Source organism: Streptomyces sp. P17 (genome assembly GCF_032436805.1).
Taxonomy (GTDB): Bacteria; Actinomycetota; Actinomycetes; order Streptomycetales; family Streptomycetaceae; genus Streptomyces.
Genome location: NZ_JAVRBF010000010.1, coordinates 55,793 through 112,714, shown reverse-complemented (window position 1 = coordinate 112,714; position 56,922 = coordinate 55,793). Strand labels below are relative to the sequence as shown.

Sequence of the window (56,922 nt, the reverse complement as noted above, 5' to 3'; positions counted from 1 at the left end):
GCCGACACGGATCTGCTGGCGGCCCGGGCCGCTTCCGGCACCGACTACCGGATCGGCAACCCGACCCGGGTCGATGTCACGGAGGAGCTGCCCTCGCTCATCGAGGGCTCCGACATCGCCGTCGTACGGCTGCTCGGCGGCAAGCGCGCCTGGGAGGACGGGCTCGCCGCGCTGAAGGCGTCCGGCATCCCGACCGTGCTGCTGGGCGGCGAGACCGTCCCGGACGCCGAGTTGATGGCCGAGTCCTCGGTCCCCGCCGGTGTCGTCGCCGAGGCGCTGAAGTACCTCGTCGAGGGCGGGCCCGCCAACCTCACCGAACTCGCCCGGTTCCTCTCGGACACCGTGCTGCTGACCGGCGAGGGCTTCGTCGAGCCGCAGAAGATGCCGGAGTACGGCGTCCATGGCGGCCATGAGATCCGGCCGGGCCGTCCGACCGTCGGCGTGCTCTTCTACCGGGCCCATGAGCTCAGCGGCAACACCGCCTTCGTGGACACCCTGTGCGACGCGATCGAGGCCGGCGGCGCCAACGCCCTTCCGGTGTACTGCGGTTCGCTGCGCGGCGCCGACGCGGGGCTGTACGAGATCCTCGGCAAGGCCGACGCCCTCGTCGCCACCGTCCTCGCCGCGGGCGGCACCCACGCCTCGCAGGCCTCGGCCGGCGGTGACGAGGAGGCCTGGGACATCGGTGCTCTCGCCGATCTCAACGTCCCTGTGCTGCAAGGGCTTTGCCTGACCTCGTCGCGACAGGCGTGGGACGAGTCCGACGCCGCCCTCTCCCCCATGGACGCGGCCATGCAGGTCGCGATCCCGGAGTTCGACGGGCGGCTCATCACGGTGCCGTTCTCCTTCAAGGAGCAGGGGCCCGACGACGTCCCGGTGTACGTCGCCGACCCCGAGCGGGCCGCGCGCGTCGCCGGAATCGCCCTGCGGCACGCACGGTTGAAGCACAAGCCGAACGCCGAGAAGCGCCTCGCGCTGGTCTTCACCGCCTATCCGACCAAGCACTCCCGGGTCGGCAACGCGGTCGGACTCGACACGCCCGCCTCCGCGGTCCGGGTGCTGGACGCGCTCAAGGACGCCGGGTACTCCCTCACCGAATACCCCTCCGGCGGCGACGAGCTGATCCACCGGCTCATCGAGGCCGGTGGTCATGACGTCGAGTGGCTGACCGAGGAGCAGCTGGCCTCCGCGCCCGCGCGCGTGCCGCTCGCCGACTACCGGGCCTGGTTCGACAAGCTCGACCCGGAGCTCAGGGACGCCATGCTGGAGGCGTGGGGCGAGCCACCGGGGTCGCTGTACGTCGACGGGGACGAGATCGTGCTCGCGTCCCTGCAGTTCGGCAATGTCGTGGTGATGATCCAGCCGCCGCGCGGCTTCGGCGAGAACCCGATCGCGATCTACCACGACCCGGACATGCCGCCCTCGCACCACTACATGGCCGCGTACCGCTGGCTGGAGAACTCCTTCGGCGCCGACGCCATCGTCCACATGGGCAAGCACGGCACGATGGAGTGGCTGCCGGGCAAGGGGCTCGGGCTCAGCGGGGGCTGCGCGCCGGATGCCGTGCTCGGTGAACTCCCGCTGATCTACCCCTTCATCGTCAACGACCCCGGCGAGGGCACCCAGGCCAAGCGGCGCGGGCACGCCACGGTCGTCGACCACCTCGTACCGCCGATGGCGCGCGCCGACACCTACGGTGACCTGGCGAAGCTGGAGCAGCTGCTCGACGAGTACGCGCTCGTGTCCGACCTGGACCCGACGAAGGCGCCGGCCGTGCGGGCGCAGATCTGGACGCTGGTGAAGGCGGCCGAACTGCACCACGATCTGCATGTCGAGGACCAGCCGGACGACGAGGCGTTCGACGAGTTCGTCATGCACATCGACGGCTATCTGTGCGAGATCAAGGACGTGCAGATCCGCGACGGGCTGCACATCCTCGGCGGCGGGCCGGTCGGTGAGCCGCGCGTGAACCTGGTGCTCGCCGTGCTGCGCGCCTCGCAGGTGTGGGGCGGGCAGGCGAACGCCCTGCCGGGACTGCGGTCCTCGTTCGCGGCCCATTTCGGGCTCAGCGAGAAGGAGTTGCTGGCCGAGCCGGGCGCGCCGGTGAAGGTGCCGGTAGAGCTGACCGAACTGGTCGAGGGTCCCTCGCGTACGGCCGCCGACGCGATCGATCTGCTGGAGCAGCTGTGCCGCCGGGTCGCGGAGGGCATGGAGGAGCGGGAGTGGCGGGCCGCCGCGGTACCGGCTCTCGTGCACGAGGTGGTCGGCACGGAACTGCCCGACGCCGTGGCCGTGTTGGAGTTCGCCTGCGACGAGGTCGTACCGCGTCTCGCCCGGACGACGGACGAGATCGGGCACATCCTGCGGGCCCTGGACGGCGGTTACGTCCCCGCCGGGCCGTCCGGATCGCCGACCCGCGGTCTGGTCAACGTGCTGCCGACCGGCCGGAACTTCTACTCCGTCGACCCCAAGGCCATTCCCTCCCGGCTGAGTTGGGAGGTCGGACAATCCCTGGCCGACTCGCTGGTCGCCCGGTATCTCCAGGACACCGGCGAGTACCCGAAGTCCGTCGGGCTCACGGTGTGGGGCACCTCCGCCATGCGCACCCAGGGCGACGACATCGCGGAAATCCTGGCGCTGCTGGGCTGCCGTCCGGTCTGGGACGACGCCTCGCGCCGGGTCACCGGGTTCGAGGTGGTGCCCCTGGAGGAGCTGGGTCGGCCGCGCATCGACGTCACCGTCCGGATCTCCGGGTTCTTCCGGGACGCGTTCCCGCATGTGGTCGCGCTGATCGACGACGCGGTACGGGCGGTGGCCGACCTCGACGAGCCCGCCGAGAAGAACTTCGTGAAGGCGCACGCCGACGAGGACACCGCCGAGCACGGAGACCGACGGCGGGCCACCGCGCGGGTCTTCGGCTCCAAGCCGGGCGCGTACGGCGCCGGTCTGCTGCCGCTGATCGACGCCCGCAACTGGCGCTCCGACGCCGACCTGGCCGAGGTGTACGCGGTGTGGGGCGGTTACGCCTACGGGCGGGGGCTCGACGGGCGGGCGGCGCGCGGGGACATGGAGACGGCGTTCAAGCGGATCGCGGTCGCGGCGAAGAACGTCGACACCCGTGAGCACGACCTGGTCGACGCCGACGACTACTTCCAGTACCACGGCGGCATGGTCGCCATGGTCCGCCATCTGACGGGCGCCTCCCCCGAGGCGTACGTCGGCGACTCCGCCACCCCCGACCAGGTCAGGACCCGCACGCTGGGCGAGGAGACGCACCGTGTCTTCCGCGCCCGCGTGGTCAACCCGCGCTGGATGGCGGCGATGCGCCGGCACGGCTACAAGGGCGCCTTCGAGATGGCGGCGACCGTCGACTACCTCTTCGGCTACGACGCCACCGCCGGGGTCGTGGACGACTGGATGTACGAGAAGCTCAGCGCGGAGTACGTCTTCGACCCGGAGAACCGGGACTTCATGAAGAAGTCCAACCCCTGGGCGCTGCGCGGGATCACCGAGCGGCTGCTGGAGGCCGCCGACCGCGGTCTGTGGGCCGAGCCGGACGCGGAGACGCTGGAGCGGCTGCAGGCCACGTATCTGGAGCTGGAAGGCGACTTGGAGGGCGACCAGTGACCACCCCCTTCCCGTTCACGGCCGTTGTCGGCCAGGACGACCTGCGGCTCGCGCTGCTGCTGAACGCCGTATCGCCGGCCGTCGGCGGTGTGCTGGTGCGCGGCGAGAAAGGCACCGCCAAGTCGACGGCGGTACGCGCTCTTTCGGCGCTGCTGCCGGAGGTGCCGGTCGTCCCCGGATGCCGTTTCTCCTGTGACCCGGCGCAACCGGACCCCGCCTGCCCGGACGGGCCGCACGAGCCCGGCAACGGCACCGCCCGCCCCGCCCGTATGGTCGAACTCCCCGTCGGCGCCTCCGAGGACCGGCTTGTCGGTGCTCTCGACATCGAGCGGGCGCTCGCGGAGGGCGTCAAAGCCTTCGAGCCCGGTCTGCTCGCCGACGCCCACCGCGGCATCCTCTACGTCGACGAGGTCAACCTCCTCCATGACCACCTGGTCGATCTGCTGCTCGACGCGGCCGCGATGGGTGCGTCGTACGTGGAGCGGGAGGGTGTGTCCGTACGGCACGCCGCCAAGTTCCTGCTCGTCGGCACCATGAACCCCGAGGAGGGCGAGCTCCGGCCGCAGCTCCTCGACCGGTTCGGGCTGACCGTGGAGGTCGCGGCCTCGCGGGAGCCCGATCAGCGGGTGGAGGTCGTACGGCGGCGGCTCGCCTACGACGACGATCCGGCCGGATTTGTCGGCCGTTGGGCCGACGAGGAGGCGTCCGTACGTCAACGTATCGTCGCCGCACGGGAGTTGCTGCCGTCGGTGCGGCTCGGGGACGGGGCGCTCCGGCAGATCGCGGCGACCTGCGCGGCCTTCGAGGTGGACGGGATGCGTGCCGACATCGTGATGGCGCGTACCGCCACGGCGCTGGCCGCGTGGGCCGGGCGTACCGACGTGCTTGCTGAGGACGTGCGGCAGGCCGCGCTGCTCGCGCTGCCGCACCGGCGGCGCCGTAACCCCTTCGACGCGCCCGGACTTGACGAGGACAGGCTGGACCAGACGCTGGAGGAGTTCTCCGGTGAGGACGACGAGGACCCCGGTCCCGACGGGCCGGGCGGGGGCGGTGGGCAGCCGGCCCCGGACGCGGGGCCGCAGGACGGGGACACGGGTGCGCGGCCCGAGGCAGGTGAGGGCGGCGAGCCGCAGCCCTCGGGAGCCGGTGAGCAGCAGCCCGTACGGGCCGCCGAGCCGTTCCGCACCAAGGTGCTGAGCGTGCCCGGGATCGGTGAGGGGGCCGCGGGGCGGCGTTCGCGGGCGCGGACCGAGCACGGGCGGACGACCGGTGCGCGGCGTCCTCAGGGCGCGCTGACCAAGCTGCATCTGGCGGCGACCGTGCAGGCGGCCGCCCCGCATCAGCGGGCGCGTGGGCGGTCCGGGCGGGGGCTTGTCGTACGGCGGGACGATCTGCGGCAGGCGGCCCGGGAGGGGCGTGAGGGCAACCTCGTGCTGTTCGTGGTCGACGCGTCGGGGTCGATGGCGGCGCGGCAGCGGATGAGTGCCGTGAAGGGGGCCGTGCTGTCGCTGCTGCTGGACGCTTATCAGCGACGGGACAAGGTGGGTCTGGTGACGTTCCGGGGGTCCGCCGCCGATGTGGCGCTGCCGCCCACGTCGTCCGTGGACGCGGCCGCGGCTCGGCTGGAGTCGCTGCCGACCGGTGGGCGTACGCCCTTGGCCGCGGGGCTGCTCAAGGCGCATGACGTGCTGCGGGTGGAGCGGCTGCGGGATCCTGCGCGGCGGGCGCTTCTCGTGGTGGTGACGGACGGGCGGGCCACCGGGGGCCCCGAGCCGGTCGCGCTGGCCGGGCGGGCCGCTCGACTGTTCGCTGCCGAGGGGGTCGCGTCCGTTGTCGTGGACTGTGAGTCCGGGCCCGTGCGGCTGGGCCTCGCCGGGCAGTTGGCCGGTGAGCTGGGCGGTACGGCGGTGACGTTGGACGAGTTGCGGGCCGACTCGATCGCCGGTCTGGTGAAGGACGTACAGAGGAGGGCCGCGTAATGCCTCAGGGGCAGCCGAGTGTGATCCCGGACGACGGGCTGACCACGCGACAGCGGCGTAACCGGCCGTTGGTCGTGGTGCATACGGGCATCGGGAAGGGCAAGTCCACCGCCGCCTTCGGGCTTGCGCTGCGCGCCTGGAATCAGGGGTGGCCCATCGGGGTGTTCCAGTTCGTGAAGTCGGCGAAGTGGAAGGTCGGCGAGGAGAACGCGCTGCGGGTGCTCGGTGCCAGCGGTGAGGGCGGGTCCGTCGACTGGCACAAGATGGGGGAGGGCTGGTCGTGGGTGCAGCGCGATCAGCAGATGGACAATGAGGAGAAGGCCCGGGAGGGCTGGGAGCAGGTCAAGCGGGATCTGGCGGCCGAGACGTACAAGCTGTATGTGCTGGACGAGTTCGCCTATCCGATGCACTGGGGGTGGGTCGACACCGATGAGGTCGTCGACGTGCTGCGCAATCGGCCGGGGACCCAGCATGTGGTGATCACCGGGCGGAACGCTCCCGGGAAGCTCGTCGACTTCGCCGATCTCGTGACCGACATGTCCAAGGTCAAGCACCCCATGGACGCCGGGCAGAAGGGGCAGAGGGGCATCGAGTGGTGACGTCTTCCGTCCCTCGGCTGGTCATCGCCGCGCCCTCCTCCGGGAGCGGGAAGACCACCGTTGCCACGGGGTTGATGGCCGCGTTCACCGCGCGGGGGCTTGCCGTGTCCCCGCACAAGGTGGGTCCTGACTACATCGACCCCGGGTATCACGCGCTCGCGACCGGGCGGGTGGGACGAAATCTCGACGCGTATCTGTGCGGGCCGGAGTTGGTCGGGCCCTTGTTCCTGCACGGCGCGCGCGGGTGTGACGTCGCTGTCGTCGAGGGGGTCATGGGGCTGTACGACGGTGCCGCGGGGGAGGGTGAACTGGCGTCCACCGCGCATGTCGCGAAGCTGTTGCGGGCGCCGGTGGTGCTCGTCGTGGACGCGTCGTCGCAGTCTCGGTCCGTGGCGGCGCTGGTGCATGGGTTCGCGTCCTGGGATCCGGAGGTTCGGGTCGGGGGGGCGATCCTCAACAAGGTCGCTTCCGATCGGCACGAGGAGTTGTTGCGGGAGGCGTTGGAGTCGGCCGGGGTGCCTGTGCTGGGGGTGCTGCGGCGGGTTGCTCAGGTGGATACGCCTTCTCGGCATCTGGGGTTGGTGCCGGCGGCTGAGCGCAGGGCTGCGGCCGTGGAGGCTGTGGGTGCGATGGGGGCGCAGGTCGCTGAAGGGTGTGATCTGGAGGGGTTGCTGGCGCTGGCGCGGGGAGCGGGTTCTTTGCCGGGTGCGGCTTGGTCTCCGGCTGAGGCCGTGGTTTCTTCGCCCCCGCCGCCCCTTCCCGTCCCGACCCCGGGGGCTGCCGCCCCCGGACCCCCGCTTCGGCCCGAAGGGCCTCGTCCGCAAACGCCGGACGGGCTGGTTGTTGCCGTGGCCGGTGGATCTGCGTTCACCTTCTCCTACGCCGAGCACGCCGAGTTGCTCACCGCCGCCGGTGCCGAAGTCGTCCCTTTCGATCCGCTGCGGGATGAGCAACTGCCCGACGGTACCCGGGCTTTGGTCATCGGGGGTGGCTTCCCGGAGGTGTATGCCTCCGAGCTGTCCGCCAACGAACCTCTGCGTAAAGCCGTGACCGCCCTCGCAGAGACCGGTGCTCCCGTCGCCGCCGAATGCGCCGGGCTGCTCTATCTCTGCCGTGCGCTCGACGGGCTTCCCATGTGCGGGGTTCTGGATGCCGACGCTCGTATGTCCGAGCGGCTCACCCTCGGGTATCGGGATGCCGTGGCCGTGAGTGACAGTTCGCTCGCCGTCGCCGGGACGCGGATGCGAGGGCACGAGTTTCATCGGACCGTCGTCGAGCCGGGCGCGGGGGCGGCTCCCGCATGGGGCGTGCGTGCCCCTGCGCGGCGCGTCGAAGGTTTCGTACAACAAGGTGTGCACGCGAGTTATCTGCACACGCACTGGGCGTCGCAGCCCGGTGTCGCCCGTCGGTTCGTGGAGAGGTGCCGGACGTCATGAGCAGCAGCAGGTTGATCGGAGTCGGGGTGGGTCCCGGCGATCCGGAGCTGGTGACCGTCAAGGGCGTGGGCGCTCTGCGCGCGGCCGATGTCGTCGTCGTGCCCGTCATGGCTGCATTTGACGGAAAAGATGGCGGTGAGCGGGGGCGGGCCGAAGCCACCGTTCTGCACTATGTCGACCAGAGCAGGATCGTCCGCGTCGTCTTCGCTCTCAATGAGCGGACCGATCGCGCTCGCCGTGAGGCCGCCTGGGACGCCGCCGGGGAGCGCGTCGCGCAGCTGCTGCGCGAGCACGCCGTTGTCGCCTTCGCCACCATCGGCGATCCCAACGTGTACTCCACCTTCACCTATCTCGCCCTGACCATCGGGGAGTTGCTGCCGGACACCGTCGTCGAGACCGTTCCCGGCATCACCGCCATGCAGGATCTCGCCGCCCGTTCCGGTGCCGTGCTCACCGAAGGGACCGAGCCGCTCACCCTCGTTCCGGTCACCGCCGGGGCCGCCGTGCTCAAGGACGCGCTCGCCGGGCCCGGGACCGTCGTCGCCTACAAGTTCGGGCGGCAGGCCGGTGAGGTCGCCGAGGCCCTCCGGGAGACCGGGCGGATCGATGACGCCGTGTGGGGTGCCGCGCTCGGGCTGCCCGAGGAATCCATCCGGCGCGCCGCCGAACTCGACGGGGCGCCGCTGCCGTACCTCTCCACGCTCATCGCGCCCGCCCGGCGCGACGGCGGTCGGGGCGGGAAGTTGTGAGCGCCTCAGGACCCCGGCACTCCCACCACCAGCCAGATGAACCCCGCCCCGGCGATCGTGCACAACAGTGTCGGTCCCGCCGGGTGTTCGTGGTGGGCCTCGGGGAGGATCTCCGCCGCGGCGAGGTAGACCAGCGCGCCGCCGAACAGGCCGAGATGGCAGCCGAGCAGGCCCTCGGGGACGGTCACGAACGTCGTCGAGGCGGCGCCCACCACGGGCGCGACCGCGTCCGCGAACAGCATGGCGAGGGCTCGGCGGCGGGCGTTCCCGTACAGGCTGGTGATCGTGTACGTGTTGAAGCCGTCCGCGAAGTCGTGGGCGATGACGGCCAGGGCCACCGCCGTGCCCATGCCGCCGCCCACCTGGAACGCCGCGCCGATCGCCACGCCGTCCATCGCGCTGTGGCCGACCATCGCCGCGGCCGCCGTCAGGCCCGCCTCGGGGGCCCGGCCGTCCTTCTCCTCCGCGCCGTGCGCGGCCTGACGGGCGGCCAGCAGCCGTTCCACCAAGTGGGCCAGGAGGAAGCCGGCCACGAACAGGAGCAGCGCGGCCGGTACGCCGTAGACCTCCTCGCCCGCCGCCTCCAGCGCCTCCGGCAGCAGGTCCAGGCCGACCACGCCCAGCATCAGGCCGCCGGCCAGGCCCAGGACCAGATGGCGGCGGTAGGTCACGCGCTGTGCCGTCCAGCCGCCGACCAGCGTCATCAGGAACGCGCCGAGCGCCACGAAGACCGCCACAGGGCCTTGCTATCGGATCGGCGCTCGTCCGTGCGGGTCCGACGCCCGCGTACCCCCTGACTTTTCCGCCCCGAACGCCATACCGAGAGGACCGATCCCCATGGCCGATGCCCCCACCGGCAAAGTGACCTTCGTCGGTGCCGGCCCCGGCGCCGCCGACCTGCTGACGTTCCGTGCCGCGCGTGCCATCGCCGAGGCCGACGTGGTGATCTGGGCGGCCAGCCTGGTCCAGGCGGAGGTCCTCCAGCACGCCCGCGAGGACGCCGAGATCCTCGATTCGGCGACCATGTCCCTTGAGGACGTGGTCGCGGTGTACGAGCGGGCCCGCACCCAGGGCCTGCATGTCGCTCGTATTCACTCCGGTGACCCCGCCCTGTGGGGCGGTACCCAGGAGCAGCTCGACCGGTGTACCGAGAGGGGGATCGCCACCGAGGTGATCCCGGGCGTCTCCGCCTTCTCCGCCGTCGCCGCGCTCGCCCAGCGTGAGCTGACCATTCCCGAGGTGGCGCAGTCCGTCGTCCTGACCCGGCTCGGTGGCGGCAAGACGCCGATGCCGCCCGGTGAGGAGGTGCGGGAGTTCGCCAAGCACGGCACCACCATGGCGATCTTCCTGTCGGCGGCCCGCAGCGGACAGCTCGTGCGGGAGCTGCTGGAGGGCGGCTATCCGACCGACACCCCGGTCGTGGTCGCCTACCAGGCCACCTGGCCGGAGGAGCTGATCGTGCGGTGCACGGTCGGCACGCTGGAGGAGACCGTCAAGGAGCACAAGCTCTGGAAGCACACGCTCTTCCTGGTCGGCCCGGCCCTCGACGCCCACGGCACCCGCTCGCACCTCTACCACCCCGGTCACTTCCATGGCTTCCGCAAGGCCGACCCCGAGGCCCGCAGGGCGCTGCGGGAGCGGGGGGCGGGCACGTGATCACGGTCGTCGGTACGGGGACGGGGGCGCCGGTTCCGGGTGACGTGCTGGACGGGGCGCGGCTCGTCGTGGGCGGGCGGCGGCATCTCGAAGCCGCTCCCCTCCCCGCCGATGCCGAGCAGGTCGTCCTCGGTCCGCCGGCTCCGGCGCTGGACGTCATCGAGCGGCATCTGGAGAAGTCGGACCGGGTGGTCGTGCTGGCCTCCGGCGACCCGGGGTTCTTCGGGATCGTGCGGATGCTGGCCGAGCGGTTCGGGTCCGACGTGCTGGACGTGCGGCCCGGTGTCTCCTCGGTCGCCGCCGCGTTCGCACGGGCCGGGGTGCCGTGGGACGACGCCGTGGTGGTCAGCGCGCACGGGCGGGAGCTGCGTACGGCCGTCAACGTGTGCCGGGCGCGGCCGAAGGTGGCGGTGCTGACGGGCCCCGGGTCCGGTCCCGCCGAGCTGGGGGCCGCCCTGAGGTGCGAGGCGCGGGTCCTGCTCGTCGCCTGCGCGCTGGGCACCGCCGAGGAGCGGGTCGAGCGGGTCACGCCCGCCGAGGCCGCGGCCCGCGACTGGGGTACGGCGGTGAGTGTCGTCCTGTGCCTGGACGAGACGCGCTCGCTGGGGCCGGTGCGTACGGTCGCCGGGCCTCCGGTCGGGCCCGCGGGATGGGCGCTGGACGAGACGGAGTTCGCCCACCGGGACTCGATGATCACCAAGTTCGAGGTGCGGGCGCTGGCCCTGGCGAGGCTCGGGCCCCGGCTCGGCGATCTGGTCTGGGACGTCGGGGCGGGCTCGGGTTCGGTGGCCGTGGAGTGCGCGCGGCTCGGCGCCGCCGTCGCCGCGGTCGAGAAGACCCGGGACGGCATCGAGCGGATCCGCGCCAATGCCGCCGCGCACGGGGTCGACGTACGGGCCGTGCACGGGTCCGCTCCGACGGTGCTGTCCGATCTCGACGATCCCGACGCCGTGTTCATCGGGGGCGGGGGGCAGGAGCTGCCCGCCATCGTGACCGCCTGTGCGCGGCGGGCCCGGCGGACCGTGGTGGTCGCCATGGCGGCGCTGGACCGGGTGCCGGCCGCCCAAGCGGCGCTCGTCGGCGCCGGGTTCGACTGCGACGGGGTGCTGTTGCAGTCCGCGCGGCTCGCGCCGCTGCCGGGGGATGTGTCCCGGCTGGCGGCGACCAATCCTGTTTTTCTGCTGTGGGGCGTCCGGCCCCCGGCTTCTGATGAAGGAGTTGCTCAGTGATCGGCCTGATTTCCGCCACCGCGGCGGGGGCGGCTGCGCGGGACCGGCTGGCCGCGGCGTGGCCGGACCGTACGCGTGTGTACGAGGGTCCCGTCGCGGACTCCGTACGGGCCGCGTTCGCGGAGTGCGAGCAACTCGTGTGTTTCCTGGCCACGGGGGCGGTGGTGCGGCTGGTCGCACCGCTGCTCGGGGACAAGCGGACCGACCCGGGCGTGGTCTGTGTCGACGAGGGCGGGCGGTTCGCCGTGTCGCTGGTCGGCGGACACGGCGGCGACGCCAATGAACTCGCGGACGAGGTCGCGGAGTTGCTGGGGGCGCAGCCCGTGGTGACGACGGCGACCGACGCCGTCGGCCTGCCCGGTCTGGACACGCTCGGCTTCCCTGTGGAGGGTGATGTCGCTGCGGTCTCGCGGGCCCTGCTGGACGGCGAACCGGTCGCTCTGAAGGCTGAGTCGGCGTGGCCGCTGCCCGCGCTGAAGGTCACCGACGAGGGCGCGTACACGGTCCGCCTGACCGACCGTCTCGTCGAGCCCGCCGAGCGCGAGGCCGTCCTGCGCCCGCCGTCCCTCGTCGTGGGCGTCGGTGCCTCGAAGGGGGCCCCGGTGGCGGAGATCCTGGAGCTGATCAACAGCTCTCTGGAGGGTCTGTCGGTGCATTCGGTCGCCCAACTCGCCACCGTGGACGCCAAGTCCGAGGAACCCGGCATCGTCGAGGCGGCCGAGCGGCTGGGCGTCCCGCTGGTCACGTACTCCGCCGCCGAACTCGCGGCCGTCGAGGTCCCCAACCCCTCCGCCGCTCCCCTGGCCGCCGTCGGCACCCCGTCCGTCGCCGAGGCCTCCGCCCTCAGGGACGGCGGTGAACTCCTCGTTCCCAAGCGGAAGTCGGCCATGGCGACCTGTGCGGTCGTACGGCGTCCCGCGCGCGGGCGGCTCGCGGTGGTCGGGCTCGGGCCGGGCGCCCGGGATCTGCTCACCCCGCGCGCGAAGGCCGAGCTGCGGCGCGCTTCCGTGCTCGTTGGGCTCGACCAGTACGTCGACCAGATCCGCGATCTGCTGCGCCCCGGCACCCGGGTGCTGGAGTCGGGGCTCGGGGCCGAGGAGGAGCGGGCGCGGACGGCCGTGGCCGAGGCCCGCGAGGGGCACGCCGTCGCGCTGATCGGCAGCGGGGACGCCGGGGTGTACGCCATGGCCTCCCCCGCGCTGGCGGAGGCGGGCGACGACATCGAGGTGGTCGGGGTGCCCGGGGTCACCGCCGCGCTCGCGGCCGGGGCCATCCTCGGCGCTCCGCTCGGCCACGACCACGTCTCGATCAGCCTGTCCGATCTGCACACCCCGTGGGAGATCATCGAGCGGCGGGTGCGGGCGGCGGCCGAGGCGGACATCGTGGTCACCTTCTACAACCCCCGCTCCCGGGGCCGTGACTGGCAGTTGCCCAAGGCGCTGGCGATCCTCGCCGGGCACCGGGAGCCGACGACGCCCATCGGTGTCGTACGCAACGCCTCACGGCCGGACGAGGCCGCCCGGGTGACGACGCTCAAGGAACTGGACCCGGCGACGGTCGACATGATGACGGTCGTGACCGTGGGCAACACGGCGACCCGGAACATCGCGGGGCGCATGGTGACGCCGCGCGGGTACCGCTGGCAGGAGGATCCGAAGTGAACCGCGTGGTCCACCCGATCGAGGAGGAGTCCTACCGGCGGCTGCGCGCCCGCCTCGACACCTCCCACTTCCCGCCGCTGACCCGGGCCGTCGTGGAGCGGGTCATCCACTCCGCCGCCGATCTGGAGTACGCGGACGATCTCGTCATGGCGGAAGCCGACTTGGTCAAGGCGCACGCCGCACTGCACGCCGGTGCCCCGGTCGTCGTGGACGTCGAGATGGTGGCCGCCGGGATCACCCGGCGGGAGACCGTCTGCCGGCTCGGGGACGCGGTGGCCGGTCCCGGCCTGACGCGCTCGGCGCATGCCATCCGGCTCGCGTACGAGCAGGTCGGCCCCGGCGCCCTGTGGGTGATCGGCAACGCGCCGACCGCCCTGGAGGAGCTGCTGACCCTGGACGCCTCCCCCGCGCTCGTCATCGGCCTGCCCGTCGGTTTCGTCGGCGCGGTCGAGTCCAAGGCCGCGTTGCGCGACAGCGGGCTGCCCGCTGTCAGCAACGTGTCCGAGAAGGGCGGTTCGGCGGTCGCCTCCGCCGCGCTCAACGCCCTCCTGTACCACCCCACTTCACCCGAGGAGAAACCGTGACCACCCCCGCGCCCGCGCTGCTCATCGCCGGCCATGGCACCCGGGACGATGCCGGAGCCGAGGCGTTCCGCGACTTCGTACGGGAGCTGGGCCGCCGCCACCCCGACCTGCCCGTCGCGGGCGGTTTCATCGAGCTGTCCCCGCCGCCGCTCGGCGACGCCGTCACCGACCTGGTCGAGCGGGGCGTACGCCGGTTCGCCGCGGTGCCGCTGATGCTGGTGTCCGCCGGGCACGCCAAAGGTGACATCCCGGCGGCGCTGGCCCGCGAGAAGGAGCGCCACCCCGGGATCTCGTACACCTACGGCCGCCCGCTGGGCCCGCATCCCTCGCTGCTGAACGTGCTGGAGCGGCGGCTGGACGAGGCCCTGGGCGGGCGCGATCCGCAGGAGCGCAGGGACGTCACGGTGCTGCTGGTGGGGCGCGGGTCGACGGATCCGGACGCCAACGCCGAGGTGCACAAGGCGGCCCGGCTGCTGTGGGAGGGGCGCGGGTACGCGGGCGTGGAGACGGCGTTCGTGTCGTTGGCGGCCCCGGACGTGCCGAGCGGCCTGGACCGGTGCGTGAAGCTGGGCGCGAAGCGGATCGTGGTGCTGCCGTACTTCCTGTTCACCGGGATCCTGCCGGACCGGGTGAAGCAGCAGACCGAGGGGTGGGCGGCGGCGCACCCGGAGGTGGAGGTGCGCTCGGCCGAGGTGATCGGTCCGGAGCCGGAGCTGCTGGATCTGGTGATGGAGCGGTACGAGGAGGCCGTCAAGGGCGATCTGCGGATGAACTGCGACTCCTGTGTGTACCGGATCGCGCTGCCGGGGTTCGAGGACAAGGTGGGCCTGCCGCAGCAGCCGCACTTCCACCCCGACGACGACGGCCACCATCACCACCACGGACACCACCACGGGGCCCACTCCCATGCGCACTGAGGACACGCGCACCGGCGGCAGCCACGACCTGCGCCACCACGGGGACGCCGAGGTCCGTGACGACGGCTCGGCCCTGGTCGACCTGGCGGTGAACGTCCGCGCGGACACCCCGCCGCCCTGGCTGCGGGACCGCATCGCCGACTCGCTCGTCTCTCTCGCGGCCTACCCGGACGGGCGGGCCGCGCGGGCGGCGGTGGCGACGCGGCACGGGCTCCCGGTGGAGCGGGTGCTGCTGACGGCGGGCGCCGCGGAGGCGTTCGTGCTGCTGGCGCGCGCTCTGAAGGTCCGCCGGCCCGTGGTCGTGCACCCACAGTTCACCGAGCCGGAGGCCGCGCTGCGGGACGCCGGGCACACGGTGGACCGGGTGCTGCTGCGGGCGGAGGACGGCTTCCGGCTCGACCCGGCGGCCGTCCCCGAGGACGCGGACCTGGTCGTCGTCGGCAATCCGACGAACCCGACGTCGGTCCTGCACCCGGCCGCCTCGATCGCCGGACTCGCCCGCCCCGGGCGGACGTTGGTGGTGGACGAGGCGTTCATGGACGCGGTCCCGGGTGAGCGCGAGGCCCTCGCCGGACGCACGGACGTACCCGGTCTGGTCGTCCTGCGCAGCCTGACCAAGACCTGGGGCCTGGCCGGGCTGCGCATCGGCTACGTCCTCGCCGCCCCGGTGACGATCGCGGCACTGGAGCGGGCCCAGCCGCTGTGGCCGGTGTCCACCCCGGCGCTGGCCGCGGCGGAGGCGTGCGTCGAGCCGCGCGCGCTGGCGGAAGCGGCCCACGCGGCCCACCGCATCGCCGCCGACCGCGCCCATCTCGTGGCGGGCCTGCGGGAGTTCACCCCAGAGGGCCTACAGGTGGCGGAACCGGCGGACGGCCCCTTCGTCCTCGTACGACTGCCGCAGGCGGCGGCCGTACGGCGGCATCTGCGCGACCTGGGGTTCGCGGTGCGCCGTGGGGACACCTTCCCGGGCCTGGACGAGGAGTGGCTGCGGCTCGCGGTGCGGGACCGGTCGACGGTGAACTCCTTTCTCCAGGCGCTGGATCGGGCGCTGGCGCCGGCCCAGAGGTGAGGTGCGGCTCAGCCCTTGCCCCGGCGGGCCAGGGCCACCGCTCCCCCGCCGGCGGCGAGCAGGGCCACCGCGCCGCCCGCGATGTACGGGGTCAGGGAGTTGCCGCCGGTCTCGGCGAGGCCCGCGTCGTCGACGGGGCCGCCCTGGGGCTCCACCTCGGGTTCGTCACTGCGGACCGTGGGTGCTTCACAGGTCGCCTTCGCGAGCGTGACCGTGCCGGTCACCTCGGCCACGTTCAGCTTCAACGGGTTGACGGACACGGTGAGTTCGAGGGCGGTGGCGGCCGCCGTACGCGAGGTGGTCTGCGTCCTGGACAGGTCCAGGCGCACCTCGCCGACGCCGGGCACCTGGACGTCGGTCGTGCCGCCGGTCGTCACGGTGACCTTCTTGCCGAGGACCGTCACCGCGCCGAGGAGGTTGGACGTGGCGGTCGGGGTCTTCCCGGCCTCGCAGGCCGCCCGGGAAGTGACGCCCTCCAGCTCGATGAGGGACAGCAGGGGCAGCCCCGGGACATGGAGCTTGGCGCGCGCGAGGTTGGTGCGGCCCTCGGCCTTGGCGTCGGTGACCGTCGCCTTCGCCGAGGCCACGTCGGCCCGCAGGACGCTGAACGGCTCTCCGCCGTCCACGCCGTCCAACTGGGCGGTGAGCGCGGTCTTCTCGGCGCTCTGCGGCGCCTGGACCTCGTTGAGGGAGACCGCGAGCGGGACGTTCACGGTCTTGTTGAGCAGGGACACGTCGAGCCCGGTGCGCAGCACGACGGCGCTCGCCCGGCCCTGGTCGTCGGTGGCGTGCGCGGAGCCCGCGCCGGCCAGTGCCACTGGTCCGGCGGCGAGGGCCGTGGCCGCCGCGACGGTCGCGAATCGGCGTGCGGGCATGCGGAAGTGGTTGCCGTTCAAGGTGGTGGGACCCCCAGAGAGACATGCTTGGGACCCGGTAAGAATCGCGTGCCCGGAGGTGTTCGTCAGCAAGCTGACGAGGGTTCACTCCAACGTGACCATTTAGTGCACATCTTCGAATCCCTGGGCACGCACGTTCTCCACAGTCACCCGGTCAACTCACGACGCGGCCGTTCAGCACGATCCGCCGCGGCGCGGCCAGCACCCGTACATCGGCCCTCGGGTCCGTCTCGTACACCACCAGGTCCGCCGGCGCGCCCTCGTCGAGACCCGGGCGCCCGAGCCAGCGCCGTGCGCCCCAAGTCGTCGCCGAGAGCGCCTGGGTGGCGGGAATGCCCGCGGTGACCAGTTCCTCCACCTCGGCGGCGACCAGGCCGTGCGGCAGGGTGCCGCCGGCGTCGGTGCCGACGAAGACCGGGATACCGGCGTCGTAGGCGTTGCGGACGGTGTCGTAGCGGCGTGCGTGGAGCCGGCGCATATGGGCCGACCAGCGGGGGAACTTGCTCTCGCCGCCCTCGGCGAGCTTGGGGAAGGTCGCGATGTTGACCAGGGTCGGCACGATGGCGACGCCGCGCTCGGCGAACAGCGGGATCAGGTCGTCGGTCAGGCCCGTGGCGTGCTCGATGCAGTCGATGCCCGCCTCCACCAGGTCCTGGAGGGAGTTCTCGGCGAAGCAGTGCGCTGTGACCCGGGCGCCGAGCCGATGGGCCTCGGCGATGGCCGCCTCGACCGCCTCGCGCGGCCAGCTGGGGGCGAGGTCGCCGAGATCGCGGTCGATCCAGTCGCCGACCAGCTTCACCCAGCCGTCGCCGCGACGGGCCTCCCGCGCCACGTGGGCGACCAGGTCCTCGGGCTCGATCTCGTGGGCGTAGCCGCGGATGTAGCGGCGCGTGCGGGCGATGTGGCGGCCCGCCCGGATGATCTTCGGGAGGTCGTCGCGGTCGTCCACCCAGCGGGTGTCCGACGGGGAGCCGGCGTCGCGGATCAGCAGGGCGCCGGCCTCGCGGTCGGTCAGCGCCTGCTTCTCCGCGATGTCCTGGTCCACGGGGCCGTGGGCGCCGAGCCCGACGTGACAGTGCGCGTCGACGAGGCCGGGCAGGGCCCAGCCCTCAACGGTCCGGACATCACGGGCGCCGACGGGAGGTTCGTAGGAGATCCTGCCGTCGACGACCCACAGCTCGTCCCGGACGTCGTCGGGACCGACCAGGATCCGGCCCTTCACCTGCAGCACACCGCTCATGCAGTGCACCTTAGTCAGGTGCCGCCGCCCACCTGGTCCGAGGTCTCCTCCTCCACCTCTGCCATCGCCGGGTCCAGCAGACGGGAGAGGAAGTGGCGGGTGCGTTCGTGGCGGGGGCTGCCGATGACCTGGTCCGGGGTGCCCTCCTCGACGATCACACCGCCGTCCATGAAGACGACCCGGTCGGCGACCTCGCGGGCGAAGGTCATCTCGTGGGTGACCACCATCATCGTCATGCCCTCGTTCGCCAGCATGCGCATGACCGCGAGGACATCGCCGACCAGCTCCGGGTCGAGGGCCGAGGTCGGCTCGTCAAAGAGCATCACCTCGGGGCCCACGGCCAGCGAACGGGCGATGGCCACGCGCTGCTGCTGACCGCCGGAGAGGGAGGCCGGGTAGGCGTCCGCCTTCTCCGAGAGGCCCACCCGCTCCAGGTTCTCGGCGGCCACCTTCGCGGCCTGAACCTTGCCGCGCCGCAGGACCCGGCGCTGCGGCAGCGTGAGGTTCTCGGTCACGGTCAGATGCGGGAAGAGGTTGAACTGCTGGAAGACCATGCCGATACGACGGCGTACGGCGTCGATGTCGACGTCCGGGTCGGTGAGTTCCGTACCGCCGACGAAGACCTGGCCCTTGGTGGGCTCCTCCAGCAGGTTCACGCACCGCAGCAGCGTCGACTTGCCGGAGCCGGACGGGCCGATGACACAGACGACCTCGCCCTGCTGGATCTCCAGGTCGATGCCTTTGAGGACCTCGTTGTCGCCGAAGGACTTGTGCAGGTCCTTGACGTGGATCTCGGGGCGGGTCACCTGATGGCCTCCTGGGCCTTCGTCTCCATGCGGCGTACGACGAAGCCGAGCGGGATCGTCACCAGCAGGTAGCACAGGCCGGCGACGAGGATCGGCGTGGAGTTGGCGGTCGTGCTGGCGAGGTCACGGCCGTACTTGGACAGCTCGCGCTCCTCCAGGGTGACACCGAGGAACAGCACCAGCGAGGAGTCCTTGAAGAGCAGGACGAGTTCGTTGGTCAGCGGCGGGAGGATGATCCGGAACGCCTGCGGGATGATGATGGAGACCATCGCGCGGGCGGGCGAGAAGCCCAGCGAGCGGGCCGCCTCCATCTGCCCCTTGGGCACCGCCTGGATGCCCGCGCGGATCGTCTCCGCCATGTACGCGGCGGAGACCAGACCGAGCGCGAGCGCGACCTTGCCGTAGGTGCCGCCGGGGATCTCCGTGCCGGGGAAGGCCAGCGGTACGGCGACGCCCACGAAGATGAAGATCAGCAGGGCGGGCAGACCGCGGAAGATCTCGATGTAGATGCCGGCGAGCCAGCGGTACGGGCCCACGGACGACAGCCGCATCAGCGCGATCACCATGCCGAGGACCAGTCCGAAGACAAAGCCGGACAAGGTGTACAGCACGGTGTTCTTCAGCGCCAGCGTGATGATCTCCGGGAACATCTGCTCGGCGATGTCCGCCTGCGCGAACTGGTTCTGCAGCCGGTCCCAGTCGGCCGCGACCGCGAAGGCGATCACGGCCGCGGCGAAGACCGCGTACTGGATGCCGCGGGACAGCTTGCGCCTCTGACGCCGGGTCAGGCCCTTTTTCTTCGGCTGGAGTTGTACGTCGGTGTCGGCCATGGGGTCAGGAGGCGGACGCGCTCGGCGAGGCGGCGGACTCTTCGTACGGGCCGATCCACTTCTCGTAGATCTCCTTGTACGTGCCGTCGGCCTTGGCGTCGGCGATCGCCTTGTTGATGGCGGCGAGGAGCTCGGTGTTGCCCTTCTTCACCGTGAAGCCGTACTGCTCACCGGTGTTGATCTGCTCGGCGACCTCGAAGGCGTCGGCGTTGGCCTTGTCCTTCAGCCAGCCCTGGACCACCGGGTAGTCGATGATGACGGCGTCGACCTGGCCGGTGCGCAGACCGTTGAGGACGGCGTCGGAGGAGTCGAAGGAGACCGGGTCGAGGCCCTGGCTCCTGGCGTAGTCCTCACCGGTGGTCTGCGCCTGGGCGCCGACCTTCTTGCCCTTGAGGTCGGCGAAGGACGCGATGCCGCTGTCCTTGTCGGCGAGGACGGCCTGGGTGGCCTCGAAGTACGGGTCCGAGAAGTCGACGTTCTTTTTGCGCTCCTCGGTGATGGTCATACCGGCGGCGGCCAGGTCGCACTGGCCGGCGTTGAGGGAGCCGCCCGTCTTGAAGTTCTCGAAGGGCTGGTCGACGATGTCCTGCTGCACGCCCAGGTCCTCCGCGACCAGGTCGATGAGCGAGACGTCGAAGCCCTGCACCTTGCCGTCGATCTCCGACTGGAAGGGCGGGTAGGGCAGGTGGGTGCAGGTGGTGAGCCGGCCCGCCTTGACGAGCTCGACGCCACCGGCGGCGGTCTTGGTGCCGCTGCCGCCGTCGTCGTCCGAGGAGCAGCCGGCCACGAGCACCAGCCCGGCCGTCGCGGTGGTTGCGGCCAGAATGCGGGTCCGGCGCCCGAAGGTCGTCTTCACGGGGGAGCCTCCTGTACGGGAACTGTGCGTTCCGATTATAAGGAGAAGTTTGAGCAGCTCAAACCAAACCATGGCTGTCGAGGCGTTCGGCCTAAGAAGTCGGGAGTACGGGGGGGGTGTGACCGCGCCGACTAGGCTCGACTCCGTCGACCCCGTGACCGAGAAGAGAGCACCGCCGTGACCCACCCCTTCCTGGACCTCGCCCCGCTGAGCGCAGCGCAGTTCGCCTCGATCGAGGACCGGGTGGCACGGCTGCTGGGCACGCGGCAGGACGTGGTGATCATGCAGGGCGAGGCGCTGCTCCCCCTGGAGGGCGCGATCCGCTCCGCGGCGGGCCCCGGCACCACCGCGCTGAACGTGATCACCGGCCCCTACGGCCAGACCTTCGGCGACTGGCTCCGGGACTGCGGCGCCAAGGTGATCGACCTGGCGGTCCCCTTCCACACGGCGGTCACGGCGGCGCAGATCTCCGAGGCCTTCGCCGAGCACCCGGAGATCGGCTTCGTCTCCCTGGTGCACGCGGAGGCGGCGACGGGGAACACGAACCCGGTGGCGGAGATCGGTTCCGTGGTGCGCGCACACGGGGCGCTCTTCTACCTGGACGCGGTGGCGTCGATCGGCGCGGAGCCGGTGCTGCCGGACGCGTGGGGTGTCGACCTGTGCGTGATCGGGGCGCAGAAGGCGATGGGCGGTCCGGCGGGTGTGTCGGCGGTGTCGGTGAGCGAGCGGGCGTGGACGCGCATGGCGGCGAACGCCCAGGCCCCGCGCCGCTCGTACCTGTCGTTGCTGGACTGGAAGGAGCGCTGGATCGACGGCGGCCGGCGCACCCTGCTGCACGCTCCGGCGCAGCTGGAGATGCTGGCGCTGGACGCGTGCGTCGAGCGGATCGAGGCGGAGGGCCTGGACGCGGTGATGGCCCGGCACGCCTCGGCCGCGGCGGCGACGCGGGCGGGGGCGGTGGCGCTGGGTGAAGGCCTGGAGCCGTACGTCCACGAGGCGCGGGAGGCGGCGCCGGTCGCGACGACGCTCCGCACCCCGCCGGGCGTGGTGGCGTCGGAACTGGTGACCCGGGCCCTGTCCTCCGACCCCTCGCTGCCGCTGGCGGCGGGTGGGGGCGCGCTGGCCAAGGAGATGATCCGGGTGAACCACTACGGGGCGGATGCGACGGCGGAGACGGTACGGCGGTGCCTGGGGGCGCTGGGGGCGGCGCTTGCGGAGGCCGGCCGGCGGTAGGGGCGAGAAACAGTCCCTCCTCGTGCACCCGGCCGTCCGCATGGACCATGCTCACCCCATGACTGCCGACACCTCCCTCACCCTCCCCGACGGCCGCCCCATTCCCCTCCCCACCGGTGCCGAACGTCCCATGCTGGAGAGCTGGTTGGACTTTCACCGGGGCACGCTGGAGGTGAAGTGCGCCTCGCTCGACGACGCGCAGGTGCGGACCGCGTCCGCCGAGCCCTCCGAACTCACCCTGCTGGGGCTGGTGCAGCACATGGCGGAGGTGGAGCGGAACTGGTTCCAGCGGGCGTTCGGGGCCGTGGGGCCGGAGCCCGTCTTCGAGGAGGAGAGCGGGTACCGGCTCCGCCCGGAGCGGGGGCTCGACGAGGCGCTCGACATCTGGCGGCGGGAGATCGCTCGCGGGCGGGAGGTGTGTGCCGGGCGTTCGCTCGACGAAGTCGGGCACATCCCGGGCGGCGGGCCGATCTGCGGGATGGAGGTCGGTCTGCGCTGGGTCCTCATTCACATGATCGAGGAGTACGCCCGGCACAACGGCCACGCCGACATCCTGCGCGAGCGCATCGACGGAGTTACCGGGACCTGAATTCGGCGTAATTCCGAATTGTTTTTGGGGGGCAGCTTCCCGTTCTCTTCTGCCCGCTTTTCATGGACCTAAACGCAAAGATTTCGCGAACGCCAACCGGAGTAATTCGGACAGGTCTCGTGCAGATTACATGGCTGTGACGCGTTACACATCCTGCCCGTTTTGCACTCTATATCCCTGAAAAACAGGGCACTTCACCCCCGCGCGAGTAACATATCGGGCCCAGCCGCGGAACCCCCCACCTCCATGCATTTTTGAATTTCTCTCGGTAAGTTCAATTCGCATGACTGCCGCACAAGCAGACCTGCAAATCGACCGGCCCGTGGTGGCCGACGGCGCCGCGTTGTGGCGGATCGCCAAGGACTCCAAGGCCCTCGACCTGAACTCGTCCTACAGCTATCTGCTGTGGTGCCGCGACTTCGCCGGCACATCGGCGGTCGCGCGCGACGAGCGCGGGGAGCCGGTCGGCTTCGTCACCGGCTACGTACGGCCGGACCGTCCGCACACCCTGCTCGTCTGGCAGGTGGCCGTGGACGACGCGTACCGCGGCCGCGGGATCGCCGCCGCCCTGCTCGACGGGCTCGCCGCCCGGGTCGGCGGCGAGTACGGCGTCACCCGCGTCGAGACCACCATCACCCCCGGCAACACCGCCTCCGAGCGGCTGTTCGCCTCCTTCGCCGAACGGCACGGCGCCGCGATGGAGCGCGAGGTGCTGTTCGAGACGGGCCTGTTCCCCGACGGGCCGCACGACCCCGAAGTCCTGTACCGCATCGGTCCCCTCCCCCACTGACCTCCCCCACGCATCGAGGAGCGATTCGTCGTGACCATCACCCAGCCCGACCTCAGCGTCTTCCAGACCCTGGAGTCCGAGGTGCGCAGCTACTGCCGAGGCTGGCCCACCGTCTTCGACCGTGCGCGTGGCAGCCGTATGTACGACGAGGACGGCCACGAGTACCTGGACTTCTTCGCCGGCGCCGGATCACTGAACTACGGGCACAACAACCCTGTCCTGAAACGGGCGTTGCTCGACTACCTGGAGCGCGACGGCGTCACGCACGGGCTCGACATGTCGACCAGCGCCAAGCGGGCCTTCCTGCAGACCTTCCAGGACCTGGTCCTGCGGCCGCGTGATCTGCCGTACAAGGTCATGTTCCCGGGGCCGACGGGCACCAACGCCGTGGAGTCCGCGCTGAAGCTCGCGCGGAAGGTGAAGGGGCGCGAGGCCATCGTCTCGTTCACCAACGCCTTCCACGGGATGTCCCTGGGCTCGCTCGCGGTCACCGGCAACGCCTTCAAGCGGGCCGGCGCCGGGATCCCGCTGGTGCACGGCACGCCCATGCCGTTCGACAACTACTTCGACGGCCAGGTCCCGGACTTCCTGTGGTTCGAGCGGCTGCTGGAGGACCAGGGCTCCGGGCTCAACAAGCCGGCCGCGGTGATCGTGGAGACCGTGCAGGGCGAGGGCGGCATCAACGTCGCGCGCCCCGAGTGGCTGCGCGCGCTCGCCGAGCTGTGCGAGCGGCAGGACATGCTGCTCATCGTCGACGACATCCAGATGGGGTGCGGTCGTACCGGTGCCTTCTTCTCGTTCGAGGAGGCGGGCATCACCCCGGACATCGTCACCGTGTCCAAGTCCATCAGCGGCTACGGACTGCCCATGTCGCTCTGCCTGTTCAAGCCCGAGCTGGACATCTGGGAGCCGGGCGAGCACAACGGCACCTTCCGCGGCAACAACCCCGCCTTCGTCACCGCCACCGCCGCCCTGGAGACGTACTGGGCCGACGGCTCGGCGATGGAGAAGCAGACGCGGGCCCGCGGTGAGCAGGTCGAGCAGGCGCTCATCGCCATCTGCGAGGAGAACCTCGCCGACATCAGGGAGTACCGCGGCCGTGGTCTCGTCTGGGGCATGGAGTTCCACGAGAAGGCCCGCGCCGAGCGGGTCGCGCGGCGCGCCTTCGAGCTCGGGCTGCTCATCGAGACGTCAGGACCCGAGAGCGAGGTCGTCAAGCTGCTGCCCGCCCTCACCGTCACCCCTGAGGAGCTCGACGGGGGCCTGAGCGTCCTCGCCCGTGCCGTCCGCGAAACCGTCTGAATCGACAGAGAAGAAGGAGCTGTTCAGCACGTGATCGTCCGTTCGTTCAAGGACATCGAAGGCACCGACCGGCATGTGAGGGCCGCGTCCGGCACATGGGAGAGCAAACGCATCGTTCTCGCCAAGGAGCGGGTCGGGTTCTCGCTGCACGAGACGATCCTGTACGCGGGTACGGAGACGTCCATGTGGTACGCGAACCACATCGAGGCGGTCGTCTGCGTCGAGGGCGAGGCCGAACTGACCGATCACGAGTCCGGGCTGACCCACACGATCACGCCCGGCACCATGTACCTCCTGGACGGCCACGAGAGGCACACGCTGCGGGTCAAGGAGGACTTCCGCTGCCTCTGTGTCTTCAACCCGCCGGTGACCGGCCGGGAGGACCACGACGAGAACGGCGTCTATCCCCTGCTGACGGAGGAGGGCTGATTCATGAGCACGATCACCGATCTCTACCCGAGCCGAGGCGCCACCGAGGTGACGACCCCGCGCCGTGACCCGGTCGTCTGGTCCCCGCCCGGCGCGCAGGGCCCGATCTCGGTCCCGGATCTCCAGTCGTACGAGCGCGACGGCTTCCTCGCCGTCGACCAGCTCATCACCGACGACGAGGTCACCGTCTACCGGCAGGAGCTGGAGCGGCTGGTCACCGACCCGGGGATCCGCGCCGACGAACGCTCCATCATCGAGCCGCAGTCCAAGGAGATCCGCTCGGTCTTCGAGGTGCACCGGATCAGCGAGGTGTTCGCCGCGCTGGTGCGCGACGAGCGGGTCGTCGGGCGGGCCCGGCAGCTGCTCGGCTCGGACGTGTACGTCCACCAGTCCCGGATCAACGTCAAGCCCGGGTTCGGGGCCAGCGGCTTCTACTGGCACTCGGACTTCGAGACCTGGCACGCCGAGGACGGGCTGCCGAACATGCGGACGGTGTCCGTCTCGATCGCGCTGACCGAGAACTACGACACCAACGGCGGGCTCATGATCATGCCGGGGTCGCACAAGACGTTCCTCGGCTGCGCGGGGGCCACGCCGAAGGACAACTACAAGAAGTCCCTGCAGATGCAGGACGCGGGCACGCCCTCGGACGAGGCGCTGACCTCGCTGGCCACCCGGCACGGCATCCGGCTGTTCACCGGCCGGGCCGGTTCGGCGACCTGGTTCGACTGCAACTGCATGCACGGCTCGGGCGACAACATCACGCCCTTCCCGCGCAGCAACGTCTTCATCGTGTTCAACAGCGTGGAGAACAAGGCGGTCGAGCCGTTCGCGGCTCCGGTACCGCGTCCGACGTTCATCGGAGCAAGGGATTTCACGCCGGTCCGGTGAGCCGAACCCGGCCGGGGGTCCGGGGGTTGTCCCCCGGAGAATGCAGCATCGGCGCGCGGGACTTCACTCCCGTGAAGTAACTCTTACAGCCACGCCAGCGACGCGGCCGTCTCCAGTACGTTCCGTACGGCGGCCGCGTCGCCCGTGGCGCCCCTCGGCACCTCCTCGGGCGTGCACCGTCCGCCCACGAGCAGGCAGAAGTCGACGGGATCCAGGGCGAGTTCGGCCTCGACGGGCTCGTCCGCGGAGCCCAGCACCCACTGCGCGCCGCCGCTGACCGAGAACAGCACCGGCGCCGCGTCGGGCCCCAGCGCGAGGCCGAGGATACGGACGGCGAGCCGCACCAGCTGCTCCAGGTGCTCCTCGGGCGGCGGCGGGACCACGAGGCCGAGAGCGCGGCCGATGTCGTCGGTGTGGATCCATGTCTCGAAGGCGCGCACCACGAAGTGGTCGGCGACGGGCAGCCGGATCCCCATCAGCATCTCGGCCCGCGCCGCGAGTTCCCCGTCGCGCGCCTCGGGCGTGGCGAGCAGCGCGTCGGCCTGCCCCGCCCAGGCGGCCACCGTCTCCTCGGGCGTACGGCCGTGCTCGTGGGCGATGACATCGGCGGTACGCCGGTTCCAGGCGTCCTCCCAGCGGGTGTCCTGCGCAAGCACGGTCGCCGGGACGCGCGCGGCGATGCCGAGTCGCCCGGCCAGTGCCTCGTCGGCGGCCAGCAGATGGGCGACGGTGGCGTGCACGTCCCAGTCGTGCACCACCGGGGTCGCCCAGCGGCCGTCCGCCTCGGGCAGCAGCGCGCGCAGGCCCTGGACGGCGGCGGCGTAGGGCGCGGCGTGCACGGCGGTGCGGGGTGCGGGCGGGCGCCGGCCGAGCAGTGCCTGCGGCAGGCCGGCGGCGGGCCGGGCGGGCAGTCCGCCGATGGGCGGGCCGTCGAGCAGCCGTACCGTCTCGCGCAGCCGCGCCGCCTCCGCCGCGCAGCTCTCGCACCCGGCGAGGTGCGGCGGGACCCGCTCGGCGTCGGCCGGGTCCAGGGCGCCGAAGGCCCAGGCGGCCAGCAGATCGCGTACGTCGTCGTGCTCGGTCACCGAACGCCTCCTTCCCGTGGAGCCGATGCCCCTACCGCCATCATGCGCCTCTTTCCAGCGCGGGGTCCGGTGGGTCGGCCAGCGTTTCGGCCAGGGTGCGCAGGGCGGTGCGCAGTCTGGTCTTGGCCGTGCCCTCGGGGATGCCGAGCTCGACGGCGGCCTGGCGGTAGGTGCGGCCCGCGAAGTAGGCGAGGTGCACGACCTCCCGCTGTGGCTGCGGGAGTTCGGCGAGCGCGGTGTGCAGCAGCAGGGAGCGCTCCCGGTCGACCACGGTCTCGTCGGGGCCGGGGCCGGGCTCCGGGATGGTGTGCAGCGCCGAGTCGTCGGCGTGGGCGTGCTTGCGGTGCCGGGCCTCGCCGCGCACCCAGTCCACGGCCCGCCGGTGGGCCAGCATGGACAGCCAGGTGCGCAGCGAGCCGCGGCGCGCGTCGAAGGCGTACGGTCTGCTCCACAGGTGGGCGAAGACCTCCTGCGCCACGTCCTCGGCGGCGGCCGGAGCGCGGACCCGCATCGCGATCCGCCGCACCAGAGGCCCGTACGCCGTGTACACCTCGGCCAGCGCGGACTCGTCGCCGTACACCAGCCGCCGGTGCAACTCCGCGTCGGCGGCCGAGGGTACCGACGTCTCGCCCGTGGACTCCACGTGCCCTTCCTAGCGTGCGGGGCGGGCCCGCGCCAGCGGTTCAGGAGGACAGGGCGTTCAGCAACCGGTCGACATCGGCGGTGGAGTTGTAGAGGTGGAAGGCGGCGCGCAGGTTGCCCGCGCGGTTGGAGACCTCGATGCCGGCCTCGCCCAACTCGGGCTGGCGGTGGCCGAGTTGCGGGACGGAGACGATCGCCGAGCCGGGGGACGGGATCGGGGTGTGGCCGAGATCGGCGAGGCCCGCGCGGAAGCGGTCGGCGAGGACGAGGTCATGGGCGTGGACGGCGTCGACGCCGAGTTCCTCGATGAGGGAGAGGGAGGCGAGCAGACCCGCGTAGGTGAAGAGGGAGGGGCTGACGTCGAACCGCCTTGCGGAGTGGGCGAGTTCCTCGACCGGGCCGTAGCAGCTCTCCCAGGGGAGCTCGCCCGCGACCCAGCCGGCCAGCAGCGGGGTGAGGCCGCCGAAGTCCTCGGGGGTGACGAAGAAGGCGTTCCCGTGCGGGCCCATGAGCCACTTGAAGCCGACGGCGGCGACGAAGTCGTGGGCGCCGGCCTCCAGGGGCAGCCAGCCCGCCGACTGGGAGGCGTCGACATAGGTCCGGGCGCCGTGCGCGCGGGCCGCCTCGCGCACCGCGGGCAGATCGGCGAGACGGCCGTCGGCGGACTGGACGGCGCTGACCGCGACGAGCGCGGTGCCCGGGCGGACCGACTCGGCGAGCCGTTCCAGCGGGACGGCCCGCACCTTGAGGTCGCCGCGCATGTGGAAGGGGTTCACCAGGGAGGCGAAGTCGGCCTCGGCGGTGAGGACTTCGGCGCCGGCGGGCAGCGAGGCGGCGATCAGTCCGCCGTACTCGGCGACCGAGGCCCCCATCGCGACCCGCTCGACCGGCACCCCGGCAAGACGGGCGAAGGCGGCCCGGACGCGCTCCGCGTCCTCGTAGAGGGAACCGATGGGCCGCCCTTCGGCCCGCATCCGCAACGCCTCCTGTACGGCGGCGACGGTGCGGGCCGGCAGCAGGCCGTTGCTCGCGGTGTTGAGGAAGGTGTTCTCCGGGGCGAACTCGGCACGGACGAGGCTCTCGAAGGTCTCCATGGGACCACTCTGCGTCCCTCGGATCTCCCCGTCCATTGCGAATTTTTACGTGGCTTCGCTAAGCGGTCCTTATATGTCCGCCCCGACCTGCGGCTTTCAGCCCTGCTGCGGCACCGCGCACCCGTCGGGACCGCAGACGTCGCCGTTGCCGCTCCCGCCCTGGTCGATCAGGGTCAGCGGGGAGCGCTCGCCCCATGCCTGGGTCAGGGCCTGCGAGAAGACCTCGGCGGGCTGGGCGCCGGAGACGCCGTACTTGCGGTCGATGACGAAGAAGGGCACGCCGGTGGCACCGAGCTGGGCGGCCTCGCGCTCGTCGGCGCGGACGTCGTCGGCGTAGGCGGTGGGGTCGGCGAGCACCTTGCGGGCGCCGTCCGCGTCGAGTCCCGCGGTGACGGCCAGCTGTACCAGCCGCTCGTCGTCGCCGAAGACGGAGGCCTCCTCGGCGAAGTTCGCCTCGTACAGGGCCTGGATCAGCTCGCCCTGGCGGCCCTGCTCCTTGGCGAAGTGCAGCAGGCGGTGCATGTCGAAGGTGTTGCCGTGGTCCCGGTCCCGGGTGCGGTAGGCGAGGCCCTCGGCGGCGGCCTGGGTGCCGAGGTTGTCCTCCGCGGCCTGGGCCTGCGCCTCGCTCATGCCGTACTTCTTCGCGAGCATCGGGATCACCGGGCCGGTGTCGTCCTTGGCGCGGTTCGGGTCCAGCTCGAAGGAACGGTGCACGACCTCGACCGCGTCGTGGTGCGGGAAGGCCGCGAGCGCCTTCTCGAAGCGGGCCTTGCCCACGTAGCACCAGGGGCAGGCGATGTCGCTCCAGATCTCGACGCGCATGTTTCTCGGCTCTCTCCAGCTCGGACGGATGCGGAGACTCCCTCCGCAAAGTTAGGTGAACGTTCAAGCGGCCGGGTTCATTCCCATGCGGCTGAACCGGGCCCCTTGCCCGCTGGACGCGCTGGTGGACCGGCCGCTGCAGCGGGGTCCGGCGGTGAGGATCCGGCCGTCCTGCACACTCGGCCAGGGGCCTGGCCGTGGCGGGCCTGCTCCTCGTCCTGTACGTCGACGCCGGCCCGCCCCCGGGCCTGCCGGCGGTGCTGCTCGTCCCCATGGCGCTGGGCTGCGCGCTGACGGTGCCGCCGCTGACCGCGGCGACCGCCGGCCTCCTCACCTCTGCGCGTCAGCTTCCGTCTCGCAGGTCGTGCGGCCAGCTGGGCCGGAACTCGATGTGGTCGTAGGTCACGACGCAGCCCTCACCGAGCGGCGACTGCGTCATGAAGCCGACGAGGGCCGCGTCGGTCTCCTTCTCGTCGGCGAGGGTGAACAGCCGGACGAAGGTCCACCGCTCGCCGTCGCGGGAGGCGTGGAAGGCGAAGGCACGTCCGGTGCGGCTGACCCGGAGCCACACCGAACTTCCGTCCACCGTGAAGGAGTTGGCGTCGTCGGAGTGTCCCCGGGTGACCACCGTGCAGACGGTCGGCACATCCGGGGAGTACTCCAGACAGAGCTTCGCCCAGGCCCGCTCCCCGACATGGACGTACAGCACTCCGGCGTCGAAGGCCCCGGCGAACCCCACGGTGACACGGGCGATGAGCTGGAAGTCCCCCTCGGGCGCCCCCAGCAGCCGGGGCGCGTCGGAGGCGGCGTCCAGCGCCTCACCGGTGGGCGGCACGAAGCGGTCCTGCCGGGCGCCGGCCCATCCGGCGAGTACCCCCTCCTCGTAGGACCAGTGGCCGTCGGGGCCGTAGGTGCGGAGGGGGAAGGGGAGTTCGGGGAGTTCGAGGTCCATCGACCTAGCGTTCCAGACGGCCGTTGAACCTACGAGGCAGACCCAGCGGGTTGTCGTCCTTCAGCTCCGCCGGGAGCAGCGCCTCGGGCGCACCCTGGTACACGACCGGCCGCAGCCAGCGCTCGATGGCCGTACCGCCGACGGAGGTGGACGTGGAGGTGGTCGCAGGGTAGGGACCGCCGTGGTGCTGGGCCGGGGCCACGGCGACGCCCGTCGGCCAGCCGTTCACCAGGACGCGTCCGGCCAGCGGCGTGAGCTCCGCGAGCAGTTCGGGCCCGCGTCCCTGCCCCGCCGCCTCCTCCGACGACAGATGAACCGTCGCCGTGAGGTTGCCGGGCAGCCGTGACAGCACCGCCTTCGCCTCGGCCTCGCCCTCGTAGCGCACGACGACCGTGACGGGCCCGAAGCACTCCTCCAGCAGCAGGTCGTGCGCGCCCTCCGCCGCCAGCTTCTCGGCCGCCACGGTCAGGAAGCCCGGGCTCACCGTGTGCTCGCTGCCCGCCCCCGGCGTCACCGGCGACTCCACGTCGGGCAGTCCGGCACGCTCGGCGACCCCGGCGATGAAGTTGTCCCGCATGCGGTGGTCGAGCAGGACCCCGGCGTCGGCGTTGCTGACGGCGTCCGTGAGGGACTTCAGCAGCTGATCGCCCGCGTCACCGGCCGGTGCCAGCACCAGACCCGGCTTCACACAGAACTGCCCGACACCCAGGGTCATCGAGCCCGCGAGCCCGGCACCGATGGCCTCCGCCCGCTCGGCGGCCGCGGCCTGCGTGATGAGCACCGGGTTCAGCGACCCCAGCTCGCCGTGGAACGGAATCGGCACCGGCCGCGCCGCCGCCGCGTCGAAGAGGGCCCGCCCGCCGCGTACCGAACCGGTGAAACCGGCCGCGGAGACCAGCGGATGCCTGATCAGCTCGATGCCCGCCTCGAAGCCGTGGACCAGGCCGACGACGCCCTCGGGGATGCCGTGCTCGACGGCGGCCGTGCGCAGGACCTTGGCGACCAGCTCGGACAGCGCCGGGTGGTCGGGGTGGGCCTTGACGACCACCGGGCAGCCCGCGGCCAGCGCGCTCGCGGTGTCGCCGCCCGCGACCGAGAAGGCGAAGGGGAAGTTGGAGGCGGAGTACACGGCGACGACGCCGAGGGGCACCTTGTAGCGGCGCAGGTCCGGGATCGGCGGGGTCGCCGTGTCGTCGGGGTGGTTGATGACGACGTCCAGGAAGGCGCCCTCGTCGACGATGTCCGCGAAGGTCCGCAGCTGGTAGCAGGTGCGGGCGAGTTCGCCGGTCAGCCGGACCGGGCCGAGCGCGGTCTCGGCGTCGGCGGCCTCGACGAGCTGGTCCTTGGCGGCCTCAAGACGCTCCGCCGCGGTGCGCAGGAAGGCCGCGCGCACCGTCCGGTCGGTGAGGGCGCCGCGCGCCTCCTGCGCGGCGCGAACGGTGGCGTCCACCTCCTGGGCTGTGGCCTCCACCGCAACCTGCTCGCGCTGCTTCCCGGTTCGGGGGTCGACACTCCAGACTGGTGCTGCTGCCACCGCGGGTCCCTCCACACATGTATTGCCGCAGTACGGGGTCATTCACCAGGGTTGTTCGATATACTGAACGCTGTCTCTCATGGTGAACTGTTGGAGACTATTTCCCGCCGAACGAAGGGGTCAAGGGCGATGTCGGCAGGCGAGACGGGGGGCGGGGCGCAGGTCAAGTCCGCCGTACGGACGGTTGAACTGCTCGAATACTTCGCCGGACGCCCCGGTATGCACTCCCTCGCGGCGGTCCAGGAGGCCGTCGGCTACCCCAAGTCCAGCCTGTACATGCTGCTGCGCACGCTGGTGGAACTGGGCTGGGTGGAGACCGACGCGACGGGCACGCGCTACGGCATCGGGGTGCGGGCGCTGCTGGTCGGCACCTCGTACATCGACGGAGACGAGGTGGTCGCGGCGGCGCGTCCGACGCTGGACCGGCTGTCGGACGACACGACGGAGACGATCCACCTCGCGCGTCTGGACGGCACGAACGTGGTCTACCTGGCGACCCGCCAGTCCCAGCACTACCTGCGCCCCTTCACGCGCGTGGGCCGCAGGCTGCCCGCCCACTCGACGTCACTCGGCAAGGCGCTGCTGAGCACGTACACGGACGAGCAGGTCCGCAAGATGCTCCCCGAGACGCTCCCGGCGCTGACCGAGAACACCATCACGGACCGCGAGAAGCTCATCGAGGAGCTCCACCAGGTCCGCGAGCAGGGCTTCGCCGTGGACCGCGAGGAGAACACCCTCGGCCTGCGCTGCTTCGGCGTCGCGATCCCGTACCGCACCCCGGCCCGCGACGCGATCAGCTGCTCGGTCCCGGTGGCCCGGCTGACCCCCGCCCACGAACAGATGGTGAAGGACGCGCTGTTCGACGCGCGGGACAGACTGACCCTGGCGACTCGGAGGCTCTGACGGTATGCACATCGCACTGCGCGAGGTCCATGACAGCGATCTGCCGGTCTTCTTCCGGCAGATGAACGACCCGGAGGCCCTGCGCATGGCGGCCTTCACCGCGAGGGATCCGGCCGACCGGGACGCCTTCGAGGCCCACTGGAAGCGGATCCGGTCCTCGGCCGGCGTCCTCAACCGTACGGTCCTGGCGGACGGTGACGTGGTGGGGCACGCGGCGGTGTACGGGGAGCCGGGCGAGCGCGAGGTCACGTACTGGATCGACCGGTCGTACTGGGGCCGCGGCATCGCGACGGCCGCGCTGCGGGTCCTGCTGACGGAGGCGCCGGAGCGGCCGCTCTTCGCCCGGGCGGCGGCGGACAACGCGGGGTCGGTGCGCGTCCTGGAGAAGTGCGGCTTCCGGGTCAGCGCACAGGACCGGGGGTTCGCGAACGCGCGGGGCGAGGAGATCGACGAGCTGGTCCTGACGCTGGAGGGCTGAGCGCGATCTCCCCCGTCCGGCGGAGCAGGATCGTCACGGCGCAGGACGTGTCAGGCCCCGCCCCCGCGAGAGCGTGGACGCATGACGCAGTCACTCCTCGCCCAGCCCGGTGGCGCCCTCGCCTTCTCCCGCCCCCGTGCGCTTCTGCGCGCCGTCGCGATCGTCTCCTGTGCGCCGTATGCCGGGCTGAAGGTCGCCTGGCTGTCGGGGAGCGAGATCGGGATCCCCGAGGGCAGCTCCCTGCTGGAGCACCCGACCGCGGTGGCCGTCGCCAACGGCGTCACCCTGCTGATGGACGCCTGCGTGATCGTGCTCGCGCTGGTGCTGACCCGGCCCTGGGGGCTGCGGGTGCCGGGCTTCATGAACACTCGATGAGAAGGGCCGCGCAACGGAACGATTCGCCCCGCCCCGCTCGTCCTGACCGGTGGAATGAACAAGACGATCAGGCGAGCATCGGTCTTCACGCTGCTCATGGTGTTGGCTCTGCTGGTCAGGGCCACCTGGGTGCAGTTCTACGAGGGCCAGGCACTCGCGGACGGCAAGGACAACCGGCGGAACGCGATCGAGACGTACGCGGCACCGCTCGGGAACATCATCGTGGCCGGTGACTCGATCACCGGCTCGGCACGGACGAAGGGCAGCGACCTCGCGTACAAACGCACGTACACCGACGGCGAGCTCTACGCCGCGGTGACGGGCTATGCCTCGCAGACCTATTCGGCCACCCAGCTTGAGGGCATCTACCAGGACATCCTCAACGGCACGGACACCCGGCTGAAGACGCCCCTGGACACGGTCACCGGCAAGCGGGCCGATCCGGGCAACGTGGTCACGACGATCGACCCGGCCGTGCAGAAGGCGGCGTACGAGGCGCTCGGGGACAAGAAGGGCGCGGCGGTCGCGATCGATCCGACGACCGGGAAGATCCTGGCGGTCGTGTCGACACCGTCGTACGACCCCTCGACGCTCACCGACGCCAACACCGCGGGTGATGCCTGGGCGAAGCTGAAGGAGGACTCCGACAAGCCGCTGACCAACCGGGCGCTGCGCCAGCCGCTGCCGCCGGGGTCGACGTTCAAGCTGGTCGTGGCGGCGGCCGCGCTGGAGGACGGGCTGTACTCGTCGGTGGACGAGAAGACGGTCAGCCCGGACCCGTACACGCTGCCCGGCACGACGACGGTGCTGCGGAACGAGAACACCTCCGCGCCCTGCGAGAACGCCACGATCCGTACGGCACTGCAGTACTCGTGCAACAACGTCTTCGCGAAGATGGCCTACGACCTGGGCCAGGACAAGGTGAAGGCGATGGCCGAGAAGTTCGGCTTCAACGACGAGACGCAGGACGTGCCGGTGCGCGCGTACGCCAGCGTGTACCCCACCGGGATGGACGACGCTCAGACCGCGCTGACCGGTATCGGCCAGTTCGATGTCACGGCGACGCCGTTGCAGATGGCCATGGTGTCGGCGGCCATCGCGAACGGCGGCAAGCTGGTGTCGCCGCACATGGTGTCGCAGGTGACCGATGGCGGCGGCGATGTCCTGCAGGACTACGACTCCGACGCGGACACCGAGGAGATCGTCAGCTCCTCCACGGCCGAGCAGTTGCGGTCGGCGATGGAGACGGTGGTCTCCGAGGGCACGGGCACGAACGCGCAGATCTCCGGCGCCACGGTGGGCGGCAAGACGGGTACGGCCCAGCACGGCGAGAACAACAGCAAGACGCCGTACGCCTGGTTCACGTCGTACGCGAAGTCCGACGCCAACGGCAAGGAGGTGGCCGTGGCGGTGATGGTCGAGCAGTCCGACGCCGCCCGCTCCGAGGTGAGTGGTAACGGGCTGGCGGCGCCGGTCGCCAAGGCGATGACGCAGGCCGCGCTCAAGGACTGAGGCGGGCCCCGCTACTTCACGCCGAGGACCTGCTCGATCGGGTCGATGGCGAAGTACACCAGGAACAGCGCCGAGGTCCCCCACAGCAGCCAGTGGGCCTCCTTCGCCCTGCCCAGCACCGCCTTGATGACGACGTACGCGACGAAGCCCGCCCCGATGCCGTTCGTGATGGAGTAGGTGAACGGCATCACGGCGATCGTCAGGAACGCCGGGATCGCGATCTCGTACTTGTCCCAGTCGATGTGCTTGACCTGCGTCATCATCAGGAACCCGACCGCGACGAGGGCGGGCGCGGCGGCCTGGAGCGGGACGATGGTGAGCAGCGGGGTCAGGAAGAGGGCGAGGGCGAACAGGCCGCCCGTGACCAGGTTCGAGAAGCCCGTGCGCGAGCCCTCGCCGACGCCCGCCGCCGACTCGATGTAGGACGTCGCGGAGGACGAGGACGCGGCGCCGCCCGCGACCGCGGCCGCGCCGTCGATGAGCAGGACCCGGCCGAGGTCCGGGACCTTGCCCTCCTCGTCCAAAAGGTTCGCCTCCGCGCTGATGCCGACGACGGTGCCCATGGTGTCGAAGAAGTCGGACAGCACCAGCGTGAAGACGAGCAGCACGACCGTGATGACCGTGGTCTCACCGAACGCGCCGAACAGGCTGAACTGACCGAGCAGTCCGAAGTCGGGGGTGTCGACCAGCTTGTCCGGCCACTCGGGCGTGGTCAGGCCCCAGCTCTTGATGTCGGCCAGGGAGTTGATGACGAGCGCGACGACCGTCATGACGACGATGCTGATCAGGATCGCGCCCTTGACCTTGCGGGCGAGCAGTCCGATCGTCAGCAGCACGCCGAGGCAGAACACCAGGATCGGCCAGCCGGTGAGGTTGCCGGTGCCCCCGAGCTGCACCGGAACCGTGGTGTTCGCGGCGTCCGGGATCCGGCTGACGAAGCCGGCGTCGACGAAGCCGATGAAGGCGATGAACAGACCGATGCCGACGCTGATCGCCTGCTTGAGCGGCTGCGGGATGGCGTGCATGACGGCCTCGCGCAACCCGGTGACCACGAGCACGCAGATCAGCAGGCCTTCGAGGACGACCAGGCCCATCGCGTCGTCCCAGCTCATCAGCGGGGCGATCTGGAAGGCGACGACGGCGTTCAGGCCAAGGCCCGCGGCGAGCGCGAGCGGGAGGTTGCCGCCGACGCCCATGATGATGGTCATCACCGCGGCCACCAGAGCGGTGGCGGTGGTGAGTTGGACCGGGTCGAGGGTCTCGCCGAACTTGTCCTTCGCGCTGCCGAGGATGATCGGATTCAGGACAAGGATGTAGGCCATCGTGAAGAACGTGGCGAAGCCGCCGCGTATCTCACGGCTGAACGTGGACCCCCGTTCGGAGATCCTGAAGAAGCGGTCGACGCTGCTCACGGCCGGAGGCGGGCCTCCTGGCCGGTCGACGGTCTTCTGGGTGTCGGACATTTCTGCGGCTCCTTGGTGCCTGAATGATCGGTGTGCGGATGCTGGCTGGATTGTTGCCGTGTTGAACCCGTCTCAGGTTTTCCCCGTGTTACGGAATCAGGCCTGCTCACGTGCGATGGGCCACACGTTGTTCGAAGCCCCGTACGAACCATGTATTCGATCACTGCTACGCTTCCGCACCTCGACCGGAAGATCGCCGGACGATCACATGTCATTCACATGTCACACTCAGGCAGGAGAGGTCGCCCGTGGGCACAGTCGTCGACGACGCCGCCTCCGTGGAGTTCCATGCCTTCTTCGAGCGCCACTACGCCGAACTGTCGCGCCTGGCCCATCTGTTGACCGGCGAGGCGGACGCCGCCGACGATCTGGCGGCGGACGCGTTGCTGGCGCTGTGGCACCGCTGGGACCGGGTCCGCGCCGCCGACCACCCCGTCGCCTACGCCCGGGGCGTGGTCGCCAACCTGGCCCGCACCCGCATCCGCAGCGCGGTGCGCGAGCGGCGCCGGATCGCCCTGTTCTGGTCGCAGCGCGAGGAGAAGACCGAGAACCCGGACGTGGCCGGTGTGGTCGATGTGCAGGAGGCGCTGCGTAGACTGCCGTTCCGCAAGCGGGCCTGTGTGGTGCTGCGGCACGCCTTCGACCTCTCGGAGAAGGACACCGCGCTGGCCCTGGGTGTCTCGGTGGGTACGGTGAAGAGCCAGACCTCGAAGGGGATGGCGGAGCTGCAGCGGCTGCTCGGCTCCCAGCGAGCGCCCCTCAGGATGCATGCGGCGATGGCGCGCACCGGCGACACCGCGGGAAGGGACCGATGACGATGCAGCGGGACGTGCACGACGAACTGCGCGCCCGGCTGCACGAAGCGGCCGAGGCGCACGAGCCGAACCGCGAGCGCATCCTCGCCCGGATCGAACGCGGTATGACCGAGCAGACCCGCCCCGACCACCGGGCGGCCCTTCCTCCGGTGTTCGGCTGGGTACGGGTGGTCGGCGCCACGGCCGCGGTCGCCGGTGTGCTGGGGATCGGCGGTTACGCGGTGGCGTCGGCCGTGAAGCAGGACACCCCGCAGCAGACGGTGGCCACTTCGCCCACGCCCACCCCCTCGCCGGACGCGACCAGCCGCAAGCCTCTCCCGCCGGCCCCGCCCGCGGACCCGACGCCGGAGTCCTCCGAAGAATCGCGCGAGCCGAGCTCGTCGCCGTCGACGACTGCGCCGTCACAGACCGCGCCGCCGCCCGCCGCGGGCGAGGAGGACGGCCCGCTGTGGTCGGACGGCTCGGTCGACCCGCACAGCAACGAGTTCTGGGCGCAGAGCAATGTGACCCTGAAAACGGACGAGCAACTCACCGAGCTCACCGTGGAGTTGATGATCGCGCAGACCGGCGGGGTCACCTCCACCGGTGCCTGGCGGTCGCTGCCCGAGGACGACTTCGAGCTGACGGTCGGCGAGCGGGACGGCTTCCTCGTCTACACCTGGGCGCTCAAGGACGGCCGTACGGTCCCCAAGGGCCAGTGGGTGTTCGCGGGTCAGTACGACCATGACCGCGGCGGCCGGGACGCCAAGGACGACGGCTATGCGGCGAGCGCCCGCGCCGGCGACGAACAGCTGTCCGTGGCGGGCGACTTCGCGCCGCACGAGGGCGACGACGCGGCCGCCGAAGGCGACTCGTAGAAAAGTTTCCGAGGACGCGGCAACCCTTTCCTCACCCGTGGCGACCAGGTAGCGCAAGGCACCTCTCCCCACGCAAGGAATGGGCATGACTGCACCAGCTGAACAGCGCGTCCGCCACCGCCGCAAGGTCACCAAGCGGCGGGCGGTGATCGCCGGAGTCTCGGCCCTCGGCATCACCGGCGCGGCGATCGTCACCACGACGATGATGTCCTCCGCGGGCGCCGCGTCCTCCTGGCCGACGGCCAAGGGCAGCCAGGCAGTGAGCAGCACCATCAAGGTCTCGGGCACCTATGACGGCGGCTACAAGAAGTTCTACGGCAGCGGCGCGCTCGGCGGCGACAGCCAGGACGAGGGCCAGGACCCGGTCTTCCAGCTGGCCGACGGCGCGGTCCTGAAGAACGTGATCATCGGGACCCCGGCCGCCGACGGTGTGCACTGCATGGGCTCCTGCACGCTGCAGAACGTGTGGTGGCTGGACGTCGGCGAGGACGCGGCGACCTTCAAGGGCAAGTCCGCCTCCTCCGTGTACACGGTCTACGGCGGCGGCGCGAAGAACGGCTCGGACAAGGTCCTGCAGTTCAACGGCGCGGGCAAGCTGGTGGTGAGCAAGTTCCAGGTGGCCAACTCAGGCAAGCTGGTGCGTAGTTGCGGCAACTGCTCCACGCAGTACAAGCGCACGGTCATCATCAACGACGTGGACGTCACCGCGCCGATGAACTCGATCGTGGGCATCAACTCCAACTACGGGGACACGGCAGCGCTGCGCAAGGTCCGTATCCACGGCGACAGCTCCAAGAAGATCAAGACGTGCGTCCGTTTCAAGGGCAACAACACCGGTGCCGAGCCGACGCAGCTCGGTGTGGGCCCGGACGGAACGTCGTGCCGCTTCACCGCGTCTGACATCACGTACCAGTAACCCCGAGACCTGCTGGCCTGAGCCCCCCTCGGTCAGCAGAAGAAGCGCCCCCGCCGGTGACGACCGGCGGGGGCGTTTCGCTGTGTTCCGTACGAGTTCCGTACGTCAGTTCATGGTGGCGCCGATGGTGGTGGAGCCGGTGGTCAGAAAGGCCGTCGCGGGCAGCGAACCGTCCGCCTTGCGGGCCCCGTACGCCGTCGCCGCGTCCACCGACCTGAAGGCCGGTGCCGACACCCCGCTGTCCCAGTTGTTCGCGGCGGACACCGTCGAGGAACCGAGCTTGGACAGCCCGCCCTTGTTGCTCACCGCCAGGTTCCGCGCGAGCCGCGCCTTGCCGGTGGCGAAGTAGAAGCCGGCCTCGGCGTTGGAGTACGCGGTGTTGCGGTTCAGCACGATCGCACCGGGGTTGGAGTTCTCGGTGAAGCCGTTGAGGGTGTTGTCCCAGGCCGCGTTGTTGTTGACGGTGTGCGCCACGGTGACGCCCCCGCCACCCAGCTTGTAGCCGTTGCCGTTGCCCTCGAAGGCCGTGTCGCCCCAGCGGTTCTTGCCGTTGCCGAAGGCCCAGGAGTGGTCGATGGTGATCGGCGAGGAGAACTGCCACAGGTCGAGGCCGTCGTCGGAGTTGTTGTACAGCCGCGCCCCGGTGATCCGGTTGCCCGTCCCGGAACCGAACTTCACGGCGATGCCGTCGGCGTTCTGCCCGTGCCCGGCCGGGTCGTAGTTGCCGTAACTGTCCAGGTTCTGCACGAGGTTGTCCGTGGTGCCGTCACCGCGCAGCGTGAACCCGGAGTCGCCGTTGTTCGCGGTGACGAGGTTCTTGAAGACGCCGCCGACGGAGGACGTGGCGACGAAGCCCTGGGCCGGGGAGTTCTGGAAGGTGAGGTCCTGCACGGTCCAGTAGTCGCCGTAGATCCCGGCCAGCCAGGAGCCGTCGGCCAGCTTGGAGCCGTCGATCCTCACCTTCTCACCCGGGTGGGCCTTCAGCGTGATCCGTGCCGAACCGGTGCCGTTGGCCGTCGACTTGAGCGTCGCCGAGGGCGTGTAGGTACCGCCGCGAACCTGGATCGTGGTGCCCGCGACCGCGTTCTTCACGGCCGACTCCAGCTGGGCCGTTGAGGAGACGGTGACCGTCGTGGGGGCGGCCTCGGCGCCACCGTTCGTCAGCCCGAGGTAGACGCCGCCCGCCCCCGCGGCGACGGCCACGGCCGCGGCGATGGAGAGCGTGCGGGTCCTGCGATGGCGTCCGGTGCTCTGCAGCACGGAACGCTCCTTTCCTAGGGGATGGGGACACCACCCAGTCGCCACCAGGACCCTTCAGGTTGCCGCCGCCTCAACGAAAACGACCGAACCTTCGCTCGTCTTCACCCCGCTCCTACCGATTGACGTGCTGTTTCCCGCTGGTGACACTCCGAAGGCGCGCCCATCATCAAACAGAATCCCCCACACCCCCACAGGAGCGACATGCGCCCACGTCTTCTCCTCGCCGCCTGTCTCTCGCTGCTGCTGGCCCTGCTCACCGCCCCGCCAGGCACCGCCCACTCGGGAGCACCGCCCGTGAAGGACCCGAAGTACGCCGGCTATCTCTTCGCCTGCTTCACCGGCGAGGGCACCGCCGACGGCGAGCAGATCCGCTACGCCCTCAGAGGATGCCGTAGGGGTTGGCGCGGGCCGTGGCGGGAGCGAAGACCATGCCCTTGGGAGTGAAGGTCACGTCCCGTTGCAGGGTGTGGAAGTGACAGTGCTCGAAGACCGCGGTCGCCCGGGCCGAAGACGAAGTCGACGTCACCTTCGATGTAGCAGCGGTGGAAGTACTGCCGGTCGAAGGCGTCCAGGGCGGTGGTGTCGACGAAGAGGGTGTCCTGGTGGGCGAGCAGGCGGACGTTGTCGAAGCGGGACCGGTCCCCTGTCACATACGCCGCCACCGCCTGGGTGCCGGTGATCTCGGGGTGGTCGGCGCGCAGCCAGTCGTTGGCGAGGGTGAGGTCGTGGAGGGTGAGTCCCCGGGGCGGACGTGCAGCACACGGCGGCCGTGGGCGAAGGCGGGTCCGGCGGCCGTCGCCACCAGTCCCGCGGTGAGGCCGGTCAGGACGGTGCGTCTGCGCATCTCAGCAGTCCTCCTTCCAGGGCTCCCAGTCCCCGAGATACGCGGCGCGGGTCGCCGACTCGGCCTGCTCGGCGGTGAGTTGGGGGCGGTTCTCGGCTACCGTGATCTCCGCTCCGGGGCCGCTGTTGCGGTACTCGGCGAACCGCTGGTTCTGCCACGGGTAGGCGTCCGACATGTCGGCGTAGGGCGCGACCGCGTCGATGCCGGGGCCGAGCCAGGTCTCCCGGACGGTCAGCATGGGACCTGCCGTGCGGTCGGAGCTGGGCACCCAGGGGCGGGCCAGCTTGTAGTAGGCGTCCGGGGCCTCACTGGTCACCCGGCCTCTGCTGACCAGGTAGCCGCGCGGGTTGACGCCCGCCGTCGAGGGCGCGAAGACGAAGCCGTACGGGGCGGAGGCCAGGTCGGTGCGGGTCAGGGTGCGGAAGTGGCAGTGCTCGAACACGGCCGTGGCCCGGCCGAAGACGAAGTCGACGTCCCCCTCGGCGTAGCAGTGCGAGAAGTACTGCCGGGCGAAGACGGTGAGCGCGTTGGTGTCGGCGTACAGGGTGTCCTGATGGCCGAGGAAGCGGCAGTGGTGGAAGGCGGAGCGGTCGCCCATGACCTTGATGGCGACGGCCTGGGTGCCGGTGATCTCGGGGTGGTCGGCGCGCAGCCAGTCATTGGCGAAGGTGATGCGGCGGGCGGTGAAGCCGTCGGCGCGCACGGTGGTGGTGGCCGATCCGGTGGTGCCGTAGGTGCCGGAGCCGTCGGGTTTCGGGGTGCCCGCGGCGTTGTCGTGGACGATGACGACGTCCCGTGGGCCGTCGCCCGCGCCGAGCCAGGTCATCCCGGTGCGGGTGAGGTCGACGCTGACGGTCTCCCGGTAGGTGCCGGGCGCGAGGACCAGTGTCCAGCCGCTGCCGGAGGTGGCGTTCACGGCGGCCTGGACGGTGGTGAAGTCGCCGCGGCCGCGCGGATCGACGTAGAGCGTGGTCGGGGTGAGGCGGGCGGCCGGTGAGCCGTGGCGGCCGAAGGGACGGGGTCCTGCGGCGGCCTGCGCGGGGTGCGGCGCGAGCCCGAGGGCGGCGCCCGCGCCGGCGCTCGCCATCAGGAATCCCCGTCTGGACAGGGGGAGTTGGAGGTGGGCCGAGGGCATGCGGGTGCTCCTTCGAAGACTCCGGATGGGGGCGGGGCCGGGGTGAGCCCCGGCCCCGGGGTAGGTCAGCAGATACGGCCGGCACCCGCGCCGTGGTCGACGATGCCCGGGACCGCCCGGGGGTGGTCGACCTTGGTCCGCAGCGTGGGCGTCCATCCCGCGCCGGACTGCAGGGTCTCGGCGGGGAACTCCGCGTTGTGGACGGCGATCAGGTCGGTGAGCCTGCCGTTGACGTAGTTGTTCGCGGCGGTGAGGGGTGCCTCGCTCCACTTCTTCAGCACCTTGCCGGGGCTGACCCCGGCCGCCAGCGAGAAGGCGTTGTCGGTGGCGTTGAGCTGGGAGGAGGCGCCGATGCCGAAGACGTAGCCGAACTTCTGGTCGCCGGTCACCACGAAGTGGTTGTTGTACGAGTCGACCTGCCCGAACCGGACGCGCGGCGCGCGCTCCACGATGCCCTCGAAGCGGTTGTGGTGGAGGGTGACCTTGAGCTTGCCGGAGTCGGTCGAGCCCGCGCTGTCGCTGTTGCCGATCAATATGGTCTTGTCGTGGTTCTTGAAGGAATTCCAGGACACCGTCACGTAGTTGGCGCCGCGCACCACGTCCACCAGACCGTCGTGCTGCTGGTAGACCTTGCCGAAGTACTCGGGCAGGGAGCTGTCGGGATAGCGCCCGTCGGTGAGCGTGTTGTGGTCGATCCACACATGGGTGGAGCCGTAGACGACGACGCCGTCGTACTCGGAGTTCCAGGCGCCGGTCTTGTTGTCGTCGGTCGGGTCCCACTGGGGGAAGCAGTCGAGCGGGGCCTCGATGGTGAGGTTCCGGACGATGACGTTGTCCACGCCCCGGATCTGCAGGCTGCCGCCCCGGATCCCGGAGTCCCGGCCGACGCCGACGATCGTCGTGTTGGCCGGCACGCTCGCCTTGATCATCTTGTCCTGGTTGGCGGCGGAGGCGGCCCGCAGGTCCTCCTGCTCGCCGCTGACCGGGGTGTCGTTGCCCCACACGGCGGGGTCGTAGTCGGCGAGGTACTCCTGGAAGTCGTACCCCTCGGCGGCGAGCGCGTCACAGCCCTCGGAGACCGCGTCGATCAAGCCCTTGACCTTGATGATCCGCGGCGCGGTGCCGCCGTCAGCGAGCGCGGCCTTGAACTCCGCCCAGGTGGTCACGGTGTAGATGTGCGCGGCATCGGCGGCCGAACCGCCGCTGGTACCGGCCCCCTCCGAGGCCCAGCCGTCCCCGGCGGCGAGCACCTCCCGGCCGAGATCACGGGTCGACCCGGCCTGGGCGACCCCGGCCCCGGTGACACCGAGGACGAGCGAGACACAGCCGGCCAGCGCGGCGGCTCTTCCTATAGCATGCCCATGCCATACCTGTGGGTTCATGATGCGACGACTCTCTTCTCTACGACGGTCAGGATGGGGTTACGCGGCGGTTTGCTGCCAGGTGATCCAGGACTCCGGGATCGCCTCGTCCAGCCGCCGAAGGTCCCGCGGGCCGAGCACCCGCGTACGCAGCAGCTCCCGCGCCACGAGCCGCGCCACCTCGATGGCCCCCGGCGGGTTGAAGTGCGTGTTGTCCTGCTCGGTGGCGGTCCAGTTGAAGTACTTCTTGGTCTCCTCGACCCCGAGCGACTGCCACAGGGCGAGCGACAGCGCCTGGATGTCGAGCAGAGCGACCTGCTCCTCCTCGGCGAGGGCGCGCATCGCCGCCGGATAGTCGCCGTGACTTGGCTGGGCGTTGCCCTGCGCGTCGAACCGCCGCCGTTCGACAGCGGTGGCGAGCACGGGCCGGGCACCACGGGAACGGGCGCCCTCGACATACAGTCGCAGATAGTCCTGGTACGTGGTCCAGGGCTCGGTGTACCGCAGGGGATCCGCGGCCTTCTCGTCATTGTGAGCGAACTGGATCAGCAGGAAGTCCCCGGGCCGAATGGCCCCGAGAATGACGTCCAGCCGCCCTTCGTCGACAAAGCTCTTGGAACTACGCCCGTTCACAGCATGATTGGAGACAGCGAGCCCCTTCCGAAGAAAGAAGGGAAGAGCCATCCCCCACCCGGTCTCGGGCGCGGCGTCGGAGTACTTCTGAGCGGCGGTGGAATCCCCGGCGATGAAGACGGTACGCCCACGCTGCTCACCGGCCTGCGCAGTACCGAAGGTGACAGGCAGCACAGCAGCGAAGGCAGCGACCTGTCTACGGGAAAGTGACAACTGACGTGACCTTTCTTCCCTAGGGGCGCGGGGAACTGCGCGACCAGCCACAACGGACCCGCAGCTCCCCATGGACAACACGCCCCGAATTCTCAGGACTTCTGCTCGTTCCACTCCGCCTGAGCCTCATTCAGCTGCTCGGCAATCGTGTCCAGGAAGTCCTTCGCGCTCATCTTCCCGAGCAGGACCTTCTGGAAGTTCGGCTCGTTGTCCGCCTTGGAAATCGTGTTCCAGTCAGGCAGGTAGTAGGGAAGCTGAACGATGGTCGTGGAACCGTCGTTCAACGCCTCGGCCGCGAGCTTCGTGGGCTCCGCCTCATTGATCCACGCGTCCTTCGCCGCCGCGGTGTTGGACGGAATGGCCCCCGCCGAGCGGTTCCACTTCGAGTTCGCCTCATGAGAAGCCGCGAACTCGATGAACTTCCAGGCAGCGTCCTTGTTCTTGGAGCTCTTGAACAGCCCGAGCCCGTCAACGGGGTTGGACACCTGAACGCGCTTGCCGGAGGAGCCGACCGGCTGCGGGATACCCCGGAACTTCTCGACCCCGAGCGCCTTCACATGGTCCTGGTAGGACCCCAGGTTGTGGTTCAGCATGCCGATCGTGCCCGAGTCCCACTGGGCCACCATCTTGGTGAAGTCGTTGTTGAGGTCGGCGGCCGGAGTGACCTTCTTGTACAGGGCCGCGTACTTCTCCAGCGCCTGCACGTTCTTCGGGTCGTTGACGGTGGTCTTGTCACCGTTCCAGAACTCGGTGATCCCGCTCTGCCCGTACATCGCGTCCAGGGCCTGCGCGATCGACCCCGCGCCACCGCGGATCGTGTACCCGAACTCGTTCTTGCCGGAGTCGGTGAGCTTCTCGGCGGCCTCGTAGAAGGCGTCCCAGGTGGTCGGCTCCTCCAGGCCGGCCTTCTTGAACAGGTCGGTGCGGTAGTAGAGGACACCGTTGTTGGCGGACGTGGGGATCGAGTACATGTGCTCCTCGGAGCCGCCGGCCACCTTCACCGACTCGACCATGTCCTTGTTGAGCTTGCCGTTCAGGGCGGACCCGGAGAGCCGGTCCTCCACGGGCTCCAGCGCGTCCTGCGCGGCGATCCCGGCGAGCATCGCGGCGCCGACACCGCCGACGTCGGGCAGTCCGCCGCCCTGGATGGCGGTGTCGTACTTGGACTGCACCTCGGTGGCGGCGATCGGGACGTACTCGACCTTGATGTCCGGGTTCGCCTTCTCGAAGTCGGCGATGATCTCCTTCCAGATGTCGGTGCGCACACCGCCGTTGTTGTCCCAGAAGACGATCTCGCCCTTGCCGGAGCCCTCGGATCCCTTGTCCCCGCCGCCGCCGCTGCCGTCGTCGCCGCAGGCGGTGGCGGTCAGGGCGAGCACGGAGCCCAGGGCGACGGCTATGGCAGCGCGCCTGCTTCTACGGATGCTGATCTTCATTGGTCGGCTCTCTTCTTCTGGATCCTGCGAGATATGCGGTGGTGGGGGTCAATGACGGGCGTGCGGCGCCCAGCCGTCCGTGCCCTTGAGGTAGTTCGCGACGGTGTGCGTTGCCGCGTCGGCGTCGCTCATCTGCGGCCGGTCCGGGGTGACACCCGCGCCGGGGCCGTAGTTGCGGTACTCCGTGAACCGGGCGTCCTTCCAGGAGAAGCCGCTCATGTCGGTCCAGGGGGTGGCCTTGATCGCGGCCGGTAGCTCGGTGTTGCGGATGAGCACCTGGGCGATGGCGTCCGGCTCACCGCCGGGGTGCCAGGGCCGGCCGAGGTGGAAGGACCCCTCCGGCGCGTCGCTGACCACCTTGGAGTCGGTGATCAGGAAGCCGTACGGGTTGCCCTTCCAGGTCGAGGCGGCCGTGATGTAGCCGTTGTTGGTGGCCGAGCCGCGGCTGAGCGCGCGGATCACGGACCGCTCGATGACGGTGGTGGCCCGCCCGTAGACGAAGTCGACGTCGCCCTCGATGTAGGAGTCGCGGACGTAGACCCGGCTGACGGTGGTCAGCTTGGGGCTGTCGGTCAGCAACGTGTCCTGGTTACCCAGGAAGGCGGTGTCCTCGAAGACGATCCGGTCACCGGTCGTCTTCATGGCGAGGGCCTGCTCACCGTTCAGCTCGTGCGCGGCCTCGTCGAAGTCGTTGCTGAAGGTGAGGTTGCGGGCGGTGACGTCGTTGGCGGCGATCCGCACCGTGGCGCTGCCCGTCGAACCGCCGTACGCGGCGGGGGTGTCGTAGACGATGACGGTGTCGGACCGGTCCTTTCCAGTCCCCTGCAGCGTCACGTGCGGCTTGCTCGCGGGGATGACCACCTTCTCGCGGTACGTCCCGGGCGCGACGGCGATGGTCACGGGCACGGTGTTGCCGTCGGGCACGGCGTCCACGGCCGCCTGCACGGTCGGGTAGTCGGACGGGACGTTCAGCACGACCCCGATCCGCTCCTGCGGCCCCGAGAACCGCTTCACCAGCGCGGGGACGGCGGCGGCCGGGTCGAGCCGGTAGTCGTAGAACTCCCGGGGGTCGAAGGCGGCACCCCACTCGTCACGGCGCCCGGAGGTGTTCTTCAGGATCGACCCGCGCTGCACCAACTCGGCGGTGGTGTCGGCCTGGTAGGGGTGCTGGACGTCCTGGTAGTAGCTGTTCTCGATGACCATCTTCGTCTTGCCGCGCGACCAGTTCCCGTAGGTCCACACGGGGTCGCCCGGGTCCGCCTGCGCGGTCAGGTAGTTGTTGTACAGATGCGCGTAAGCGGCGTTGTCCACGGACGGGTTGCGCTGCTTGGTGTTGGTGAACCAGTTGTGGTCGATGGTGATCTGCGTCTTGACGTTGGTGGTCCAGCCGAGCCCGAACGTCTTGTTGTTGTTCTCGAACCGGTTGTAGGAGACGGTCACATACTCGCTGTCCTTGCGGACGTCGAGCTGCCCGTCGCAGATGTTCGAGAAGCGGTTGTGGTCGACCCAGACGTGGTGGACGGTGTCCATCTGGATGCCGTCGAAGTCGGTGTCCTTGCAGTCCCAGTTGCCCGCGACCGCCGAGTCGCGGATCGTCATGTTGCGGATGATCACGTTGTGGGTGCCGGGGCTGAGACGGAACTCGCCCTGCACCAGTTCACCGCTGCCCCCCACCCCGACGATGGTCTTGTCGGAGGCGACCTCGATGCTCGCGCCGAACGGCTCGGCGGTGACCGTGCCCTGGACGCGGATGATGTACGGCTCGGCCGCCGCCGCGTACTTGGCCAGCGAGGCCTGGTCGGTGACCGTGACGACCTTGCTGCCGGCGCCGCCGGTGGTGCCTCCGGCGAGGGAGGCGAACCCGTGCGGGCGGTCACTGAAGCGGTCCACCGGTGCGGGGGCCGCGTCGGCCTCGCCGATCGCCCCGAGACCGAGGGCCGCGATCAGTCCCACGACGGCGGCCATGGTTCTGCCCGCACCCGGCAAGCGCTTGCCATGGAGTTGCGTCATTGCGGCTCCCAACAGGCGTACGGAGAAGGAGGGTCACGAAGGAGTGATCGTGAAGTGCGTGAAGGTTGCCGCGCCGGCGTGTCCCTGACCGGTGGGCGCGAGGGCGAACAGACCGAGCAGGGCGCCGACCCAGCGCCAGGGGGTGGCGGCGAAGACAGGACCGGACGACGTCCAGCCGTCTCCGACGTCGTAGAGGAAGCGGCAGCGGGCGCCGGAGCCGATCTCTATGCGCAGCCGGACGCGGCCCTCGGGGGCCGGCCGGGGGTGGCCGGCGTCGCGTTCCCGTTCGGCGACGGCCTCGGCGAAGCGGTGGACGAGGTGGACGGTGCCGTCGGTGCCGCGCTGGAGCCCGATCCAGCTGAAGGCGTCCCCGAGCACCGCGAGTCCGGCCCGCGCTCCCGGCTCCGCGCTGTCCAGGCGGAGTTCGACCTCGACGGCGGCCGGTGTTCCGGGCAGCCGCTGGGTGAGGACGTTCGGCAGTCTGCGCAGGTCGTGCGTGTCGGCCGAGCGGACGCAGGTGAGCCGGAGCCCGTCGGCGGAGTGCTGGGTGGACCAGCCCTCGCGCGGATTGGCCGTCCACTGCCACTGCCGGCCGTGCCGTCCGCCGGGGAAGTCGTCGTCGGTGGCGGGCGCGGCGGGCGGCTGCGGCGGCAGGGCGGGCTTGCGGTGTACGGCGACAGGGGCGCCGTCGGCCCCGAGCACCGGCCAGCCGTCGGCGCCCCAGCGCATCGGCTGGAGGTGCACGACCCGGCCGTAGGCGCCGCGCCGCTGGAAGTGGACGAACCAGTCCTCGCCGGAGCGGGTGCGCACCCAGCCGCCCTGGTGGGGGCCGTTGACGTCGGTGTCCTTCTGCTCCAGGACGGCCTTCTCCTCGTACGGGCCGAAGAACCCGCGCGAGCGGAAGGCGCCCTGCCAGCCGGTCTCCACTCCCCCGGCGGGGGCGAAGATCCAGAACCAGCCGTCGTGCCGGTAGAGCTTGGGGCCCTCCAGGGTGAACCAGCCGGGGATGCGGTCGCCGTCGACGATCACCTTGCCCTCGTCGAGGAGTTCGGTGCCGTCGGGATGCATCCGGTGGCCGGTGAGGCGGTTCTTGATGCCGGAGCGGGACTTGGCCCAGGCGTGCACCAGATAGGCCTCGCCGGTCTCCTCGTCCCACAGCGGGCAGGGGTCGATCAGGCCCTTGCCGGCCTTGAGGAGGTGTGGGCGGGTCCAAGGGCCGCGGATCTCGGGGGCGTTGATCTGGTAGACGCCCTGGTCGGGGTCGCCCCAGAAGATCCAGAAGCGGTCGTTGTGGTGGCGCAGGGACGGGGCCCAGACACCGCAGTCGTGCCGTGGGGTTCTGAACTCGGCCGCCGGTTCCAGGCGTTCGAGGGCGTGGCCGACGAGGGTCCAGTTGACGAGGTCGCGGGAGTGCAGCAGCGGCAGCCCGGGGGCGCGGCCGAAGCTGGAGGCGGTCAGATAGAAGTCGTCGCCGACGCGCAGGATGTCGGGGTCGGACCAGTCCGCGTTGAGGATGGGGTTGGTGTAGGTGGTCACGGGCTCACCGCCTTGCGGACGAGGGAGGCGGCCGTGTCCCCGTCGAGGCGGCCGTCGGCGACGACGGTGACGATCCGCCGTACGACCGTGTCGCCGGGCGCGATCGGCAGTCGCTCGGCGTGGGCCAACGACGAGCCCACACCCGGGTATTCGCCGGTCCGCACGAACCACGGGTCCCGCCGCGTCCGGTCGGTGGCACCGGCGAAGACCAGCGTCCACGCGGAGCCGACCAGGGCGAGCCAGTCGGCGGTACGGCCATGGACGTCGGCCTCGCCCTCGGCGTCCGCGGTGAGGACGTCCGGGGGTGACGCCTCCTTGCGGGCCCGCCAGAAGAAGCCGCCGTAGGCCGCGCCGGGGCGCCCGTTGGTGGCCGGGCTGCCGATGGACAGCGCGCCCGCGGTCACATTGGTGAGCGAGAAGGTGAAGTCCAACGCCCAGGCGAGGTCGGTGAGTTCGGTGACGGCGACGGTACGGCGCTCGCGCAGCAGCTCGGCTCCGGCCGCCATCCAGCGCAGCTCCTCGACAAAGCCGTCGGGGTCGCGCAGCTGAAAGCCCGCATGGCGCTGGGCACCGTGGTTGTCCAGCTCGGTCGGGCCCCGGTCACGGACGAAGGTGCGTCCGCCCCAGAAGTTGTGCCCCTCGACGTCGGGAACCGCGACACCGACGCCGAGGTGGTGCGTGTGGTCGGCGGGACTCAGCTCGGTGACCGCCGTACCGGACAGGGTGGTGACGGGGTGCAGATACGGGCGGGGGGAGAGCCGCTCCGGCAGCTCGGGCCGGGTGACGTACCGGCCGACCGGGCGGCCCGCGACCCGCAGGACCGCGGTGTCGTTGGTCGTCATCATGTGCTCACCTCTTTGCGGAGACCGTGGGGAAGCGCCCAGGGGGCGCCCAGCTCGGAGTAGAGGGCGAGGGTGTCGGCGGCGGCCGCGACCAGTCCGTCGACGCCGGGCACGACCCGGCGCTGCTCGTCGGCGAGCAGATGCCAGGCCCCGGCGGGCAGCGGAGCGGGGTCGGGGGCCAGCCGGATCGCCTCCACGACCTTCATGAAGGCGCCGGTCTCCTCGGGGGTGACCAGCAGGTCGTCGCCGTCGGTGAGATGCAGGACGAGGTTCTCCAGCAGGTCGGTGCGGCCGTACTCGGACTCCTCGGGACCGTGGCCCGCGCGCTGGAGCAGCACCCGGTCCTGCTTGTACCAGAAGGTGATCCGGCCGCTGCTGCCGTGCACCACGACATAGGGCTCGTCGGGGTGCTCGGCGCACAGGGTGGCGGCGACGGTGACGCGGTGGCCCTGGCCGGTGGTGACGCGGACGCAGGAGGTGTCGTCGGACTCGATGTCGTTGGCGCGCAGCAGTTCGGTCTCGACCTCGGTGACGTCCTCCGCGCGCGTCGAGCCGCCGAGCGCGAGGGCGGTGGCGACGGCGTGCGCGAGCGGGTTGGTCAGCGCCCCGTCGATCACGTCGACGCCGTGCAGGCGCCGCCTGCCCGCCCAGGGCGCGCGCCGGTAGTAGGACTCGGGGCGGGCCCAGGCGCCGGCCCCGCCGATGCCGACGAGTTCGCCGATGGTGCCCTCGGCGAGCATGCGCCGGATCGCGGCCACCGCGTGCGAGCCCAGGGACTGGAAGCCGATCTGGCAGGCGATCCCGGCCTCGGCGACCCCGTCCGCCATACGCCGGAACTCGGCGTACGAGGGGGCGGGCGGCTTCTCCAGCAGCAGGTGGACGCCCTTTTGAGCCGCTGTCAGCGCCAGGTCCGTGTGGGTCGGGATCGGGGTGCAGATCACCGCGATCCGGGCGCCGGTGGAGTCCAGGAGCGCGCCGAAGTCGGGGGACTGCTCGGGCGTGCCGAGGCCCTCGGGGAGCTCGTGCGCGGTCAGCGGGGTCAGCTCGCAGATGCCTGCCAGCCGTACGATCCCCTTGTCCTGGAGCCGGCGGATGTTCTCCAGGTGCCAGCGGCCGTGGCCGCGCGCGCCCGCCAGGACGAGGTCTACGCTCATGGGATCCTCCCTGCGCCCGCGCCACGTGCCACCGCTCGGTCGGCGACTTCAGCGCTGTCGATCTTTGTGTGCAGGGTAGGTGTCCAGCCGACGTCGGCCGTGAGGTCGCGCTCGCTGCCGGAGTTGTAGGCGTTGTGGATGGGCAGCAGGTCGACCGGGAAGCCGTTGAAGAGGGTGCCCTCGTCGTGCAGGGCGCTGCCGTTCCAGCTCTTGACCAGGTCGGCGACCTCGATATGGCCCGGGGTGGTGAAGGCGTTGTTCTGGAGGTACAGCGCGGACTCGGTCGACACGCCGATCGAGTACCGGTGGCCGTCCTTCACCAGGTACCGGTTGTTGTAGACGTGCACCTGCCCGAAGCGCACCCTCGGCGCCCGCTGGACGACGGACGCGAACTCGTTGTGGTGCAGGGTGACCCGGAGCTTGCCGCGGTCCCCGGTAGCGGTGTCGCCGTTGCCGATGAGCATCGCCTTGTCGTGGCCGGCGAACCGGCTCCAGGAGACGGTGACCAGGTCGGAGCCGTTGGTGATGTCGAGCAGACCGTCGTGGCGCAGGTAGTTGCGGCCGAAGTAGGTGGGTTCGCCGGAGTCCGGGTGACCCTTGTCGCTCAATGTGACGTGATCGACCCACACATGCGTGGCGCCGCGCAGCCAGATGTTGTCGTAGGCCGTCTTCCAGTCGCCGAGGCCGCCGGAGTTGGGCTGCCAGACGGGGAAGCAGTCGTAGGCGTCGCGGAGTTCGAGGTTGCGGACGATGACGTTGGTGGCGTCCTTGACCTGGAGGCTCGCGCCCTTGAGGACGGCTCCTTCGAGTCCCACGATCGTGGTGTTGGAGCCGACGGTCAGCTCGACCCGCTCGGCCTGCCGGGCGGCGGATGCCTGGCGGGCCTGCTCCTGGGGGCCGCTGGGTTTGGCGGCGCCCCAGGTGCGGGGGTCGTAGGCGGCGAGGTACTTCTTCAGGTCGTAGCCGTCGGTGGCGTAGTCGGCGCAGTCCAGGCGGTCGCCGCGGTCGTCGGTGTTGGCGTCGATCGTCCCGGCGATCCTGATGATCTTCGGGGTGTCGCTGCCGCCGTCGAGGGCACGGACGAGTCCTGCGCGGTCCGTCACCGTGAAGACATGGGCGTCGTCGGCCGCCGCGCCTCCGGTGGTTCCGGAGCCGTAGGACGCCCAGCCGTCGTTCGCGGGCAGGGTGTCGCGGCTGATGTCGCGGCCCTCGGCGCGCGCGGGGAAGCTCAGCACCCCCAACAGGGCCAGCGGCACGATGAACTGATGCCTTCTCACCCCTTCACCGCCCCCGCGCTGAAGCCGGTGATCAGCCACTTCTGGATGAAGGCGAACACGAGCACCACGGGGACGGCCGCGATGATGCCGCCCGCCGCGAGCGCGCCGAGGTCGACGCTGTCCGCGCTCATCAGGGTGTTGAGACCGACGGGGATGGTCTGCTTGTCCTGGTTGTTGAGGAACATCAGGGCGAACAGGAAGTGGTTCCAGGAGTGCACGAAGGCGAAGGATCCGACCGCGATCAGCCCGGGCCGCAGCAGTGGCAGTACGACGACCCGGAAGGCCCGCATCCGCCCGCAGCCGTCCACCCAGGCGGCCTCCTCCAGGGAGTAGGGCACGTTCTTGATGAAGTTGCTGATGAGGATCATCGACAGCGGGAGCTGGAAGACGGTCTCCGCGATGATGACGCTGCCCAGCGAGTTGATCATCTGGAGTTCGGCGAAGATCTCGAACAGCGGCACCAGCAGCAGCGCGCCCGGCACGAACTGCGAGCACAGCAGGGCGAGCATGAAGGCCCGCTTGATCTTGAAGTCGAACCGGGCGAGGGCGTAGCCACCGGCCAGGGCGACGGTCGTCGTCATGACGAGGGTGGCGACGCCGACCAGGACACTGTTCTGGAAGTAGGTGCCGAAGCTCCGGTCGTTCCAGACCTTGTCGAAGTGCTCCAAGGTCATCGGCCAGGGCACGAGCGAGGTCGATCCCGCCGGGCGGAGCGCGAAGAGCAGGATCCAGTAGAAGGGGATCAGGGTGAAGAGCAGATAGATGCCGAGCGGGAGGTAGATGTGCCAGCGCGGGGGCTCGTCCCAGGGGCGGTGCTTGCCGGACGGGCGGGGTGGCGGTGGGTTCCTCCGGGCGGCGGGCACGGCCGGGGTGGCTTCCTTGATGCTCACTTGCTCTCGCCTCCGAACTTGCTCAGCCGCAGATAGACCACCGAGCAGAAGAGCAGGATCACGAACGCGACCGTGGTCAGGGCCGACGCGTAGCCGAAGTTGTGGGCGTCGACGCTGGTGTTGGCGATGTACAGCGGGAGTGTCGTCGTCTCGCCGGCCGGTCCGCCGCCGGTGAGGGTGTAGAGCAGGTCGACGTTGTTGAACTCCCACACGGCGCGCAGCAGCGTGGACAGGATGATGGCGTCCTTCAGATGGGGCAGCGTGATGTGCCAGAACTGCTTGAACCGGCTCGCCCCGTCGACCTCGGCGGCCTCGTACAGGTCCTTGGAGACGGACTGCAGGTCGGCGAGGATGAGGATCGCGAAGAAGGGGACACCGCGCCACAGGTCGGCGACGATCGCCGCCGGGAAGACGGTGGAGGTGTCCGACAGCCAGCTGGTGCCGTAGGAGCCGATGCCCAGGTCCGCGAGGTAACGGGTGATGCCCGTCTGGGAGTTGTAGAGCAGCACCCAGATCGCGGAGGTCAGCACACCGGAGACGGCCCAGGGGGAGAAGACCATCGCGCGGCCCAGACCCCGGCCCACGAAGGTCTGGTTGACGATGAGGGCCAGCGCGAGTCCGAACAGCAGCTGGAGTCCGACCTCGACGAAGACCCACTTGGCGCTGAAGACCAGCGTGTCCCAGAACAGCGGGTCGTCGGTGAAGATGCGGACGAAGTTGTCGAAGCCCGCGTAGCCGTTGCGCCATGGCTTGGTGGGGTTGTAGTTCTGCAGGCTGTAGTAGAAGACGCTGATCACCGGGTAGGCGATGAAGCCCAGCATGAGCAGGGCGGCGGGGGCGATCAGCAGGTAGGGGAGCCTGCGCGGGGTGGCGGAGGCACGGCGCCGCCTCGGTGGCGCGGGCGGTTTCGCCACGGCTGCGGCTTGGGCCATGACTGTTCTCCGTTCTCGGTGAAGCTGCTTTCGGTGAAGCGCGTCAAGCGGTGAAGCGCTTTCTCCCAGTGCGCGGTGTGTTCTTGGCCTTGCTGGGCGGTACGGCGGTTCAGCTCGCGTACGGGTCCGGCACATGGCCCGGACGGGCCAGGAACTCGAAGTCGCAGCCGGTGTCTGCCTGGGTGATCTGTTCGTTGTAGAGCGCGCCGTAGCCGCGCTCGTAGCGCGCGGGCGGTGCTGTCCACCTCTCCCGGCGGCGCGTCAACTCTTCGTCCTCCACGTTGAGTTGGAGGATGCGCGCCTCGACGTCCAGGGTGATGGAGTCCCCGGTCCGCACCAGCGCGAGCGGCCCTCCGACGTACGACTCCGGCGCGATGTGCAGCACGCACGCGCCGTAACTGGTGCCGCTCATCCGGGCGTCGGAGATCCGCACCATGTCCCGCACCCCCTGCTTGAGCAGGTGGTCGGGGATGGGCAGCATCCCGTACTCGGGCATACCGGGGCCGCCCTTGGGCCCGGCGCCCCGCAGCACCAGCACGCTGTCGGCGGTGATGTTCAGCGACGGGTCGTTGATGGTGCGCTGCATGGTCTTGTAGTCGTCGAAGACGACCGCGGGACCGGTGTGCTTGAGCAGGTGCGGTTCGGCGGAGATGTGCTTGATGACGGCACCGTCCGGGCAGAGGTTGCCGCGCAGCACGGCGACCCCGCCCTCGCTCGCGACCGGGTTGTCGCGGGGCCGGATGACGTCGTCGTCGTGGACGACGGCGCCCTCGATCTGCTCGCCCAGGGTGCCGCCCACGGTCGGCCGGTCCAGGTGCAGCAGGTCGGTGATCCGCGAGAGGAAGGCGGGCAGGCCGCCGGCGAAGCAGAAGTCCTCCATGAGGTACGTCCGGCCGCCGGGGCGGACATTGGCGAGCACCGGGACGGTCCGCGCGATGCGGTCGAAGTCGTCGAGGTTCAGGGGAACTTGGCAGCGGCCCGCCATCGCGATCAGGTGGATGACGGCGTTGGTGGAGCCGCCGAGCCCGAGCACCGTGGTGACGGCGTCCTCGAAGGCCTCGCGGGTGAGGATCCCGGACGGCTTCAGCCCCGTCCAGGCGAGCCTCACGGCACGGCGCCCGGAGGCGGCGGCCATCCGCTCGTGCCCGGAGTCGACGGCGGGTATCGAGGAGGCGCCCGGCAGCGTCATACCGAGGACCTCCGCCGCCGCGGTCATCGTGGACGCGGTCCCCATGGTCATGCAGTGACCTGGTGAACGCGCCAGACCGCTCTGCAGCTCCCGCAGTTCACAGTCCGTCAGATTGCCCGCGCGGTGCTCGTCCCAGTACTTCCACATGTCGGTACCGGACCCGAGGGTCTCACCGCGCCAGTGCCCCGGAAGCATCGGCCCCGCCGGCACGAAGAGCGACGGAACATCGGCCGAGGCCGCGCCCATCAGCAGCGCGGGCGTCGACTTGTCGCAGCCGCCGAGCAGCACCGCCGCGTCGACCGGATACGACCGCAGCAGTTCCTCCGTCTCCATCGCGAGGAGGTTGCGGTAGAGCATCGGGGTGGGCTTCTGGTACGTCTCCGACAGTGTGGAGACCGGGAATTCGAGCGGGAAGCCCCCGGCCTGCCACACTCCGCGCTTCACGGCCTCGGCGCGCTCGCGCAGATGGACATGGCAGGGGTTGATGTCGGACCAGGTGTTGAGGACGGCGATCACCGGGCGGCCCCGGTACTCCTCCGCCTCGTAGCCGAGCTGGCGCATCCGGGCGTTGTGCGACCAGGTGCGCAGCTGGCCCTCGGTGCCGTACCACTGGTGGCTTCTGAGCTCTTCCGGTGTCTTCATATGGACCATCCGGCGGCGATGGCGGCGACCTCGGCGCGCTCGCTCTCGGGCAGCGGCTTGCTCGGCGGGCGGACGTCCCGGCGGCACAGTCCGAGGGAGGCGAGGGCCTCCTTCACCACGGTGACGTTGTTGGCGGAGCCGTTGGCGGCGCGCAGCTCCTCGAAGCGGCGGATCTGTTCCCAGACCTTCATGGCGGCCGGGTAGTCACCGGATCGAAGTGCTTCGATCATGTTCAGCGAAACGGCGGGGGCGACGTTCACGAGCCCCGAGGTGAAGCCGGTGGCGCCCGCGGAGAAGTAGGAGGGGGCGTACGGTTCGGCGAGCCCGGCGACCCACACGAAACGGTCGAGGCCCGCGTCGCGGGCGAAGGCGGCGAACTTGGCGGCGTCCGGGACGGCGTACTTGACTCCGATGACATTCGGGCACGCGTCGGCGAGCTCGGCCAGGCGGTCGCCGCTGAGCTGGGCGTTGCGGATGTACGGCACGACGCCGAGCTCGGGCACGGCTTCGGCGATGGCGCGGTGGTAGTCGACCCAGCCGCCCTGCGAGACGTACGGATGGACGGGCTGGTGGACCATGACCATCGCCGCGCCGAGCTCACGGGCGTGCCGGGCGGAGGCGACGGCGGTGGGGACGTCATGGCCGACGCCGACGAGGATCACGGCACGGTCGCCGGCCTCGTCGACGGTGATCTCGGTGACGAGCCGGCGTTCCTGCGGGGTGAGGGCGTAGAACTCGCCGGTGTTCCCGTT

The 56,922-nt window shown here is 70.6% G+C and carries 52 protein-coding genes and 2 pseudogenes (2 of these 54 only partly in view); 26 read left to right on the top strand and 28 right to left on the bottom strand.

The features are described from left to right. The 5 genes in view from cobN to cobI are tightly spaced (each overlapping or abutting the next) and all read left to right on the top strand, a layout consistent with a single transcriptional unit that may run on beyond the window. Positions 1-3,627 carry the 3' portion of a cobaltochelatase subunit CobN gene (gene cobN / locus RMT89_RS09030; RefSeq protein WP_315883269.1) on the top strand. 27 nt of this gene lie to the left of the window's left edge, so 3,627 of the gene's 3,654 nt are visible here — the last part of the coding sequence; its start codon lies beyond the left edge, outside the window; it ends in the stop codon at positions 3,625-3,627. Then, positions 3,624-5,606: a putative cobaltochelatase gene (locus RMT89_RS09025; protein ID WP_315883268.1), complete on the top strand. Its 1,983-nt coding sequence runs from the start codon at positions 3,624-3,626 to the stop codon at positions 5,604-5,606. Before cobN ends, RMT89_RS09025 begins: the two co-directional genes overlap by 4 nt. Then, positions 5,606-6,205, top strand: a complete 600-nt coding sequence (gene cobO, locus RMT89_RS09020; RefSeq protein WP_315883267.1) for a cob(I)yrinic acid a,c-diamide adenosyltransferase — start codon at positions 5,606-5,608, stop codon at positions 6,203-6,205. The genes RMT89_RS09025 and cobO overlap by 1 nt, the downstream gene beginning before the upstream one ends. Beyond that, on the top strand, positions 6,202-7,641 hold the full coding sequence (locus RMT89_RS09015; RefSeq protein WP_399497811.1) for a cobyrinate a,c-diamide synthase: 1,440 nt from the start codon (positions 6,202-6,204) through the stop codon (positions 7,639-7,641). Before cobO ends, RMT89_RS09015 begins: the two co-directional genes overlap by 4 nt. Then, positions 7,638-8,390, top strand: a complete 753-nt coding sequence (gene cobI / locus RMT89_RS09010) for a precorrin-2 C(20)-methyltransferase (protein ID WP_399497808.1) — start codon at positions 7,638-7,640, stop codon at positions 8,388-8,390. The genes RMT89_RS09015 and cobI overlap by 4 nt, the downstream gene beginning before the upstream one ends. A 5-nt stretch (positions 8,391-8,395) precedes the next feature. Here the strand turns inward: cobI and RMT89_RS09005 are convergent, their stop codons facing one another. After that, positions 8,396-9,127, bottom strand: coding sequence for a ZIP family metal transporter (locus RMT89_RS09005; RefSeq protein ID WP_315883264.1), 732 nt, complete (start codon positions 9,125-9,127; stop codon positions 8,396-8,398). Between the two features lie 100 nt (positions 9,128-9,227). Between RMT89_RS09005 and cobM the strand changes: the two genes are divergently transcribed. From cobM to cobC, 6 genes are read left to right on the top strand one after another with little or no spacing between them, the layout of a single operon-like run. Continuing rightward, complete coding sequence (gene cobM / locus RMT89_RS09000; RefSeq protein ID WP_315883263.1) at positions 9,228-10,046, top strand: precorrin-4 C(11)-methyltransferase; 819 nt, start codon at positions 9,228-9,230, stop codon at positions 10,044-10,046. Beyond that, positions 10,043-11,275: a precorrin-6y C5,15-methyltransferase (decarboxylating) subunit CbiE gene (gene cbiE / locus RMT89_RS08995; protein ID WP_315883262.1), complete on the top strand. Its 1,233-nt coding sequence runs from the start codon at positions 10,043-10,045 to the stop codon at positions 11,273-11,275. The genes cobM and cbiE overlap by 4 nt, the downstream gene beginning before the upstream one ends. After that, entirely contained in the window at positions 11,272-12,936 is a 1,665-nt protein-coding gene (gene cobJ / locus RMT89_RS08990; protein ID WP_315883261.1) for a precorrin-3B C(17)-methyltransferase, read from the top strand. Before cbiE ends, cobJ begins: the two co-directional genes overlap by 4 nt. After that, entirely contained in the window at positions 12,933-13,520 is a 588-nt protein-coding gene (locus tag RMT89_RS08985) for a precorrin-8X methylmutase (protein WP_315883260.1), read from the top strand. Before cobJ ends, RMT89_RS08985 begins: the two co-directional genes overlap by 4 nt. After that, positions 13,517-14,437 (top strand): sirohydrochlorin chelatase, encoded by a 921-nt coding sequence (locus RMT89_RS08980; protein WP_315883259.1) that lies wholly within the window; start codon positions 13,517-13,519, stop codon positions 14,435-14,437. Before RMT89_RS08985 ends, RMT89_RS08980 begins: the two co-directional genes overlap by 4 nt. Beyond that, positions 14,427-15,506, top strand: coding sequence for an Rv2231c family pyridoxal phosphate-dependent protein CobC (gene cobC, locus RMT89_RS08975; protein ID WP_315883258.1), 1,080 nt, complete (start codon positions 14,427-14,429; stop codon positions 15,504-15,506). Before RMT89_RS08980 ends, cobC begins: the two co-directional genes overlap by 11 nt. 8 nt (positions 15,507-15,514) lie before the next feature. On the opposite strand, the gene RMT89_RS08970 is transcribed toward cobC, so the two are convergent. The 5 genes from RMT89_RS08970 to RMT89_RS08950 all read right to left on the bottom strand — a co-directional run bounded on the left by RMT89_RS08970 (position 15,515) and on the right by RMT89_RS08950 (position 20,134). Then, entirely contained in the window at positions 15,515-16,402 is an 888-nt protein-coding gene (locus tag RMT89_RS08970; protein ID WP_315883257.1) for an SCO1860 family LAETG-anchored protein, read from the bottom strand. Positions 16,403-16,556: 154 nt separating this feature from the next. Further along, positions 16,557-17,642, bottom strand: coding sequence for an amidohydrolase family protein (locus RMT89_RS08965; protein WP_315883256.1), 1,086 nt, complete (start codon positions 17,640-17,642; stop codon positions 16,557-16,559). Positions 17,643-17,656: 14 nt separating this feature from the next. After that, entirely contained in the window at positions 17,657-18,448 is a 792-nt protein-coding gene (locus RMT89_RS08960) for an amino acid ABC transporter ATP-binding protein (protein WP_315883255.1), read from the bottom strand. After that, complete coding sequence (locus tag RMT89_RS08955; RefSeq protein WP_315883254.1) at positions 18,445-19,278, bottom strand: amino acid ABC transporter permease; 834 nt, start codon at positions 19,276-19,278, stop codon at positions 18,445-18,447. Before RMT89_RS08955 ends, RMT89_RS08960 begins: the two co-directional genes overlap by 4 nt. Before the next feature lie 4 nt (positions 19,279-19,282). Further along, positions 19,283-20,134, bottom strand: a complete 852-nt coding sequence (locus RMT89_RS08950; protein WP_315883253.1) for a basic amino acid ABC transporter substrate-binding protein — start codon at positions 20,132-20,134, stop codon at positions 19,283-19,285. Positions 20,135-20,311: 177 nt separating this feature from the next. On the opposite strand from RMT89_RS08950, the gene RMT89_RS08945 reads away from it, so the two are divergent. The 6 genes from RMT89_RS08945 (at position 20,312) to thpD (ending at position 25,368) form a co-directional block, all read left to right on the top strand. Continuing rightward, positions 20,312-21,367 carry an aminotransferase class V-fold PLP-dependent enzyme gene (locus RMT89_RS08945; protein ID WP_315883252.1) on the top strand — a complete coding sequence of 352 codons (1,056 nt, stop codon included), beginning with the start codon at positions 20,312-20,314 and terminating at the stop codon, positions 21,365-21,367. Positions 21,368-21,425: 58 nt separating this feature from the next. Continuing rightward, positions 21,426-21,956 (top strand): DinB family protein, encoded by a 531-nt coding sequence (locus tag RMT89_RS08940; protein WP_315883251.1) that lies wholly within the window; start codon positions 21,426-21,428, stop codon positions 21,954-21,956. Between the two features lie 283 nt (positions 21,957-22,239). Then, a complete protein-coding gene (gene ectA, locus RMT89_RS08935) occupies positions 22,240-22,746 on the top strand; it encodes a diaminobutyrate acetyltransferase (protein WP_315883250.1) in 507 nt (168 codons plus the stop codon). Positions 22,747-22,776: 30 nt separating this feature from the next. Continuing rightward, positions 22,777-24,048 carry a diaminobutyrate--2-oxoglutarate transaminase gene (gene ectB / locus RMT89_RS08930; RefSeq protein ID WP_315883249.1) on the top strand — a complete coding sequence of 424 codons (1,272 nt, stop codon included), beginning with the start codon at positions 22,777-22,779 and terminating at the stop codon, positions 24,046-24,048. A 30-nt stretch (positions 24,049-24,078) separates the two neighbouring features. Beyond that, the gene (locus RMT89_RS08925; RefSeq protein WP_315883248.1) at positions 24,079-24,477 is read left to right on the top strand and encodes an ectoine synthase; all 399 of its coding nucleotides are present in this window, start codon (positions 24,079-24,081) and stop codon (positions 24,475-24,477) included. 3 nt (positions 24,478-24,480) lie between these two features. Beyond that, positions 24,481-25,368: an ectoine hydroxylase gene (thpD, locus tag RMT89_RS08920; RefSeq protein WP_315883247.1), complete on the top strand. Its 888-nt coding sequence runs from the start codon at positions 24,481-24,483 to the stop codon at positions 25,366-25,368. A gap of 83 nt (positions 25,369-25,451) precedes the next feature. On the opposite strand, the gene RMT89_RS08915 is transcribed toward thpD, so the two are convergent. The 4 genes from RMT89_RS08915 to RMT89_RS08900 all read right to left on the bottom strand — a co-directional run bounded on the left by RMT89_RS08915 (position 25,452) and on the right by RMT89_RS08900 (position 29,011). Continuing rightward, the gene (locus RMT89_RS08915) at positions 25,452-26,453 is read right to left on the bottom strand and encodes a maleylpyruvate isomerase family mycothiol-dependent enzyme (protein WP_315883246.1); all 1,002 of its coding nucleotides are present in this window, start codon (positions 26,451-26,453) and stop codon (positions 25,452-25,454) included. Positions 26,454-26,493: 40 nt separating this feature from the next. Further along, positions 26,494-27,096: a sigma-70 family RNA polymerase sigma factor gene (locus tag RMT89_RS08910; RefSeq protein WP_315883245.1), complete on the bottom strand. Its 603-nt coding sequence runs from the start codon at positions 27,094-27,096 to the stop codon at positions 26,494-26,496. Positions 27,097-27,136: 40 nt separating this feature from the next. After that, positions 27,137-28,189 carry an aminotransferase class V-fold PLP-dependent enzyme gene (locus RMT89_RS08905; RefSeq protein WP_315883244.1) on the bottom strand — a complete coding sequence of 351 codons (1,053 nt, stop codon included), beginning with the start codon at positions 28,187-28,189 and terminating at the stop codon, positions 27,137-27,139. Positions 28,190-28,285: 96 nt separating this feature from the next. After that, complete coding sequence (locus RMT89_RS08900) at positions 28,286-29,011, bottom strand: DsbA family oxidoreductase (RefSeq protein ID WP_315883243.1); 726 nt, start codon at positions 29,009-29,011, stop codon at positions 28,286-28,288. 197 nt (positions 29,012-29,208) lie between these two features. Here RMT89_RS08900 and RMT89_RS08895 point away from each other — a divergent pair, with 197 nt between their 5' ends. Then, on the top strand, positions 29,209-29,412 hold the full coding sequence (locus RMT89_RS08895) for a hypothetical protein (RefSeq protein ID WP_315883242.1): 204 nt from the start codon (positions 29,209-29,211) through the stop codon (positions 29,410-29,412). Here RMT89_RS08895 and RMT89_RS08890 read toward each other — a convergent pair. Both RMT89_RS08890 and RMT89_RS08885 read right to left on the bottom strand, forming a co-directional pair. Continuing rightward, positions 29,355-29,963 (bottom strand): DUF1349 domain-containing protein, encoded by a 609-nt coding sequence (locus RMT89_RS08890; protein ID WP_315883241.1) that lies wholly within the window; start codon positions 29,961-29,963, stop codon positions 29,355-29,357. The two genes, RMT89_RS08895 and RMT89_RS08890, sit on opposite strands and share 58 nt — an antisense overlap. A gap of 4 nt (positions 29,964-29,967) precedes the next feature. Continuing rightward, positions 29,968-31,497 (bottom strand): aldehyde dehydrogenase (NADP(+)), encoded by a 1,530-nt coding sequence (locus tag RMT89_RS08885; RefSeq protein ID WP_315883240.1) that lies wholly within the window; start codon positions 31,495-31,497, stop codon positions 29,968-29,970. Positions 31,498-31,626: 129 nt separating this feature from the next. On the opposite strand from RMT89_RS08885, the gene RMT89_RS08880 reads away from it, so the two are divergent. The 4 genes from RMT89_RS08880 to RMT89_RS08865 all read left to right on the top strand — a co-directional run bounded on the left by RMT89_RS08880 (position 31,627) and on the right by RMT89_RS08865 (position 34,765). Then, complete coding sequence (locus RMT89_RS08880) at positions 31,627-32,400, top strand: IclR family transcriptional regulator (protein ID WP_037743746.1); 774 nt, start codon at positions 31,627-31,629, stop codon at positions 32,398-32,400. Positions 32,401-32,404: 4 nt separating this feature from the next. Then, a complete protein-coding gene (locus RMT89_RS08875; protein WP_315883239.1) occupies positions 32,405-32,878 on the top strand; it encodes a GNAT family N-acetyltransferase in 474 nt (157 codons plus the stop codon). Positions 32,879-32,959: 81 nt separating this feature from the next. Continuing rightward, the gene (locus RMT89_RS08870; protein ID WP_315883238.1) at positions 32,960-33,253 is read left to right on the top strand and encodes a hypothetical protein; all 294 of its coding nucleotides are present in this window, start codon (positions 32,960-32,962) and stop codon (positions 33,251-33,253) included. 54 nt (positions 33,254-33,307) lie between these two features. Next, positions 33,308-34,765 carry a penicillin-binding transpeptidase domain-containing protein gene (locus tag RMT89_RS08865; protein WP_315883237.1) on the top strand — a complete coding sequence of 486 codons (1,458 nt, stop codon included), beginning with the start codon at positions 33,308-33,310 and terminating at the stop codon, positions 34,763-34,765. A gap of 11 nt (positions 34,766-34,776) precedes the next feature. On the opposite strand, the gene RMT89_RS08860 is transcribed toward RMT89_RS08865, so the two are convergent. After that, entirely contained in the window at positions 34,777-36,228 is a 1,452-nt protein-coding gene (locus tag RMT89_RS08860; RefSeq protein WP_315883236.1) for an NCS2 family permease, read from the bottom strand. Between the two features lie 248 nt (positions 36,229-36,476). On the opposite strand from RMT89_RS08860, the gene RMT89_RS08855 reads away from it, so the two are divergent. The 3 genes from RMT89_RS08855 to RMT89_RS08845 all read left to right on the top strand — a co-directional run bounded on the left by RMT89_RS08855 (position 36,477) and on the right by RMT89_RS08845 (position 38,816). Then, positions 36,477-37,043 carry a SigE family RNA polymerase sigma factor gene (locus tag RMT89_RS08855; protein WP_315883235.1) on the top strand — a complete coding sequence of 189 codons (567 nt, stop codon included), beginning with the start codon at positions 36,477-36,479 and terminating at the stop codon, positions 37,041-37,043. Continuing rightward, positions 37,040-37,900 (top strand): hypothetical protein, encoded by an 861-nt coding sequence (locus RMT89_RS08850; RefSeq protein ID WP_315883234.1) that lies wholly within the window; start codon positions 37,040-37,042, stop codon positions 37,898-37,900. The genes RMT89_RS08855 and RMT89_RS08850 overlap by 4 nt, the downstream gene beginning before the upstream one ends. An 85-nt stretch (positions 37,901-37,985) precedes the next feature. Continuing rightward, the gene (locus RMT89_RS08845) at positions 37,986-38,816 is read left to right on the top strand and encodes a pectate lyase (protein WP_315883233.1); all 831 of its coding nucleotides are present in this window, start codon (positions 37,986-37,988) and stop codon (positions 38,814-38,816) included. 105 nt (positions 38,817-38,921) lie between these two features. On the opposite strand, the gene RMT89_RS08840 is transcribed toward RMT89_RS08845, so the two are convergent. Beyond that, positions 38,922-40,076: a right-handed parallel beta-helix repeat-containing protein gene (locus tag RMT89_RS08840; RefSeq protein WP_315883232.1), complete on the bottom strand. Its 1,155-nt coding sequence runs from the start codon at positions 40,074-40,076 to the stop codon at positions 38,922-38,924. Positions 40,077-40,277: 201 nt separating this feature from the next. Here RMT89_RS08840 and RMT89_RS08835 point away from each other — a divergent pair. Further along, positions 40,278-40,457, top strand: a pseudogene (locus RMT89_RS08835) (hypothetical protein); the annotation flags it as partial. 1 nt (position 40,458) lies between these two features. On the opposite strand, the pseudogene RMT89_RS08830 reads toward RMT89_RS08835, so the two are convergent. The 14 genes and pseudogenes from RMT89_RS08830 to RMT89_RS08765 form a co-directional block, all read right to left on the bottom strand. Then, positions 40,459-40,912 (bottom strand): annotated as a pseudogene (locus RMT89_RS08830) (pectinesterase family protein); the annotation flags it as partial. 9 nt (positions 40,913-40,921) lie between these two features. Then, positions 40,922-42,055, bottom strand: coding sequence for a pectinesterase family protein (locus tag RMT89_RS08825; protein ID WP_315883231.1), 1,134 nt, complete (start codon positions 42,053-42,055; stop codon positions 40,922-40,924). Positions 42,056-42,120: 65 nt separating this feature from the next. After that, complete coding sequence (locus RMT89_RS08820; RefSeq protein ID WP_315883230.1) at positions 42,121-43,437, bottom strand: pectate lyase; 1,317 nt, start codon at positions 43,435-43,437, stop codon at positions 42,121-42,123. A gap of 39 nt (positions 43,438-43,476) precedes the next feature. Then, positions 43,477-44,262, bottom strand: a complete 786-nt coding sequence (locus tag RMT89_RS08815; protein WP_315883229.1) for a rhamnogalacturonan acetylesterase — start codon at positions 44,260-44,262, stop codon at positions 43,477-43,479. A 92-nt stretch (positions 44,263-44,354) separates the two neighbouring features. Further along, positions 44,355-45,698: a sugar ABC transporter substrate-binding protein gene (locus RMT89_RS08810; RefSeq protein WP_315883228.1), complete on the bottom strand. Its 1,344-nt coding sequence runs from the start codon at positions 45,696-45,698 to the stop codon at positions 44,355-44,357. Between the two features lie 48 nt (positions 45,699-45,746). Next, complete coding sequence (locus RMT89_RS08805; RefSeq protein ID WP_315883227.1) at positions 45,747-47,663, bottom strand: pectinesterase family protein; 1,917 nt, start codon at positions 47,661-47,663, stop codon at positions 45,747-45,749. A gap of 78 nt (positions 47,664-47,741) precedes the next feature. After that, the gene (locus RMT89_RS08800; protein ID WP_315883226.1) at positions 47,742-49,244 is read right to left on the bottom strand and encodes a family 43 glycosylhydrolase; all 1,503 of its coding nucleotides are present in this window, start codon (positions 49,242-49,244) and stop codon (positions 47,742-47,744) included. Then, positions 49,241-50,086 (bottom strand): PmoA family protein, encoded by an 846-nt coding sequence (locus RMT89_RS08795; protein ID WP_315883316.1) that lies wholly within the window; start codon positions 50,084-50,086, stop codon positions 49,241-49,243. The genes RMT89_RS08800 and RMT89_RS08795 overlap by 4 nt, the downstream gene beginning before the upstream one ends. Continuing rightward, on the bottom strand, positions 50,086-51,240 hold the full coding sequence (locus tag RMT89_RS08790) for a Gfo/Idh/MocA family oxidoreductase (protein ID WP_315883225.1): 1,155 nt from the start codon (positions 51,238-51,240) through the stop codon (positions 50,086-50,088). Before RMT89_RS08790 ends, RMT89_RS08795 begins: the two co-directional genes overlap by 1 nt. After that, positions 51,237-52,517, bottom strand: a complete 1,281-nt coding sequence (locus tag RMT89_RS08785; protein ID WP_315883224.1) for a pectate lyase — start codon at positions 52,515-52,517, stop codon at positions 51,237-51,239. Before RMT89_RS08785 ends, RMT89_RS08790 begins: the two co-directional genes overlap by 4 nt. Continuing rightward, entirely contained in the window at positions 52,514-53,407 is an 894-nt protein-coding gene (locus RMT89_RS08780) for a carbohydrate ABC transporter permease (protein WP_399497796.1), read from the bottom strand. Before RMT89_RS08780 ends, RMT89_RS08785 begins: the two co-directional genes overlap by 4 nt. Beyond that, complete coding sequence (locus tag RMT89_RS08775) at positions 53,404-54,339, bottom strand: sugar ABC transporter permease (protein ID WP_315883223.1); 936 nt, start codon at positions 54,337-54,339, stop codon at positions 53,404-53,406. The genes RMT89_RS08780 and RMT89_RS08775 overlap by 4 nt, the downstream gene beginning before the upstream one ends. A gap of 109 nt (positions 54,340-54,448) precedes the next feature. Beyond that, the gene (gene araD / locus RMT89_RS08770; RefSeq protein ID WP_315883222.1) at positions 54,449-56,170 is read right to left on the bottom strand and encodes an L-arabinonate dehydratase; all 1,722 of its coding nucleotides are present in this window, start codon (positions 56,168-56,170) and stop codon (positions 54,449-54,451) included. Further along, a protein-coding gene (locus RMT89_RS08765) for a dihydrodipicolinate synthase family protein (protein ID WP_315883221.1) crosses the window boundary here: on the bottom strand, positions 56,167-56,922 show its 3' portion. It continues 156 nt past the right edge of the window; 756 of the gene's 912 nt are visible here — the last part of the coding sequence; the start codon falls outside the window, past its right edge — the gene reads right to left on this strand; it ends in the stop codon at positions 56,167-56,169. The genes araD and RMT89_RS08765 overlap by 4 nt, the downstream gene beginning before the upstream one ends.

What these genes read in the sequence shown, in the direction of transcription:
- RMT89_RS08860 (WP_315883236.1), bottom strand. Translation starts at nt 36,228, where the DNA reads ATGTCCGACACCCAGAAGACCGTCGACCGGCCAGGAGGCCCGCCTCCG.
- RMT89_RS08775 (WP_315883223.1), bottom strand. Translation starts at nt 54,339, where the DNA reads ATGGCCCAAGCCGCAGCCGTGGCGAAACCGCCCGCGCCACCGAGGCGG.
- RMT89_RS08900 (WP_315883243.1), bottom strand. Translation starts at nt 29,011, where the DNA reads ATGCGCGTCGAGATCTGGAGCGACATCGCCTGCCCCTGGTGCTACGTG.
- cobM (WP_315883263.1), top strand. Translation starts at nt 9,228, where the DNA reads ATGGCCGATGCCCCCACCGGCAAAGTGACCTTCGTCGGTGCCGGCCCC.
- RMT89_RS08965 (WP_315883256.1), bottom strand. Translation starts at nt 17,642, where the DNA reads ATGAGCGGTGTGCTGCAGGTGAAGGGCCGGATCCTGGTCGGTCCCGAC.
- RMT89_RS08880 (WP_037743746.1), top strand. Translation starts at nt 31,627, where the DNA reads ATGTCGGCAGGCGAGACGGGGGGCGGGGCGCAGGTCAAGTCCGCCGTA.
- RMT89_RS08820 (WP_315883230.1), bottom strand. Translation starts at nt 43,437, where the DNA reads ATGAACCCACAGGTATGGCATGGGCATGCTATAGGAAGAGCCGCCGCG.
- RMT89_RS08955 (WP_315883254.1), bottom strand. Translation starts at nt 19,278, where the DNA reads ATGGCCGACACCGACGTACAACTCCAGCCGAAGAAAAAGGGCCTGACC.
- RMT89_RS08865 (WP_315883237.1), top strand. Translation starts at nt 33,308, where the DNA reads ATGAACAAGACGATCAGGCGAGCATCGGTCTTCACGCTGCTCATGGTG.
- RMT89_RS08905 (WP_315883244.1), bottom strand. Translation starts at nt 28,189, where the DNA reads ATGGAGACCTTCGAGAGCCTCGTCCGTGCCGAGTTCGCCCCGGAGAAC.
- RMT89_RS08845 (WP_315883233.1), top strand. Translation starts at nt 37,986, where the DNA reads ATGACTGCACCAGCTGAACAGCGCGTCCGCCACCGCCGCAAGGTCACC.
- RMT89_RS08825 (WP_315883231.1), bottom strand. Translation starts at nt 42,055, where the DNA reads ATGCCCTCGGCCCACCTCCAACTCCCCCTGTCCAGACGGGGATTCCTG.
- RMT89_RS08875 (WP_315883239.1), top strand. Translation starts at nt 32,405, where the DNA reads ATGCACATCGCACTGCGCGAGGTCCATGACAGCGATCTGCCGGTCTTC.
- RMT89_RS08810 (WP_315883228.1), bottom strand. Translation starts at nt 45,698, where the DNA reads ATGAAGATCAGCATCCGTAGAAGCAGGCGCGCTGCCATAGCCGTCGCC.
- RMT89_RS08890 (WP_315883241.1), bottom strand. Translation starts at nt 29,963, where the DNA reads ATGGACCTCGAACTCCCCGAACTCCCCTTCCCCCTCCGCACCTACGGC.
- cobC (WP_315883258.1), top strand. Translation starts at nt 14,427, where the DNA reads ATGCGCACTGAGGACACGCGCACCGGCGGCAGCCACGACCTGCGCCAC.
- RMT89_RS08850 (WP_315883234.1), top strand. Translation starts at nt 37,040, where the DNA reads ATGACGATGCAGCGGGACGTGCACGACGAACTGCGCGCCCGGCTGCAC.
- RMT89_RS08940 (WP_315883251.1), top strand. Translation starts at nt 21,426, where the DNA reads ATGACTGCCGACACCTCCCTCACCCTCCCCGACGGCCGCCCCATTCCC.
- RMT89_RS08805 (WP_315883227.1), bottom strand. Translation starts at nt 47,663, where the DNA reads ATGGCCGCCGTCGTGGGACTGATCGCGGCCCTCGGTCTCGGGGCGATC.
- RMT89_RS08870 (WP_315883238.1), top strand. Translation starts at nt 32,960, where the DNA reads ATGACGCAGTCACTCCTCGCCCAGCCCGGTGGCGCCCTCGCCTTCTCC.
- RMT89_RS08790 (WP_315883225.1), bottom strand. Translation starts at nt 51,240, where the DNA reads ATGAGCGTAGACCTCGTCCTGGCGGGCGCGCGCGGCCACGGCCGCTGG.
- RMT89_RS08795 (WP_315883316.1), bottom strand. Translation starts at nt 50,086, where the DNA reads ATGACGACCAACGACACCGCGGTCCTGCGGGTCGCGGGCCGCCCGGTC.
- araD (WP_315883222.1), bottom strand. Translation starts at nt 56,170, where the DNA reads ATGAAGACACCGGAAGAGCTCAGAAGCCACCAGTGGTACGGCACCGAG.
- cobO (WP_315883267.1), top strand. Translation starts at nt 5,606, where the DNA reads ATGCCTCAGGGGCAGCCGAGTGTGATCCCGGACGACGGGCTGACCACG.
- cobI (WP_399497808.1), top strand. Translation starts at nt 7,638, where the DNA reads ATGAGCAGCAGCAGGTTGATCGGAGTCGGGGTGGGTCCCGGCGATCCG.
- ectA (WP_315883250.1), top strand. Translation starts at nt 22,240, where the DNA reads ATGACTGCCGCACAAGCAGACCTGCAAATCGACCGGCCCGTGGTGGCC.
- thpD (WP_315883247.1), top strand. Translation starts at nt 24,481, where the DNA reads ATGAGCACGATCACCGATCTCTACCCGAGCCGAGGCGCCACCGAGGTG.